General features: G+C 60.3%; 54 protein-coding genes, 1 tRNA gene and 5 pseudogenes (2 of these 60 running past the window's edge). 19 read left to right on the top strand and 41 right to left on the bottom strand.

Features of this window, described 5'->3' with window-relative positions:
* Window positions 1–275: the 3' portion of a DUF934 domain-containing protein gene (locus tag PSH84_RS15550; protein WP_053121484.1), read on the top strand. Its footprint begins 220 nt before the window's first position; only the last 275 of its 495 coding nucleotides appear in the window; its start codon lies beyond the left edge, outside the window; its stop codon occupies window positions 273–275.
* A gap of 469 nt (window positions 276–744) precedes the next feature.
* Here PSH84_RS15550 and sohB read toward each other — a convergent pair whose 3' ends face one another.
* Entirely contained in the window at window positions 745–1,776 is a 1,032-nt protein-coding gene (gene sohB, locus PSH84_RS15545) for a protease SohB (RefSeq protein WP_305481337.1), read from the bottom strand.
* 226 nt (window positions 1,777–2,002) lie between these two features.
* Between sohB and PSH84_RS15540 the strand changes: the two genes are divergently transcribed.
* The 4 genes from PSH84_RS15540 (at window position 2,003) to PSH84_RS15525 (ending at window position 6,152) form a co-directional block, all read left to right on the top strand.
* Window positions 2,003–2,713: a histidine phosphatase family protein gene (locus tag PSH84_RS15540; RefSeq protein WP_305481336.1), complete on the top strand. Its 711-nt coding sequence runs from the start codon at window positions 2,003–2,005 to the stop codon at window positions 2,711–2,713.
* Window positions 2,714–2,764: 51 nt separating this feature from the next.
* Window positions 2,765–3,082 carry an SCP2 sterol-binding domain-containing protein gene (locus PSH84_RS15535; RefSeq protein ID WP_122568187.1) on the top strand — a complete coding sequence of 106 codons (318 nt, stop codon included), beginning with the start codon at window positions 2,765–2,767 and terminating at the stop codon, window positions 3,080–3,082.
* Window positions 3,083–3,298: 216 nt separating this feature from the next.
* Window positions 3,299–5,017 carry a hydrogenase maturation protein gene (locus PSH84_RS15530; protein WP_305481334.1) on the top strand — a complete coding sequence of 573 codons (1,719 nt, stop codon included), beginning with the start codon at window positions 3,299–3,301 and terminating at the stop codon, window positions 5,015–5,017.
* Between the two features lie 271 nt (window positions 5,018–5,288).
* Window positions 5,289–6,152: a LysR family transcriptional regulator gene (locus PSH84_RS15525; RefSeq protein WP_305481333.1), complete on the top strand. Its 864-nt coding sequence runs from the start codon at window positions 5,289–5,291 to the stop codon at window positions 6,150–6,152.
* A 149-nt stretch (window positions 6,153–6,301) separates the two neighbouring features.
* On the opposite strand, the gene PSH84_RS15520 is transcribed toward PSH84_RS15525, so the two are convergent.
* On the bottom strand, window positions 6,302–6,544 hold the full coding sequence (locus PSH84_RS15520; protein WP_122568184.1) for an HP1242/YdcH family protein: 243 nt from the start codon (window positions 6,542–6,544) through the stop codon (window positions 6,302–6,304).
* A gap of 217 nt (window positions 6,545–6,761) precedes the next feature.
* Here PSH84_RS15520 and PSH84_RS15515 point away from each other — a divergent pair, with 217 nt between their 5' ends.
* Window positions 6,762–7,283 (top strand): DUF4142 domain-containing protein, encoded by a 522-nt coding sequence (locus PSH84_RS15515; RefSeq protein WP_305481332.1) that lies wholly within the window; start codon window positions 6,762–6,764, stop codon window positions 7,281–7,283.
* A gap of 98 nt (window positions 7,284–7,381) precedes the next feature.
* On the opposite strand, the gene PSH84_RS15510 is transcribed toward PSH84_RS15515, so the two are convergent.
* Window positions 7,382–8,167: a pyrroline-5-carboxylate reductase family protein gene (locus PSH84_RS15510; RefSeq protein ID WP_305470491.1), complete on the bottom strand. Its 786-nt coding sequence runs from the start codon at window positions 8,165–8,167 to the stop codon at window positions 7,382–7,384.
* A complete protein-coding gene (locus PSH84_RS15505; RefSeq protein ID WP_122568181.1) occupies window positions 8,157–8,861 on the bottom strand; it encodes a TetR/AcrR family transcriptional regulator in 705 nt (234 codons plus the stop codon). The genes PSH84_RS15510 and PSH84_RS15505 overlap by 11 nt, the downstream gene beginning before the upstream one ends.
* Before the next feature lie 653 nt (window positions 8,862–9,514).
* Here PSH84_RS15505 and PSH84_RS15500 point away from each other — a divergent pair.
* Window positions 9,515–9,714 (top strand): annotated as a pseudogene (locus PSH84_RS15500) (2Fe-2S iron-sulfur cluster-binding protein); the annotation flags it as partial.
* Window positions 9,715–9,784: 70 nt separating this feature from the next.
* Here the strand turns inward: PSH84_RS15500 and PSH84_RS15495 are convergent.
* The gene (locus tag PSH84_RS15495; RefSeq protein WP_122568180.1) at window positions 9,785–10,225 is read right to left on the bottom strand and encodes a hotdog fold domain-containing protein; all 441 of its coding nucleotides are present in this window, start codon (window positions 10,223–10,225) and stop codon (window positions 9,785–9,787) included.
* Window positions 10,226–10,387: 162 nt separating this feature from the next.
* Here PSH84_RS15495 and PSH84_RS15490 point away from each other — a divergent pair, with 162 nt between their 5' ends.
* The 3 genes from PSH84_RS15490 to PSH84_RS29145 all read left to right on the top strand — a co-directional run bounded on the left by PSH84_RS15490 (window position 10,388) and on the right by PSH84_RS29145 (window position 11,573).
* Window positions 10,388–11,008 carry a TetR/AcrR family transcriptional regulator gene (locus PSH84_RS15490; protein WP_122568179.1) on the top strand — a complete coding sequence of 207 codons (621 nt, stop codon included), beginning with the start codon at window positions 10,388–10,390 and terminating at the stop codon, window positions 11,006–11,008.
* A 133-nt stretch (window positions 11,009–11,141) separates the two neighbouring features.
* Window positions 11,142–11,405, top strand: a complete 264-nt coding sequence (locus PSH84_RS15485; RefSeq protein WP_003203536.1) for a hypothetical protein — start codon at window positions 11,142–11,144, stop codon at window positions 11,403–11,405.
* 9 nt (window positions 11,406–11,414) lie between these two features.
* A complete protein-coding gene (locus PSH84_RS29145; protein WP_487753260.1) occupies window positions 11,415–11,573 on the top strand; it encodes a small membrane protein YohP in 159 nt (52 codons plus the stop codon).
* 134 nt (window positions 11,574–11,707) lie between these two features.
* Here the strand turns inward: PSH84_RS29145 and PSH84_RS15480 are convergent, their stop codons facing one another.
* On the bottom strand, window positions 11,708–11,980 hold the full coding sequence (locus tag PSH84_RS15480; protein ID WP_122568411.1) for a ribbon-helix-helix domain-containing protein: 273 nt from the start codon (window positions 11,978–11,980) through the stop codon (window positions 11,708–11,710).
* Between the two features lie 125 nt (window positions 11,981–12,105).
* Here PSH84_RS15480 and PSH84_RS15475 point away from each other — a divergent pair, with 125 nt between their 5' ends.
* The gene (locus PSH84_RS15475) at window positions 12,106–14,115 is read left to right on the top strand and encodes a DKNYY domain-containing protein (protein ID WP_305481330.1); all 2,010 of its coding nucleotides are present in this window, start codon (window positions 12,106–12,108) and stop codon (window positions 14,113–14,115) included.
* A gap of 2 nt (window positions 14,116–14,117) precedes the next feature.
* On the opposite strand, the gene PSH84_RS15470 is transcribed toward PSH84_RS15475, so the two are convergent.
* From PSH84_RS15470 to thrS, 15 genes and pseudogenes are all read right to left on the bottom strand, one after another.
* Window positions 14,118–15,362 (bottom strand): OprD family porin, encoded by a 1,245-nt coding sequence (locus PSH84_RS15470; protein WP_305483175.1) that lies wholly within the window; start codon window positions 15,360–15,362, stop codon window positions 14,118–14,120.
* Window positions 15,363–15,506: 144 nt separating this feature from the next.
* Window positions 15,507–16,226: a dihydrodipicolinate synthase family protein gene (locus tag PSH84_RS15465; protein WP_305481329.1), complete on the bottom strand. Its 720-nt coding sequence runs from the start codon at window positions 16,224–16,226 to the stop codon at window positions 15,507–15,509.
* A gap of 79 nt (window positions 16,227–16,305) precedes the next feature.
* Window positions 16,306–16,500 (bottom strand): annotated as a pseudogene (locus PSH84_RS15460) (dihydrodipicolinate synthase family protein); the annotation flags it as partial.
* A 133-nt stretch (window positions 16,501–16,633) separates the two neighbouring features.
* Window positions 16,634–18,025, bottom strand: a complete 1,392-nt coding sequence (locus tag PSH84_RS15455) for an MFS transporter (RefSeq protein WP_305481328.1) — start codon at window positions 18,023–18,025, stop codon at window positions 16,634–16,636.
* Window positions 18,026–18,153: 128 nt separating this feature from the next.
* Window positions 18,154–19,005, bottom strand: coding sequence for an IclR family transcriptional regulator (locus PSH84_RS15450; RefSeq protein WP_122568175.1), 852 nt, complete (start codon window positions 19,003–19,005; stop codon window positions 18,154–18,156).
* Between the two features lie 246 nt (window positions 19,006–19,251).
* On the bottom strand, window positions 19,252–20,292 hold the full coding sequence (locus PSH84_RS15445) for a zinc-dependent alcohol dehydrogenase family protein (protein WP_122568174.1): 1,041 nt from the start codon (window positions 20,290–20,292) through the stop codon (window positions 19,252–19,254).
* 290 nt (window positions 20,293–20,582) lie between these two features.
* Window positions 20,583–20,659: transfer RNA gene (locus tag PSH84_RS15440), tRNA-Pro, on the bottom strand.
* Window positions 20,660–20,748: 89 nt separating this feature from the next.
* Complete coding sequence (locus PSH84_RS15435) at window positions 20,749–21,105, bottom strand: MerR family transcriptional regulator (RefSeq protein ID WP_003179985.1); 357 nt, start codon at window positions 21,103–21,105, stop codon at window positions 20,749–20,751.
* Complete coding sequence (ihfA, locus tag PSH84_RS15430; protein ID WP_002553164.1) at window positions 21,086–21,388, bottom strand: integration host factor subunit alpha; 303 nt, start codon at window positions 21,386–21,388, stop codon at window positions 21,086–21,088. Before ihfA ends, PSH84_RS15435 begins: the two co-directional genes overlap by 20 nt.
* A gap of 3 nt (window positions 21,389–21,391) precedes the next feature.
* Window positions 21,392–23,770, bottom strand: a complete 2,379-nt coding sequence (pheT, locus tag PSH84_RS15425) for a phenylalanine--tRNA ligase subunit beta (RefSeq protein WP_305481327.1) — start codon at window positions 23,768–23,770, stop codon at window positions 21,392–21,394.
* Window positions 23,771–23,806: 36 nt separating this feature from the next.
* Window positions 23,807–24,825 (bottom strand): annotated as a pseudogene (pheS, locus tag PSH84_RS15420) (phenylalanine--tRNA ligase subunit alpha).
* A 109-nt stretch (window positions 24,826–24,934) separates the two neighbouring features.
* Window positions 24,935–25,291, bottom strand: coding sequence for a 50S ribosomal protein L20 (rplT, locus tag PSH84_RS15415; RefSeq protein ID WP_002553161.1), 357 nt, complete (start codon window positions 25,289–25,291; stop codon window positions 24,935–24,937).
* A gap of 30 nt (window positions 25,292–25,321) precedes the next feature.
* Window positions 25,322–25,516: a 50S ribosomal protein L35 gene (rpmI, locus tag PSH84_RS15410; protein WP_002553160.1), complete on the bottom strand. Its 195-nt coding sequence runs from the start codon at window positions 25,514–25,516 to the stop codon at window positions 25,322–25,324.
* Between the two features lie 60 nt (window positions 25,517–25,576).
* The gene (infC, locus tag PSH84_RS15405) at window positions 25,577–26,128 is read right to left on the bottom strand and encodes a translation initiation factor IF-3 (RefSeq protein WP_305483174.1); all 552 of its coding nucleotides are present in this window, start codon (window positions 26,126–26,128) and stop codon (window positions 25,577–25,579) included.
* Window positions 26,128–28,050 (bottom strand): threonine--tRNA ligase, encoded by a 1,923-nt coding sequence (thrS, locus tag PSH84_RS15400; protein ID WP_014337550.1) that lies wholly within the window; start codon window positions 28,048–28,050, stop codon window positions 26,128–26,130. Before thrS ends, infC begins: the two co-directional genes overlap by 1 nt.
* A 371-nt stretch (window positions 28,051–28,421) precedes the next feature.
* On the opposite strand from thrS, the gene PSH84_RS15395 reads away from it, so the two are divergent.
* Together PSH84_RS15395 and PSH84_RS15390 are read left to right on the top strand one after the other, a co-directional pair.
* On the top strand, window positions 28,422–28,724 hold the full coding sequence (locus tag PSH84_RS15395) for a hypothetical protein (protein ID WP_122568172.1): 303 nt from the start codon (window positions 28,422–28,424) through the stop codon (window positions 28,722–28,724).
* 289 nt (window positions 28,725–29,013) lie between these two features.
* Window positions 29,014–29,226, top strand: a complete 213-nt coding sequence (locus PSH84_RS15390; RefSeq protein WP_007905882.1) for a cold-shock protein — start codon at window positions 29,014–29,016, stop codon at window positions 29,224–29,226.
* Between the two features lie 67 nt (window positions 29,227–29,293).
* Here the strand turns inward: PSH84_RS15390 and PSH84_RS15385 are convergent, their stop codons facing one another.
* Together PSH84_RS15385 and PSH84_RS15380 are read right to left on the bottom strand one after the other, a co-directional pair.
* On the bottom strand, window positions 29,294–29,608 hold the full coding sequence (locus PSH84_RS15385) for an I78 family peptidase inhibitor (RefSeq protein ID WP_122568171.1): 315 nt from the start codon (window positions 29,606–29,608) through the stop codon (window positions 29,294–29,296).
* A 156-nt stretch (window positions 29,609–29,764) separates the two neighbouring features.
* Window positions 29,765–30,070: a hypothetical protein gene (locus PSH84_RS15380; protein ID WP_305470485.1), complete on the bottom strand. Its 306-nt coding sequence runs from the start codon at window positions 30,068–30,070 to the stop codon at window positions 29,765–29,767.
* A gap of 130 nt (window positions 30,071–30,200) precedes the next feature.
* Between PSH84_RS15380 and PSH84_RS15375 the strand changes: the two genes are divergently transcribed.
* On the top strand, window positions 30,201–30,398 hold the full coding sequence (locus tag PSH84_RS15375; protein ID WP_122568169.1) for a hypothetical protein: 198 nt from the start codon (window positions 30,201–30,203) through the stop codon (window positions 30,396–30,398).
* A gap of 45 nt (window positions 30,399–30,443) precedes the next feature.
* Here PSH84_RS15375 and PSH84_RS15370 read toward each other — a convergent pair whose 3' ends face one another.
* From PSH84_RS15370 to PSH84_RS15335, 8 genes are all read right to left on the bottom strand, one after another.
* Window positions 30,444–31,472 (bottom strand): nucleoside hydrolase, encoded by a 1,029-nt coding sequence (locus PSH84_RS15370; protein ID WP_305481326.1) that lies wholly within the window; start codon window positions 31,470–31,472, stop codon window positions 30,444–30,446.
* 30 nt (window positions 31,473–31,502) lie between these two features.
* Window positions 31,503–31,907: a D-ribose pyranase gene (gene rbsD, locus PSH84_RS15365; RefSeq protein WP_305470484.1), complete on the bottom strand. Its 405-nt coding sequence runs from the start codon at window positions 31,905–31,907 to the stop codon at window positions 31,503–31,505.
* Window positions 31,904–32,818 carry a ribokinase gene (gene rbsK / locus PSH84_RS15360; RefSeq protein ID WP_305470483.1) on the bottom strand — a complete coding sequence of 305 codons (915 nt, stop codon included), beginning with the start codon at window positions 32,816–32,818 and terminating at the stop codon, window positions 31,904–31,906. The genes rbsD and rbsK overlap by 4 nt, the downstream gene beginning before the upstream one ends.
* Before the next feature lie 23 nt (window positions 32,819–32,841).
* Entirely contained in the window at window positions 32,842–33,861 is a 1,020-nt protein-coding gene (locus tag PSH84_RS15355) for a LacI family DNA-binding transcriptional regulator (RefSeq protein ID WP_122568166.1), read from the bottom strand.
* A gap of 3 nt (window positions 33,862–33,864) precedes the next feature.
* Window positions 33,865–34,842: an ABC transporter permease gene (locus tag PSH84_RS15350; RefSeq protein WP_018608928.1), complete on the bottom strand. Its 978-nt coding sequence runs from the start codon at window positions 34,840–34,842 to the stop codon at window positions 33,865–33,867.
* Complete coding sequence (locus PSH84_RS15345; RefSeq protein WP_122568165.1) at window positions 34,839–36,392, bottom strand: sugar ABC transporter ATP-binding protein; 1,554 nt, start codon at window positions 36,390–36,392, stop codon at window positions 34,839–34,841. The genes PSH84_RS15350 and PSH84_RS15345 overlap by 4 nt, the downstream gene beginning before the upstream one ends.
* A 55-nt stretch (window positions 36,393–36,447) precedes the next feature.
* Window positions 36,448–37,407 (bottom strand): sugar ABC transporter substrate-binding protein, encoded by a 960-nt coding sequence (locus tag PSH84_RS15340; RefSeq protein ID WP_122568164.1) that lies wholly within the window; start codon window positions 37,405–37,407, stop codon window positions 36,448–36,450.
* A 133-nt stretch (window positions 37,408–37,540) separates the two neighbouring features.
* Window positions 37,541–37,993, bottom strand: coding sequence for a hypothetical protein (locus PSH84_RS15335; protein WP_305470481.1), 453 nt, complete (start codon window positions 37,991–37,993; stop codon window positions 37,541–37,543).
* Between the two features lie 205 nt (window positions 37,994–38,198).
* On the opposite strand from PSH84_RS15335, the gene PSH84_RS15330 reads away from it, so the two are divergent.
* Window positions 38,199–38,498, top strand: coding sequence for a DUF1654 domain-containing protein (locus PSH84_RS15330; protein WP_122568162.1), 300 nt, complete (start codon window positions 38,199–38,201; stop codon window positions 38,496–38,498).
* 5 nt (window positions 38,499–38,503) lie between these two features.
* A complete protein-coding gene (locus tag PSH84_RS15325) occupies window positions 38,504–39,193 on the top strand; it encodes an endonuclease (RefSeq protein WP_122568161.1) in 690 nt (229 codons plus the stop codon).
* A 149-nt stretch (window positions 39,194–39,342) separates the two neighbouring features.
* On the opposite strand, the gene PSH84_RS15320 is transcribed toward PSH84_RS15325, so the two are convergent.
* Window positions 39,343–39,708, bottom strand: a complete 366-nt coding sequence (locus PSH84_RS15320) for an SPOR domain-containing protein (protein WP_305470480.1) — start codon at window positions 39,706–39,708, stop codon at window positions 39,343–39,345.
* 247 nt (window positions 39,709–39,955) lie between these two features.
* Between PSH84_RS15320 and csrA the strand changes: the two genes are divergently transcribed.
* Window positions 39,956–40,150, top strand: coding sequence for a carbon storage regulator CsrA (gene csrA, locus PSH84_RS15315; protein ID WP_003179932.1), 195 nt, complete (start codon window positions 39,956–39,958; stop codon window positions 40,148–40,150).
* Window positions 40,151–40,344: 194 nt separating this feature from the next.
* On the opposite strand, the gene PSH84_RS15310 is transcribed toward csrA, so the two are convergent.
* The 3 genes from PSH84_RS15310 to PSH84_RS15300 all read right to left on the bottom strand — a co-directional run bounded on the left by PSH84_RS15310 (window position 40,345) and on the right by PSH84_RS15300 (window position 44,233).
* A complete protein-coding gene (locus PSH84_RS15310; RefSeq protein ID WP_305481325.1) occupies window positions 40,345–40,800 on the bottom strand; it encodes a DUF2214 family protein in 456 nt (151 codons plus the stop codon).
* Between the two features lie 331 nt (window positions 40,801–41,131).
* Window positions 41,132–42,514, bottom strand: a complete 1,383-nt coding sequence (cysS, locus tag PSH84_RS15305) for a cysteine--tRNA ligase (protein ID WP_305470478.1) — start codon at window positions 42,512–42,514, stop codon at window positions 41,132–41,134.
* Between the two features lie 21 nt (window positions 42,515–42,535).
* The gene (locus PSH84_RS15300; protein WP_122568157.1) at window positions 42,536–44,233 is read right to left on the bottom strand and encodes a glutamine--tRNA ligase/YqeY domain fusion protein; all 1,698 of its coding nucleotides are present in this window, start codon (window positions 44,231–44,233) and stop codon (window positions 42,536–42,538) included.
* A 249-nt stretch (window positions 44,234–44,482) separates the two neighbouring features.
* On the opposite strand from PSH84_RS15300, the gene PSH84_RS15295 reads away from it, so the two are divergent.
* Both PSH84_RS15295 and lpxH read left to right on the top strand, forming a co-directional pair.
* Window positions 44,483–44,986 (top strand): peptidylprolyl isomerase, encoded by a 504-nt coding sequence (locus PSH84_RS15295; protein ID WP_122568409.1) that lies wholly within the window; start codon window positions 44,483–44,485, stop codon window positions 44,984–44,986.
* Window positions 44,983–45,732, top strand: a complete 750-nt coding sequence (gene lpxH, locus PSH84_RS15290) for a UDP-2,3-diacylglucosamine diphosphatase (RefSeq protein WP_305481324.1) — start codon at window positions 44,983–44,985, stop codon at window positions 45,730–45,732. Before PSH84_RS15295 ends, lpxH begins: the two co-directional genes overlap by 4 nt.
* Before the next feature lie 131 nt (window positions 45,733–45,863).
* Here lpxH and PSH84_RS15285 read toward each other — a convergent pair.
* From PSH84_RS15285 to PSH84_RS15260, 6 genes and pseudogenes are all read right to left on the bottom strand, one after another.
* Window positions 45,864–47,394: pseudogene (locus tag PSH84_RS15285) on the bottom strand (DHA2 family efflux MFS transporter permease subunit).
* A 174-nt stretch (window positions 47,395–47,568) separates the two neighbouring features.
* Entirely contained in the window at window positions 47,569–48,768 is a 1,200-nt protein-coding gene (locus tag PSH84_RS15280) for an HlyD family secretion protein (protein WP_122568154.1), read from the bottom strand.
* 15 nt (window positions 48,769–48,783) lie between these two features.
* Window positions 48,784–50,238, bottom strand: coding sequence for an efflux transporter outer membrane subunit (locus tag PSH84_RS15275; RefSeq protein ID WP_305481323.1), 1,455 nt, complete (start codon window positions 50,236–50,238; stop codon window positions 48,784–48,786).
* A complete protein-coding gene (locus PSH84_RS15270; protein ID WP_122568152.1) occupies window positions 50,235–50,708 on the bottom strand; it encodes a MarR family winged helix-turn-helix transcriptional regulator in 474 nt (157 codons plus the stop codon). The genes PSH84_RS15275 and PSH84_RS15270 overlap by 4 nt, the downstream gene beginning before the upstream one ends.
* Before the next feature lie 158 nt (window positions 50,709–50,866).
* On the bottom strand, window positions 50,867–54,553 hold the full coding sequence (locus tag PSH84_RS15265; protein WP_305481321.1) for a translocation/assembly module TamB domain-containing protein: 3,687 nt from the start codon (window positions 54,551–54,553) through the stop codon (window positions 50,867–50,869).
* A pseudogene (locus PSH84_RS15260) lies at window positions 54,550–56,205 on the bottom strand (autotransporter assembly complex protein TamA) (it continues 88 nt past the right edge of the window). Before PSH84_RS15260 ends, PSH84_RS15265 begins: the two are co-directional and overlap by 4 nt.

Raw genomic sequence — 56,205 nt, 5'->3', positions numbered from 1 at the left:
TGCAGGTCATCGCCCTGAACTTCCCGGCCTTCACCGACGGACGCAGCTACTCCAACGCCCGCCTGCTGCGTGACCGCTATGGCTTCAAGGGTGAACTGCGGGCGATTGGCGACGTGCTGCGTGACCAGTTGTTCTACATGCGCCGTTGCGGTTTCGACGCCTTTGCCTTGCGCGCCGACAAAGACCCTTACGAAGCCCTCGAAAGCCTCAAGGACTTCTCGGTGACCTACCAGGCTGCCACTGACGAGCCGCTGCCACTGTTCCGTCGTCGCTGAAACAGCCCCATGAAAAAGCCCTGATCCGGGTGTGCCGGTTCAGGGCTTTTTTGTTTTCGGTGTCTCGAGTCCACCACCGCCCCCTGTGGGAGCGAGCTTGCTCGCGATGGCGGTGGGTCAGCTTGCATCTCTGTTGGATGTACCGCCGCTATCGCGAGCAAGCTCGCTCCCACAAAGAGATAGCGGTGAGCCCGGCGCTTCAGCCCACCTCAGACCCACTGTGGGAGCGAGCTTGCTCGCGATGGCGGTGGGTCAGCTTGCATCTCTGTTGGATGTGCCGCCGCTATCCGACGAGCCCGCTCCCACAAAGAGATAGCGGTGAGCCCGGCGCTTCAGCCCACCTCAGACCCACTGTGGGAGCGAGCTTGCTCGCGATGGCGGTGGGTCAGCTTGCATCTCTGTTGGATGTACCGCCGCTATCGCGAGCAAGCTCGCTCCCACACGGGTTAGCGGTGAACCCGCTCCCGAATTACCAGAACCGCTGCTGGGTCAGGCGGCTCCACCAGCTGAGCAGCACGCGGTCCACCGAACCGCTGGCCGCCATGCCAATGCGTTCCTGCAGGCTTTTGCGTTCGGCGTAGTGCAGGTGGTACAGCTCGGCGCCCTTGGCCCGTTCGGCCAGGTACTCATCGCTGGTTTTCAGCTCGTCCACCAGATGTTTGCCCAGCGCCGCGACACCCAGCCAGACTTCACCTGTCGCCACTTCATCGATGGCCAGTTGCGGGCGATAGTTGGACACGAAGTTCTTGAACAGCTCATGGGTGATGTCCAGGTCTTCCTGGAATTTCTCCCGGCCCTTCTCGGTGTTTTCGCCGAACACCGTCAACGTGCGTTGGTATTCGCCGGCCGTCAACACTTCGAAATCGATGTCATGTTTCTTCAGCAGACGGTTGACGTTGGGCAATTGCGCGACGACGCCGATGGAGCCCAGGATCGCAAAGGGCGCGCTGATGATCTTCTCGCCGATGCACGCCATCATGTAGCCGCCGCTGGCCGCGACCTTGTCGATGCAGACGGTCAGCGGCACGCCGGCCTGACGGATTCGCGCCAGTTGCGACGAGGCCAGGCCGTAGCTGTGGACCATGCCGCCGCCGCTTTCCAGGCGCAGCACCACTTCATCCTTGGGCGTTGCCAAGGTCAGCAGCGCGGTGATTTCATGACGCAGGCTCTCGGTGGCCGAGGCCTTGATGTCACCGTCGAAGTCCAACACGAACACCCGTGGCTTGGCCGCCGCCTTGTCCTTGATTTTTTTCCCGGCCTTTTCAGCCTTGCCTTCGGCCTTGCGCAGGGCCTTGAGCTGATCCTTGTCCAGCAGCGTCTGCTCCAGGCGCTCGCGCAGCCCCTTGTAGAAATCGTTGAGTTTGCTCACCTGCAACTGGCCGGACGACTTGCGCCGCCCCTTGCTGCGCAGCGCAGCAAAACTGGCCAGCACCACCAGGATGGCGATCACCAGCGTCACGGTCTTGGCCAGGAAACCGGCGTACTCGATGAAAAACTCCACAGCAACTCCTTAAATGCAATGCGCCACTGAACGCAGGCGCGTAACGGTCCCAGCATACCCATGCGCCTGCGCCGCGACCAGCCAAGAAACCTATGGTTACCTTGACGCGAGCGAGGCAAGACAAGGCTGCAACGGACATTTCAAACAAGCGTATGTTTTTTCATTGACAGCTCACCGCCATCCCCATAACCTCGCCAAACCTTCAACGTACCGGGATGACGCGGACGTGGGCAGTATCTATCTGATTCGACATGGCCAGGCCTCCTTTGGTGCGGACGACTACGATGTCCTCTCGCCCAATGGCGTACGTCAGGCGCAAGTGCTCGGCGGCCATCTGGCCGAGCTCGGTGTCGTATTCGACCGCTGCCTCTCGGGTGACCTGCGGCGCCAACAGGATACCGCCGTCGGTGCGCTGGGCCAGATGTCCGCCGCCGGCATGCCGGTCCCCGAGCTGGAAATCGACCCGGCGTTCAACGAGTTCGATGCCGACCCGGTCATTCGCGCCCTGCTGCCGGACATGCTCCCTCAGGAGCCCGAGGCGCTGCATATCCTGCGCAACGCCGCGCAGAACCGCGCCGAATTCCAGCGCATCTTCGTGCTGATCGTCGAGCGTTGGCTCAGCGGCCGGTATGACCCACCCGGTCTCGAAAGCTGGCTGGGGTTCGTCGAGCGGGTCCAGGCGGGCCTGCAGCGCATCCTGGAGCAAGCCGACAACACCCACAAGATCGCCGTGTTCACCTCCGGCGGCACCATCACCGCCCTGCTCCACCTGATCACCCAGATACCGGCCCGACAGGCCTTCGAACTGAACTGGCAAATCGTCAACACCTCGCTCAACCACCTGAAATTCAGGGGCCGCGAGGTGGCCCTGGCTTCCTTCAACAGCCATGCCCACCTGCAACTGCTGAAGGCCCCGGACCTCATCACCTTTCGCTGAGTCCGGATCACTGTAGACCCTTGCTGTACCACCCAAATAAGGATCGAAACCATGACCTCCGTAGCCGACGCCGTACAAGCCATGAAAGCCAAGTTCAACCCAGCCGCCGCTGCCGGCCTGGACCTGGTATTCGGTTTCAACATCACCGACGAGGACAAGCAGTACGCCCTGATCGTCAAGGACGGCACCTGCGAACTGCAGGAAGGCGAGAATGTCGATGCCAACTGCACGCTGATCATGGACAGCGAAACCCTCAAGGGCATCGTCAGCGGCGATACCGATGGTATGCAGGCATTCATGGGCGGCAAGCTGCGCGTTGAAGGCGACATGATGCTGTCGATGAAACTGTCCGAGCTGTTCCCAGCCTGAGATTGAGTTCGCCTTCCTCGCGAGCCCTTTGATTGCAAACGAATCCCGCCCCCGTGGCGGGATTCGTGTTTTTGCCCTTCCTTGATTTCGCCCCGTACACAACCTTGATCCCTGTCAGTTCCCGCTCACCCTCCAACCGCTAACGAAGCGCTTCCATCAAGGCCAGGGACGGCTCATCGGGAGCCTGCGCCCGCTCATCTCAAGGAAGAGAGACTCATGCCCCCACTGAAGATCATTCTGCTGTCCAGCGCATTCAACGGCCTGACCCAACGCGCCTGGCTGGACCTGCGCGAGGCCGGTTATCGCCCCAGCGTGGTGCTGTTCACCGATCCGGCCTCGGTCTGCCGACAAATCGAAGAAAGCGGCGCCGACCTGGTGATCTGTCCGTTTCTCAAGGACCGCGTACCCGAGCAGTTGTGGCGCAACCCACGGCGGCCGGTGGTGATCATTCATCCGGGGATTGTCGGCGACCGCGGTGCCAGTGCCCTGGACTGGGCGATCACCCGGCAACCCGAGCGCTGGGGCGTCACCGCTTTGCAGGCGGTGGAGGAAATGGACGCCGGGCCCGTGTGGGCCACCTGCGAATTCGACTTGCCCAAAGGCCTGCGCAAATCGGAGCTGTATAACGGCCCGGTCAGCGACGCGGCCATTCGTTGCATCCGCGAAGTCGTGGAAAAACACCGTGAAGGTTTCGTCCCGGTACCGTTGGACTATGGCCGCCATGACGTGATCGGACGCCTGCAACCGAACATGACCCAGGACGATCGCAGCTTCAGCTGGCACGACAGCACCGGTTTCATCAAGCGCAGCATCGACGCCGCGGACGGTCAACCCGGTGTGCTCGCAAGCCTGGCCGGCGAACAGTTTTACCTGTACGACGCCCACCCGGACGTTCGCCACGGCCTGCCCGGCGAGCTGTTGGCCGTGCGTGACGATGCGGTGCTGGTGGCGACGGGGGATGCCAGCCTGTGGATCGGTGCCCTGCGTCGCAAGCCGCAGCTCGGCGAACAGACCTTCAAGCGCCCGGCGCGCCATGTACTGTCGAGCCGCCTCGAAGGCATCCCGGTGCTCGACAGCTCCCTGGCACGTGAGCCGTTCAGCGACGAGCCCTATCAACCCATTCGCTACCGGGAATGTGGCCATGTCGGAGAGCTGACGTTTGAGTTCTATAACGGCGCGATGAGCACTGAGCAATGCCAGCGCCTGGTGGCGGCATTGCGCTGGGCCAAGTCCCGGGACACTCAGGTGCTGTTGGTTCGAGGCGGGCGCGGCAGCTTTTCCAACGGCGTGCACTTGAACGTAATCCAGGCCGCCGCCGAACCCGGCCTGGAAGCCTGGGCCAACATACAAGCCATCGACGACGTTTGCCTGGAGTTGTTCAGCGCCCGGCAACTGGTGGTCAGCGGCCTGACGGGAAGCGCCGGGGCCGGTGGTGTGGTGCTGGCCCTGGCCGCCGATATCGTGCTGGCGCGCCGTGAAATCGTGCTCAATCCTCATTACGCGACCATGGGCCTGTACGGCTCTGAATACTGGACCTACAGCTTGCCCCGTGCGGTCGGTCCGGACATGGCCTGGAAACTCACCCAGGACTGCCTGCCCATCAGCACGCTACAGGGGTTGCGCTACGGCATGATCCAGGAGATCGGTCCGCGTTGCCCCGACGAGTTTGGCTTGTGGTTATTGCAACGAGCCAACCGCGCGCTGCTTGATCCGACCTATGAAAGCATCCGGGTGCGCAAGGCCGAACGAAGCCTGTCGGCGATCCAGGCGTGTCGCGATGACGAACTCGCGCAGATGCGCCGCGACATGGTGGACAATCGTCACGGCTTCGCCGACAAGTGCCGTCGTTTCGTCTTCAAGCACAAGGCCTGCGGTACGCCCGAGCGCCTGGTCGCGCCCTGGGCGCGGACAAAACAGCCCCAAGCCGTCGATTAACAGCCGGTATCGAGATAATACTGTTCACTCAAGAACAACGATGCCCCCTGTGGCGAGGGGATTTATCCCCGTTGGGCTGCGCAGCAGGCCTAAAGCAGTGAACTCAATCTCCCTGGCACATCGCGCTGCCTGGTTTTGGGGCCGCTGCGCAGCCCAGCGGGGATAAATCCCCTCGCCACAATGAATCGAAAAAGCCTTGTGAACGGTACTACGGTATCGGGGAAGGCTTGGCAGCTCTTACAATGCCCGCTTCCCCCGCATCGGCCTGAACATGGACATCGACCTCGCCCGCACCTTCCTGGAAATCGTCCGCCACGGCAGCCTCGCCGCAGCGGCCGAAAAGCTGCACGTGACCCAGACAGCGATCACCGCCCGGGTCCAGAAGCTCGAAAGCCAGCTCGGCTGTGCGCTGTTCGTGCGCAACCGTGCCGGCGCGCGCTTGACCGCCGACGGCGAGGCCTTTGTGGTTTACGCCAACCAGTTGGTGCAAACCTGGGAAGCCGCCCGCCGGGACTTGCCACTGCCCGAAGGCTATCGCAACGTCCTGCATCTGGGAGGCGAGGTCAGCCTGTGCAACCCCTTGATGCTCGCCTGGGCCGGAGAACTGCGCCAGAAGATCCCCGGTCACGCCCTGCGCATGGACATCCGCGACGGCGAGAAACTGCTGCAGCAGTTGGAACTGGGCCTGCTGGATGCGGCGGTGGTCTATCAGCCTGAATACTGGCCGCGCCTGCAGGTGGAACAGCTGCTGGAAGAAAAACTCATCCTGGTGCGTCTGGCCGCCCGTCCCGAGCCCTACGTGTACATCGACTGGAGCGCGGACTTCCGGCGCCAACACGACACCGCGCTGCCAGACAAGGCCAAGGCCGCCGTGACCTTCAACCTCGGCCCCCTGGCCCTGCAATACATTCTGGAAAACGGCGGCAGCGGTTACTTCCGCACGCGGGTCGTGCAGAGCTACCTGGACAGCGGCATCCTGGAGCGGGTGCCCAAGGCACCGGAATTCAATTACCCGACCTACCTGGTCTACTCCCGCGATCGGGATTCAGCGGCATTGCAGCAGGCCTTCGAAGTGCTGCGAGAGATCGCCAAGACCGGCAGCGACTGGTCGCAGCGCTGGGATCCATTGACCTGACAGGTTGGGCGACAAGGCATGGGAACCGTTGTGGCCAGAGCTTGCCCCCGTCCGAGTGCGCAGCGCTCGCAAAACCCAGGGGCAGCTACGCAACCCAGCGGGAGCAAGCTATGGCCACAACAGCCCTTCGCGAAACGAAGGATCGGGTTCTATCGCTCGCTCTGCATGTGAGACACGATCTCGTCCTTGATCAGCAATCGCTTCTTCTTGAGCGCCTCCAGAACCTCGGCGGGCAGCGCGGCGGAGGACGGCTTCTCGGCGTCGACCACCTCGGCATCCAGTTGAGAATATTTTTGAAGTAACGAGTCGAGCCTTGGATTCTCGCTGCGTTTTTGCTGAATTTGATCTTTGGTGTAGTTGAGATCCTGGCACAAATCGTGGGACACCGGCATGGAACACCTCCTTTGATGGATCGGTGGCAGGCGTGCTTTCAACGCCCGTCGATTATCAGGATGGCCTCGTTGACGGGGTTCTGTCGACCGCCAATCCGACCAGCGGTGACCGTTCGTCGTACCGCATCGCTTGGCGATCAAACCTTTGCCTGGGCACAACCCTCCATTGATCAGAGACGACAAGAATCGCTCGTTCAACCTGTATGGAGACTCACCTATGGACACATTTATCCTGCGTCAACTCGGCCTGGCAGTGGCCCTGAGCACCAGCATGGGCATGGCCTGGGCCGCGACGTCCAACGACTTCGTCGACGAGGCGGCGGTCGGTGGCATTGCGGAAATCGAAACCAGCAAACTGGCTTTGGAAAAAAGCCAATCGGCGGACATCAAGACGTTCGCCAACACGATGATCACCGACCACACTAAGGCCAACGAAGAGCTGAAGGCGCTGGCGAAAAAACATGACATCGAAGTGCCCGACGACACCACGTTGATGAAGAAAGCCAAGGCGAAGATTCTCGAGGTGCGCGATGAGTCCTTTGACGCGGCCTTCGCAAACAATCAGGTCAAGGCTCACGAAGAAACCATCGAGCTGTTCAAGAAAGAAGCCAACACCGTTACCGACGACAAGAAAGCTGGCAACACCGAACTCAAGGCGTTCGCCCAAAAAATGCTGCCGGCCCTGCAACACCACCTGGAGGAAGCCAAGAAACTTCAGGCGGCCCATCCAAGCAAGTAACGGCTAGCCCGCCCCTTGAGCGGCCATAGGGCTCGCTCAAGAAAAAACGGCGCTTCTCCCAAGAGTGGAAGGCGCCGTTTTCGTACCCCACACTTTTATCAGGCCTCAAGCCCCTTGCGCGCAACCGCAGCGCCCGCCTGCAACGCCCTGCCAACCTGCCCTTCGAAATCCCCCAGGCTCATCACCTGCAAGGCAGCGGCCGTGACACCCCGGTAGGCCACCAAGGCGTCGATCATCTGCTGGGCGTCACGGCTCGCCAGCAACTGGCTGCTGTTGACCACGACACTTTTCGCCGCCAGCTGTGCGATGTCGCCGGGTATGCCGGCCTGCATCGCCTGATTAGCCAGCGCCGTCATCAACAGGGCCGGAAAGGCCGGGCCAGTGCCCGAAAGCGCAGAGAGGTAATCAATGAAATCTTCTTTCTCGACCTCAGCCGCAGTGCCCACACATTCGAACACCTGCTGCACGAGGCTTTTCGTCGTCGGCGCTATCGCGCCAAAGCCATACCAAGGGGTAAAGGACTGCTCGATTTCCACCGCCGCGTTGGGCATCGCCCGCACGACCGCTGAAGCCGAGGTCTGCGCAGCAATCGCCTGCGCCGTGATCCCGGCCATCAGGGAGATCACCGTTTTACCCGTCGCATCGATGCCCAGGCTGGCGAAATGCTCGGGGCGAACCGCGAGGATCACCACGTCGCTGCGATCCACCAGGTCCTGATTGTCCGTGACCAGGCAAGCACCTTGTTGAGCCAACGGATGGTTGCCCGAGCGATTGGAAATGATCAGGTTTCCCGCCGGCACCAGTCCCTTCGCCAGGACCGCCTTGGCAATCGCACCGCCCAACCAGCCAGTGCCGCCAATGATCCCCACGGTCTCAGTGATCATCGCCGTTGCTTTCGAACGTGTCGGTCAAGGGCACAAAGACCCCGGATTCTTTTTCGGCATAGCCGAACTTCCCGTAGAAACGATCCAGCTCACGCTGCTTGGGGACTTTGCCGGTGAAGATGCTCACGTAATGCGGGATGCGCTGGAAGCGCACGGTGATCAACTCAGTCGTGTTCATGGTAATGTAGCCGATCTGCGTCAGGTAGATCGTTCGGGCCCGTGTATCAGCCCCCTGGTTGTCGTAGCCAAAGCGCTTGAACATGTTCGCCAGGGCGTTCATTCGCTGCTCGTCCACCACCGCCACCTCCTGGGCCACTTCAGCGGACTGAAGCGCCCAACTGCGCACGGCGAACTCAAACTGCGAGTCGAACAGCTGCGGGTTGAGCCAGCACTCGAACACATTCAGGATCGCCTCGGAAATGCTCTCGGCATAGCTTTCACTTTGCCGTATCAACCCCCCCGTGTTGGTCTCCCGCCAACGCGACAGCAACGCAGCCAGCAGTTGCTCGCGGTCCTCGAAAAACCAGTAGAAGCTGGTGCGTGACAAACCCAGGCGCTTGGCCAGTGGCATGACCCGGACCGCATCGATGCCCGACTCCTTCAGGGCCTCGTAGGCGGCTTCCAGCCAACCCTCCGGCGAGCCTCGCCAGCCCGCGTCCTGGGCCTTACTACGGGCCTTCCCTACCTGCGGCATCGTGCGCCTCCGTCTTCGAATACGTGATAGAAATGTACCCTGATGATCTCTTAATGTACACATGAGTACATTTCATTGACCCGACAGTCCTCAGCGCTTAAAGACCAGCAGTATGGAGCCCGACCACCGTTCCAGTCGAACAAGCCGGACGCAGGCATGAAACAACATCTCCGTGAGGCGCGCTTGGTTGTATCTCCAAGAGGCAAGGACTCTAAAACAACAACGAGCCGCCATTATGATTTTTTTGCTGAACACCGCCGAAAGAACTTCGCCATCCGGCCAAAGAATGCCGGAACGACTGCCTTTGTCATACCGCTCATCTGTCATCCACTGCCCAAATCCAGATAACGGCCAACGCGAGTTCATCGTGCAGGCGCTCTGTGCCGCTTGAACCCTTGGCCCACGGATATCAACCATTTGAAGCGAGGCCATCGATGCTCGAGCCAGGACAGAACCTAGCCCCGCCAGGTAATGCATCGCCAAGCGATAACAGCACTTCAAGCCTGCCGTGCGATTGGGTCAGCCATCCAATCCCGTGCCCGGGTGGTTGCGGTTGTTGTACCTGTCGGCCGGTTCCGGCGTAACGCCCATGATGTCGATGACCCGGGCCGCCCGCGACATGGTCGGCAATCTTGACATCGTGTTTGTGCACCAATCAGACCGCGCTGTCTGCCACCAAGAAAGCCCGCCCTCCTCCTGCAGCCAGGGTGTTTGTGGCACCTGCAAGACCGTCCTGCTCCAGGGTACGGTGGAGATGAACCACAACGGCGGCATCAGGCAACGGGAAATCGACAAAGGCCTGCGCTTGCTGTGCTGCAGCAAGCCCACTTCTGATTTGGTTCTCGATCTTTAGCCTTGCCTCAAGCGTCAGCCGCTTCCGTCAGTGGCTGGGGAAACGGTCGACGCTTGATGGACCGGGCGACCTAGCCGACTTTCACGTTCATGGTGATGCGCGCCGTGAAGACCTTCACACCACCCTCGTCGAAGATCTCGACCGGGACAACCTTGTCCCCCGAGGTCTGCCAATCGATGTCGCTACCGTCGGCAATGGCGTGGATAGATGTCTTGGCCTTGGCCAGGTATTCGACGGTCATGCCCTTAGGGATCCAGCGGGCACCACTGGGGATGGACACCTCGGTCATCATGCCGCCCGCCAGTTCTGCCGCGTTGCACAGCGCGATCGCGTGAACGGACGCCAGGTGATTGGTGATTTCCTTGCGAAACGGCACCCTCACTTCACCGCGCCCGGGTGCCAACACCGAAATTTCCGGGTTGATGGTGCCGAAGTACGGTGCCATCTGGCAGGCCATATTGCTGAAGGCGGACGGACCAACGCTTTGGTACATGCTGAGAGTCTGGCTCATGGGGTATCTCGGGTCAGGTGGCTGAAGTCATGAACAGAATATTACTCTTTTACAGAATACTACTCTGTTACAGAACATTATTCTGTATATGTCCACCCTGTCAATCGCTCGTGTCGAGTCTGCGTTTCAATTACCATGGCCCCTTTTTGACTGGGCCGAAAAATGGAACCTGTCGATCTCCTCGAGCGCTGCTACCCAGGGCGTCGTGCCGAGTCCAAGCGGCACATCCTCCGATGTGCCCTGGCGCTGTTCAATCAACAGGGCATAGAAGCAACCACCATCGACATCATCCGTGCCGAAAGCCAGATGAGCGTGGGGGCCATTTATCACCATTTCGAGAACAAGGAAGGCTTGGTCGCGGCGTTATACATGACAGCCCTGGATGATCAGGCGCGGCTCAGGGACAGCTACCTTGGCGCTGTCACGTCGACCCGCGAATGGGTGCATGCCCTGGTGTTTAGCTACGTGGATTGGGTGGTCAGCCAACCCGACTGGGCACGATTCCAGTACCAGGCGCGCTTTGCAGTGGCGCGCAGCAGCTTCAACGAACGGCTCGCCGAGGCGAATCTGGCCAGGAACGCCGCACTCAAGAAATGGTTCAGCGACCCGGCCCACCAGCAGGATTTGCAGGACCTGCCTTTTGAGCTGATCCCGTCACTGATCATCGGTTCTGCGGAGAGCTACTGCCGTGCCTGGCTCTCTGCCCGCGTCAAACGCAACCCTGAAGCCTACCGGCAGCAATTGGCCGAGGCCGCCTGGCGCGCCGTTGGCGCCGGCGAGTGAGCCATTCGTCCTGCGTTTTTCCCGATCCCGCCATACTCGCCACTTATCAATAAATCTCAAAAACAGCCAAACACGGCCGATACCCAGGATAAGACCCCGCCACTGGGGCGCAGGACGGAACGGTAGGTCAGTTATGACAGAGATTTATTTGCTGATAGCGCACGGCACGGATCAGGGCGAAGCTTACGTGCTGGGCTGGTTCGATGACCGGAGCAAGGCCCGGGAAGTGGCCGAGCAGAAAGAATGGGAGGCGTACCGCGCCAGCCTGAAGGAAAAACATCCATGGTCCAGCCACAAACCATTGGCACCGGACCAGACGGACTATCGCCGCTACTGGATCAAGACCATTTCAAAATTCGAGCATGTGCCAGTGCCAAGGTCCTTTGCGGTTCATTGATCACCACGAATGAATATTCAACGAAACGAGCGTTATCGGTGGCGGTCTAGACGATTAAGCCCATCCGATGAGAGCGTGATTATGTTGAAATTCCTTGGCGGCACCGTAGGTATCATTTTCCTGATTGGCCTGATAGTGGTGATTGCGCTGTTCAAGTTCATTTTTTGAACGTGGCAGCGGCGGTCTTTGGCTCGGCTCTGTAGGAGGTGGCGAAGCCTGCGATTTTTTGATCTTTCGCTTGGGACTCAAGTGGCTAGGGAAAGATCGCAGCCTCGTTGCACTCGTCAGCTCCTACACGGCTGCTACAGGCTTAACGGGGTTTGGCTCTGTAAGTTCGCGGACCTCATCCTCACCCTTACTTTGGCCCGTAGGGATTCAAAGTAGTCGCCATTCACTGGAACAGTGGGAGCCGACTCGGCCCCGTCCAATACCAAGCCACGCTGGTGCTGCCGATTCTGATCCTTGCGAATCAGTTCCCGTACATATTCACTACGGGTACTGTAGCCTCGCTGCCTAACCTGATCGTCTATGAAGGATCTGAGAACGTCCGGCAGGGTGATGTTCGGGGTAGTCATGGCTTCGACTGCTTTTGACAAACATTTGTCGAACCTAACACCCTCGAGCCTGCCTCGCCAGGTGTCGAGTTCGCGGCAAAACTTGTAGTCCTTGGCCAACCATCAAACGCTCCGGTCGCATCGACATGACAGACAGAGACACGGCTATTGCTGACTGGGAACCGCTGCAGCTTGAATGGCATCAAGGCTTCGCGTTCATGGAAGGTCGGCTGCTGGGCGACGGGCAAGTGCCTGATGTGTACATCATGCTCAACCCTGAAGGCGCACGACCCGACGAGTTAGCCCAAGCTGCCAGCGCTGGGCATTATCCGTCCTCGCCCTTGCTGGCCGGTCAGCCGGTGTGGCGGCATCGACGAAACCCTTGGGTCCTGCGCGACGCCCTGCGTGATTACTACCTGCTTCCGGCCTACCGGGAGCGCCATGGCTACCACGCGCTTCAGGCCCTGCCGTTTCGGTTCGACAAAGGCCTGGAAAACCTCGGCCACCAGTACTGGCGTGACGCAACCGGCGCCTATTGGTTCGGCGAGTACGCGATCAGCCAAATTCCCGAGGCACGCCCCGACAGCCTGACCCTGCTGACATCGTCCCCCGCCTCGGTAACTTCAGCGTCCGCCCTGTTCAGCGACGGGGTCAATATCTTTTTGCAGGGGCAATTTATCGCCAGCGCCACGGCGCGGGTGCGGTATTGCAACCATCCGTCCTATCGAGTGATCGACGATCAGGTCTACAAGGGCTTCAAGCCCCTGCACCAGAAGGACGGCACGCCGCTGCCGGTCGCAAATCCGGACGACTTCCAGATGCTCGCCCATCGCTGGGGCACCGATGGGCAGTCGATCATCGTGCAAGCACAGCAAGGTTCGAGCATTTCCTATGAATACTTCTACCGCATCGACAATGCCGACTTGGCGACCTTCACCGTGCTTAACGAACGCTACGCCAAGGACAAGCAACGCGCCTATTACCTGACTGGCAAGACCATCCGCTACGTTGGCGATTTCCACCTGCTCAAGTGCAGGCAGCCGGCGTTCGATGAGTACGGCCGCGTGGTCAGCGCCGCTGAATACGAGGATGACTATTTTGCCGTGGACGACAGTTTCGTCTACGCCGCCGGGACCCGCTTGCGTGACGCCCATGGCCCGAGTTTTCGCCACTTGGGTTTCGACTATTACCGTGATCACCAGCACGTCTACAGGCGCCAGAAACGCCTCGATGTCGACGCGGAAAGCTTCGTCGTGACCCAGCTTTGTCGCAATGACCAGGATTACTCCCCTGTGCTGGCAGGTGACAAGCACGGCCCACTGGGCTCTGGCGGCATCATCGATGCGGCCATGCAAAAGGCGTGGGCTCCTTACTTCGAAGCCCATCCGCAGTTGGAAGGTTATTGGTGGCACCGTTTGCAGACAACGACTGAGGCCGCGCAAACGCACACGGAAACGCTGCCGTTACGGGCCATCGGTCTCGGTTTTGAACTGGGCGACCAAGTGTATTTCCATGGACGCGTGATCAACGGGCTGGACGCAGCGAGTTTCAGATTGCTCGACACGCACCTGTGCGGCGATGCCCAGGGCTTGTATCTGATCCCGTTTCATAACGCGCAAACGGAAGTGCCCGAACGGTTTTCCCAAGAACCCGCGGAGCACTTCCGCTCACTCGGGTCGCCCTACCTGACAGACGGCAAAACCGTGTTCTGCCACCGGGTTTTCTATCATCCCCCCGAACCGATTCGTAAGGCCCACGCGGCCACTTTCGAGTCCTGTGGGCATGGTTGGGCCAAGGATCGGGATGCGCTGTATTACTACGGCGAGGCGAAAAAACGGCTACCCCCCTCTGAGACCCGCATTCTCGGCACCTATGCCGTCAGCCCTACCCTGATCTTCTCGGAAGGCAAACCGTTGGATGTGGTGTTCGACCCCGATGAAGTCCGCGTGCCCCATCCCGATTTCCTGCAACTGGGCACGCGCAAGTTGTTCTGCCACCGACGCCCGCTGAGCGCCAAGCGTATCGACCTGGCCAGCTTCGAATTCCTGACGGACCGCTATGCCCGAGACAGGCACCGAATCTACCACTACGACGGTTATGCGACCCTGACCGAAGTTGATGAAGCGCATTATCGGGGAATCGCTCAGAGCAAATGATCTTAAAGAATCCCCAAGGGATAACTGATGATCACACGATTCTCATCGTAATCCGCACTATTGAATCCACGGCGCACACTTGCATTTCGCCAACGCAAAGCCAGATTTTTTAGTCGACCGCTTTGCACCACATACCCAAGCTCACTCTCACGCACCCACTCCGAACCGTCCTCGACGCGTTGTAACCTGACGTCGTCGCCGTGGACATAACGGGTCATCAATGACAACCCCGGAACGCCATAACCGGCGAAATCCAGATCGTAGCGCAACTGCCAGGATCGCTCCCCCGGGTTGTCAAAGGCATGGTTGAACGTATTGTTCGCCAGGTAGATACCTCCAGTACCGGAGACTCTCATCCAGCCCGTCTCACCGCTGACCTGCTGCCAACCAAGACTGAACGTATGCTGCTCGACGCCCAGGCCGATCATCAATGACGCCGTGCGATTATCCAAACGGCCAGCCTTGGCTGCACCGTCGTCCTTGCCCCAGAAATAACCCAGGTTCGTGTTCAAGGTGACGCTTGGGGATAACGACCAGCGCTGGTTCAGACCGACATAGTGCTGCTGATAGATGTCCTTTAGCTGCCCACTCCATAGACGAAATGTGCTGTTTTTAGACGCTGAACGGTAGTCGGCCCCCAGATAGTTGAACGCGTCGCTGTGAGCGCTACCGAAAGCCAGATCCTCCATGGAGGAATCATTACGCAAGCTGGTTTTTTTGAATTGCCCGGCGAACAGCGTCCAGTACTTCACATCCTGCGAAGACAACTGCGTCCCTTCGAACGTTTGTGGCAACGCCCGGAAGTCGTCAGCGGTGATAATCGGCAGGTTGGGCATCCATTCACCCACTTTCAATTCGGTGGCGGAAATTTTCGCTTTAAGGGCGACTCCAAGCCGGCCGAAGCTACCCGCCGGATCCCCATCACCATCCTTAGGTAATAACAACGCACCGTAACGCCCGGCGCCGCCGTCCAACTTGACGGCATACTTGCCCAATACGTCGGCACCCACGCCAACGGTACCGGAGGTAAAGCCGGATCGAAGATCGAAAATAAAGCTCTGTGTCCACTCCCGTGCCTGGCCTTGTGCGGCATCAGGCGCAGTGAAATGACGTTCGAAGAAGAAGTTTCTGAGGGTCAGCGTTGCCTTGCTGTCGTCAACCAAACCCTGGGCGAACACCCGAGGCGACAGCAAGCCGACGCACAGTAAAATGCCAGCGAGACGCAGCGTTATTGTTTTCACGACCATGATTCCCCTGTTGTTGTTATTGAAGGGCACACGCGGTCTGCTCTCCCTCGGGAAACGACTTGTCGAATCGCCGGAGGGATGGAGCTGATCGAAGATTGGATCGGATATTTCAGTCGGTGCGAATGGAGCAAAAAGGGCCCCAGATCACGGAACCTTGTTCGGCCAGGCACAGCAGGAGGGGCGCCTGGTTAGCGCCCCTCCTCGGGTCAGATCAGACCAGCGGAGCGCAAGGCGTCGGCGATTTCGCGATCCGCACCTTCCGCCAGCGGCAGCAACGGCGAACGCACCGTGGCGTGGTCCAGAATGCCGCGCGCCACCAGGCCATGCTTGAGCGCCCACGGTGCCTTCCATGTGGGAGCCACGGTGGTAGACGTTGCGGGTGACTGGCAGCAATTTGTCGTGGATGGCACGAGCGGCCGGATAGTCCCTGCGCTTGCCGGCGGCAATCAACTCGATCAACGGCTCAGGCGTCAGGCTGCCGTAGCCCACCAGTGCCCCGTCCACATCGAACATGGTGTGCAACAGGTACTCGTCGTGGCAGGTGAGAATCTGCAGGTCCGGAACCTCACGACGTACCACCGGGATCTCAGTGTCCCAACGGCGCATGTTGCGCACGCCGTTCTTCATGGCGAAAACCCCTGGCTGCCTGGCGATGTCCAACTGGGTTTCCAGGTCGTAGGTGGCCTTGGTCACGTCTGGATATTGGAACAGGATCAGAGGCAGACCGCTGTGCTCGTAAATCGCCCGGTAGCGATCTTGTGCGGCCCCCTTCTGGTAACCGAAACGCAACCAGCCATGGGAGGGATAAACCAGGCCCGCACTGGCACCCGCATCGACGGCGCGCTGGGCTTCCTCGGCGGCCACTTGGGTGCCTTCCCCCGGTAATACCGGCGATGATCGGGATCCGCCCGCCCACCGATTCCTTAAAGCTCTGAATCACCAAGGCCTGCTCGGCCTGGGTCAGGAATGTACCCTCGCCCGCATGACCCAACACCACCAAGCCCTTGACGCCATCAAAGCTACCCAGCCAGGAACCCAACTTCTGAATCGCGTCATAGTCGACCTTGCCATCGCGGGTAAACGGAGTGACTGGAGCCGGTACCAGACCTTTGAGATCAATCGTGTTCTTAGTACTCATTTTCTTTCCTCTGGTTTACTAAGTGTCCGCAACTGACGCGTGCAGGAACGCAAGCCATACAATCAAGTATCACTTGGGGTTTATTGGAGATTACGTGTGCAGCTAATTAATCAATGATCAGGCGTAACGCTTATCAAGGCGAAAGTTCCTCCAGTATTCGCCCCTTGGTTTCAACAGCAAACAATGCAGTGACACAGCCGGTGATGATTAATATCACTGCGAATATTCCAAACACATAATGCACACCGACACTGGACACGGTGAGTCCTACCACCAACGGCCCCGTGGCGGACCCCAGGCGCAACCAGGCACTGCCCAACCCGGTACCCAACGCACGAAGGCGGGTGGGATAAAGCTCTGCCGAGTACAGATAAAGTGAGAACGTGACGGTTTGCACCATTGCGTATCCGAGGCCGGCCAGAAGCAGGATCTGCAAGGGTGATGTCGCGCCGGTCAGCGCCAGGACTGACAAGGGAATTGCAGCCAGGAACAAGGCCCCCATATACCAGCGGCGGCGACCGAACCTGTCGATCAACAAGGCGCAGATGACGGCTGCAACCACGCCGGCCCCCGACGTGATGAAACCGTAAGCCAAACTGGTGTCCAGCGGCAGATTGAAATGTTGGCGATAAAGCGTTGGCAACCAGGTGATCAAGCCATTGGCAACCATGTAGGCACCAAACCACATTGCCCAGATGACCATGGACCGTTTGAAATACATGCCATGGAATAGCTCACGCCAACCTTGAGTACCACCAGGTTTTGCGAGCTGCGGCACCTCTACGGCGGGCGCAAGTTGCTTGCCGGCTTTCAACACGCTGTTTTCCAGGCGCGTCACAATGCGATCAGCTTCTTGCAATCGACCTTTGGAGGCCAGCCAGCGTGGCGACTCGAAGAGAAAGAAGCGCAGCGGGATCAAAATCGTGGCAGGGACAAGGCCCACGGCGAACATGGCCTTCCAGCCGTAGATCGGTACCAGCAGGTAGCCAATGATGCCCGCACCGACCAGCCCGAGCAGGAACATGACTTCATAGAGCAGAAAAAACTTGCCGCGCTTTTTCGATCCGATCAGCTCATTGACATAAGCGCTGGCGACCGGCACCTCGCCTCCCGTGCCGATGCCTTGCAGAAAACGAAACAGAATCATCGACCCGGCGCTCCAGGCGAACAGACAGGCCACATCCATGGCAACGAAGAGAAGAATGGTGAACGTCAGTACCTTCATCCGCCCGATACGTTCAGCCAGCCAACCAAAGAACACCGCCCCTAACAACTGCCCCAGGTAACCGAACGATAAAATCATGCCGATCTGGGTCGCGGTCAGGTTCCATTCCTTGGCCAATACCGGCATCGCATAGGCAATCGCGATGACGGTATAACCATCAAAGAATGTGGCGGCACCAATAATATTCCTGGCCCAGAAGACCTGCCGGGTAATAGGCAAACGTTCAAGTCTCGCACTGATATTCGCTTGGCTTTTAAGCCCTTCAGCCACAGGCTCTGTTTCTAAGTTTTGCATCAACATGGCACTTCCTTCTTATTGTCAATATTGTCGGGGCGTGCAGGTGCGAGCAGTGTGAATTTCACAATGCTTGAAGTTCATTGAGATCATTAACGGGCTTTAGCGTGAACCCGTGTAATCATGACTAACGTTTAGAAGTTCGAGCCGATACTTCCATTGGCCTCCAATGCCTTACCAATGTCCTTGGCGGCTTCCAGGGTGGAACTAAGTGCACGGTTTTTAAGCTCGTCCGCCGTACACCGGACCGAAGGAGCGGCAATGCTGATCGCCCCCACCGGATATCCATCGATGTCCAGCACGGGGACCGCGAGAATTCTCAGTCCATCGGTGAACAAAGATTCGGTCAAGACGAAACCATCGTCGCGAATTTGCCCAAGCAACTCCGCCAGGGGACGTTCAAGCGCATGGGGTTTCATGATGAAGGGCGTGGTCGGCGTGAGCGCCTGGACTTTCTGGACCTGTTGCTCCGGCAGGAAGGCAAGGATCGACTGGCCGATGGCCGTCTGGGTTGCAGGCACCGTGGTGCCGATGCGGATATCCACGCCCAACCGGGTGATGCCCGCCCGTACCCGCTCCAGGTAAAGCACATCGGCGCCCTGCAGGACGGCAAAGCTGGCAGCCTCGCTGGTTTCACTGACCAGGCCTCGGAGTATAGGCCGCACAATGCTGCGCAAATCAGTCCGGGCGATGGCATGAAAGCCCAGATCCAGCACCTTGAGCGTCAACGCAAAACGACGGCTTTCCGGAATTCTGGAGACATACCCCAAATCCACCAACGTATTGAGCATGCGAAAAGTCGTACCAGGATCGAGATCGGCCGTCGCGGCGATCTGACTCAAGGTCAACTCATCGTTTTCGGCAGTGAACGACTCCAGTACGCGAAACCCCTTGGCCAAGGATTGCACGGTACTTCGAGCCTTCTTTTCATCCCAACCCTGGGTCGGGTCGGAACCGTCTTCTGACCGTTTCGGAGTCTTGATCATTTTTTTCGCTCTTTTTGATTTTTTCGGATTGCGAAATTATTTTCTTTCAATTAGGATATTATTTTGGCAGGCCCTTGTCCTATATCTATTAAGACAATTTCCTATTATTTATATATCTTTCTGATATAAAAGATGGTCGAGCCCCTCGCCTGCCTACCCTTAGGCCTGGGCAGGCAGGTGCTTTTGATAGGTGGGGCTGAGCGTTCGTCGACCTGAAATTACCGTGAAGAACGTGGCCGATCTCAGTCAGAACTGTGTCACGACCGTAACCCCTGCCGTGTCAAACCGATCCATGTTCATCAGCGCGTCAATGGACTGTTCGAGGCTGATGGTCTTGCCCACCAGTTTTTCAGGCGCCAACTTGCCGGACGCGATCATTTCCATCATCGCGCCGTAACGGTGAGCCTGCATGCCATGGCTGCCACAGATCTCCAGCTCGTAGGCAATGACCTTGCTCATTGGGATTGCCGGCGTGCTGTGATCGGCCAGCATCAAACCGACCTGGACATGCCTGCCACGACGCCTCAGATTATTGATGGAGTTGAAGCAGGTTGCTGGATGACCCAGGGCATCCAGGGAGACGTGAGCGCCGCCCTTCGTGATCTCAAGCACCGCCTCGGTGACATCCGCCACACGGCTTGCGTTGACCATCGCGACGGCACCGAGCGACTGGGCAAGCTTGAGCTTATCGTCGCAGATATCGATGGCAATAACATTCGCCCCGATAGCATGAGCAATCATCACCGCGGACAACCCCACACCACCACAGCCATGAACCGCCACCCACTGGCCCGCCGTGACCTTGCCTTGATCGACAACCGCACGAAACGACGTGACGAAGCGACAACCCAGGCTCGCCGCCGTGGCGAAGTCCATGTTTTCCGGCAGCGCAACCAGGTTCAAATCCGCCTTGTGAATCCCCACATACTCGGCGAAAGAACCCCAATGGGTGAAACCCGGCTGAAACTGGCTGTGGCACACCTGCTGGTTGCCGCTATTGCATTCCGGACACGCGCCACAGCCACCGACAAAAGGCACGGTAATGCGATCACCCACCTTCCATCGGGTGACATCCCGCCCCACCTGCGCCACGATTCCCGCCAGTTCGTGACCGGGCACATGGGGCAGCCGAATGTCAGGATCGTGACCTTTCCAGCCATGCCAGTCGCTTCGGCATACGCCCGTGCCAAGGACTTGAACCACCACACCGTGATGCTCGGGGGTCGGGTCCTCGACCGTCATTAAACGAGGGGGTTGAGAAAAGGCTTCGTAAACTACGGCTTTCATGAGGATCCCTCTACTTTAGAAAAGCGCTCTGTCTGGATACTGGTTCGCGGACCGACCTAGCCACGAAGCAACGCCAACAGTAACCACAAATCCCCCGGCACGTAAGAATCGCTGGCGCTTAGAGGTTGCAGCTGTACTGATATTCGAAGGGGAAGAATACGGTATCGACCACCCATGAAAAGGGTGGGTCCAGGTTGCTAACCTGGCTTTGGAGGCCTTTGCAGATTTTGCGCAGCCTGAAACGAAAAAGGGGACCAAGCCAGTGAATGGCTTGATCCCCTTTCAAAATATGGTCGGGACGGAGTGATTCGAACACTCGACCCCTAGCACCCCATGCTAGTGCGCTACCGGACTGCGCTACGCCCCGACTAGGCGTGAATCTTGTTCCGCTTCTCAACGGAACGCTCAGGAATATATCGCAAGCTTTTGAAAACTGGAAGATTTAAAAGCAGAAATTTATTTCTTGAGCACCACCAGCACATCTTCGAGCTCGGCGATCATCTGGCGGATCATCTGTTTGTACTGGGTTGTATCGTCCTTGGCCTCATCACCGGAGAGGCGCAAGCGCGCGCCGCCGATGGTGAACCCTTGGTCGTACAGCAGCGCGCGGATCTGCCGGATCATCAGTACGTCTTGTCGCTGATAATACCGGCGGTTTCCGCGGCGCTTGACCGGGTTGAGTTGAGGAAACTCCTGCTCCCAATAGCGCAGCACGTGCGGTTTTACCGCACACAGCTCGCTGACTTCACCAATGGTGAAGTAGCGTTTGCCCGGGATGACGGGTAGTTCGTCGTTATGACTTGGTTCCAGCATAAGCCTCAACTCGGGCCTTCAACTTCTGCCCTGGACGAAAGGTGACCACACGGCGAGCCGTGATCGGGATTTCTTCTCCCGTTTTCGGATTGCGGCCAGGCCGCTGGCGTTTGTCCCGAAGGTCGAAATTGCCGAAACCGGACAATTTGACCTGTTCGTTGTCTTCCAGAGCGTGCCTGATTTCTTCGAAAAACAGTTCGACCAATTCTTTGGCCTCCCGTTTATTCAGGCCCAGCTCCTCATACAGACGTTCCGCCATCTCAGCTTTCGTCAGAGCCCCCATACGTCACTTCCTTAACGTGGCGTTCAACCTGTTTTCGAGCGAGGTGAGGATGTTCTGCGTTGCGGTATTCACCTCATCGTCATTAAGAGTGCGCGATGGATGCTGCCAGGTCAAGCCGACTGCAAGGCTTTTTCTATGCGGATCAATGCCTTTACCCTGATACACGTCAAATAGCCTGAGGTCCGTGAGCCATTCGCCTGCATTTTCACGGATTACGTCCAGCACAGCGCTGGAAGCAACGTCGCGATCGGCCAGCAACGCCAGGTCACGCCGCACTTCAGGAAAGCGCGATAACTCCTGGAATTTCGGCATTTTCCCCTGGGCCACTTCGGCCAAGACCAGCTCGAAGACGAATACCGGACGATCAAGGCCGAGGGTTTTCGCCAGTTCAGGGTGAATAGCGCCCACATAGCCGACTTCGCGCCCGTCCCGCTCAATGCGTGCGGTCTGCCCCGGGTGCAACGCAGGATGCTTGCCCGGTACGAACGTGAACGCGTCGAGTGCGCCGGCGAAGCCCAGCACCGCTTCGACGTCAGCCTTGACGTCGAAGAAATCGACGACATCGCGACCTTGCGCCCAGCCTTCCGGCAGGCGACTGCCACAGACGACACCGGCCAGCATCGGCTCTTGCTTCAAGCCTTCCAACTGACCGACAAAACGCAGGCCGCTTTCGAACAGACGCACGCGATCCTGCTGGCGGTTCAGGTTGTGCTGGAGCGACTTGACCAGGCCCGGCCACAGGGACGAGCGCATGGCGGCCATGTCATTGGAAATCGGGTTGGCCAGCAACAGCGGCTCGACGCCCGGATTGAACAGCTCGAACTGGCGTGGATCGATGAAGCTGTAGGTGATCGCTTCCTGATACCCACGGGCCACCAGCAGGCGGCGCAGTTCAGGCAGGTCGCTACGGGCTTCAGCCTTGGCCTGTGGGGCCAGGCGCGCTTGCGGGTAGCGAACCGGTAGGCGGTTGTAGCCGTACAGGCGGGCCAGTTCTTCGATCAGGTCGACTTCCAGGCTGATATCGAAGCGATGGCTTGGCACTTCGACGCGCCACTGCCCTGCCCCGTCGGCGTTGATGTTCAGGCCCAAAGCACTGAGCAGGCGTTCGACTTCGGCCGGGGCCATTTCCATGCCCAGCATCTGAGTGATGCGCTGGGCACGCAGGGTGACCGGTGCAATCTTGGGCAGGTGCTGTTCGCTGACGGTCTCGATGATCGGGCCGGCTTCACCGCCAGCGATTTCCAGCAGCAGGCCAGTGGCGCGCTCCATGGCTTCACGGGCCAGCTGCCAATCCACACCACGCTCGTAGCGGTGCGAGGCGTCGGTGTGCAAGCCATAGGAACGCGCCTTGCCAGCGACGGCGATCTGGTCGAAGAACGCGCTTTCCAGGAATACATCGCGGGTCGTGGCGGATACGCCACTGTGCTCGCCGCCCATTACGCCGGCAATCGCCAAGGCGCGGGCGTGGTCGGCAATTACCAGGGTGTCGCTGCGCAGGGTCACTTCCTGGCCGTCGAGCAGCACCAGCTTCTCACCCTCTTCGGCCATGCGTACGCGGATGCCGCCGTTGATCTCGGCGAGATCGAACGCATGCAGCGGTTGACCCAGCTCCAGCATCACATAGTTGGTGATGTCCACGGCTGCGTCGATGCTGCGCACGTCGGCGCGACGCAGGCGCTCCACCATCCACAGCGGCGTCGGCTTGGACAGATCGACGTTACGGATCACACGGCCCAGGTAACGCGGGCACGCCGCCGGCGCCAGGACTTCAATCGAACGCACTTCGTCATGCACGGCCGGCACGGTCGCGACCACTGGACGCGTCACGGGGGCGGCATACAACGCGCCGACTTCACGGGCCAGGCCGGCCAGGGACAGGCAGTCGCCGCGGTTCGGCGTCAGGTCGACCTCAATGCTTGCATCGTCCAGGCCCAGGTATTCACGGATGTCTTGGCCCACCGGCGCATCAGCTGGAAGCTCCATCAAGCCATCGTTGCCTTCGCCAACCTGCAGCTCGGCCTGTGAACACAGCATGCCGTTGGACTCGACGCCACGCAGCTTGGCTTTCTTGATCTTGAAGTCGCCCGGCAGTTCAGCGCCGATCATGGCGAACGGAATCTTCAGGCCCGGGCGCACGTTGGGCGCGCCGCAGACGACTTGGAAGGTTTCCGCACCATTGCTGACCTGACAAACCCGCAGTTTGTCAGCGTCCGGGTGCTGCTCGGTGCCCAGCACCTCACCCACCACCACGCCACTGAAATCACCGGCGGCCGGCGTTACGCTATCGACCTCAAGGCCGGCCATCGACAGGCGAGCAACCAGCTCGTCCCGACTTACCTGCGGGCTTACCCAGCCGCGCAGCCATTGTTCACTGAATTTCATCCTGCTCTCCTAATAGATTCGTTACGGACTAGCGACCTAGCGAAATTGCGCAAGGAATCGCAAGTCGTTGTCGAAGAACAGGCGCAAGTCATTCACACCGTAACGCAGCATGGCCAGGCGCTCGACGCCCATGCCGAAAGCAAAGCCCCGAGAATTCTTCCGGATCGATCCCGGACATGCGCAGCACGTTCGGGTGAACCATGCCGCAGCCCATGACTTCCAGCCAGCCAGTCTGCTTGCAGACGCGGCAGCCTTTGCCGCTGCACATCACGCATTCCATGTCGACTTCAGCCGACGGCTCGGTGAATGGGAAGTACGAAGGACGGAAACGCACGGCCAGTTCTTTTTCGAAGAACACCCGCAGGAACTCTTCGATAGTGCCTTTCAGGTCGGCGAAATTGATGTCGCGATCAACCAGCAGGCCTTCGACCTGGTGGAACATCGGCGAGTGGGGTGATATCGGAGTCGCTGCGGTACACACGGCCTGGGCAGACGATGCGGATCGGCGGCTGCTGCGATTCCATGGTGCGGACCTGTACCGGCGAGGTATGGGTGCGCAACAGCATGTTCGCATTGAAATAGAAGGTGTCGTGCATCGACCGGGCCGGGTGATGGCCTGGGATGTTGAGCGCCTCGAAGTTGTGGTAGTCGTCTTCGACCTCAGGGCCTTCGGCAATGCCGTAGCCGATGTGGGTGAAGAACTGCTCGATGCGTTCCAGGGTCCGGGTTACCGGATGCAGGCCACCGGAAGTCTGGCCACGGCCAGGCAGGGTCACGTCGATGGACTCGGCGGCGAGCTTGGAAGCCAGATCCGCCTCCTCGAACAACGCCTTGCGCGCATTGAGGACTTCTGTGACACGCTCCTTGGCAACGTTGATCAGCGCACCGACCTGCGGACGCTCTTCGGCTGGCAGGTTCCCCAGGGTCTTCATCACCTGAGTCAACTCGCCCTTCTTGCCAAGGTAGTGAACCCGGATTTGCTCCAGGGCATTGATATCTTCAGCGCTTTGCACAGCCTCTAGTGCTTGAGCGACCAGCGCGTCCAGGTTTTCCATGTACAGACTCCAGATACAAAATAGGGGAAGAGCTTTAAGGCTCTTCCCCTATTTATGACGTTTGACACCTGGGCCCACAGAGGTGAGCCCTGGTGACTGCCGGGGGTACTTAAGCCAAGGTGGCTTTAGCTTTCTCGACAATCGCAGCAAACGCCGCTTTTTCGTTCACTGCCAGATCAGCCAGAACCTTACGGTCGATCTCGATGGACGCTTTTTTCAGGCCAGCGATGAAACGGCTGTAGGACAGACCGTTAACACGAGCACCAGCGTTGATACGAGCGATCCACAGAGCGCGGAACTGACGTTTTTTCTGACGACGGTCACGGTAGGCGTATTGGCCTGCCTTGATTACCGCTTGCTTGGCAACACGGAATACGCGGGAGCGCGCGCCGTAGTAGCCTTTAGCAAGTTTCAGAATTTTCTTGTGACGCTTACGGGCAATGACGCCACGCTTTACACGAGCCATGAGTTACTTCCTCTATTCTTGATCCAAAAATTAACGAAGGCGCAGCATGCGCTCGACTTTTGCCACGTCAGACGGATGCAGCAAGCTGCTACCGCGCAGTTGACGCTTACGCTTGGTCGACATTTTGGTCAGGATGTGGCTCTTGAAAGCGTGCTTGTGCTTGATACCGTTAGCAGTTTTCAGAAACCGCTTAGCAGCACCACTTTTGGTCTTCATCTTTGGCATGTTCGGATACTCCGCATTCAGTTGATAAACATAATCGCAAGGCCTGCCGTGCCCTGGTGATTACTTCTTCTTTTTCGGGGCGATGACCATGATCAGCTGGCGTCCTTCCATCTTAGGATGCTGTTCGACCGAACCGTACTCGAGCAGGTCTTGTTCAACCCGCTTGAGGAGTTCCATCCCCAGCTCCTGGTGGGCCATCTCACGGCCGCGGAATCGCAAGGATACCTTGGCCCTGTCCCCATCACTCAGGAAACGTACCAGGTTGCGCAGTTTTACCTGGTAATCCCCTTCCTCCGTCCCTGGACGAAACTTGATTTCTTTTACCTGAATCTGCTTCTGGTTTTTCTTCGCCGCGGCAATCTGCTTCTTCTTCTCGAAGATCGACTTGCCGTAGTCCATCACCCGGCAAACCGGTGGGACTGCGTCTGCGGAAATTTCTACCAGATCAAGCTTGGCTTCTTCAGCAATACGAAGCGCTTCATCAATCGAGACGATGCCAATCTGCTCGCCGTCAGCGCCAATTAACCGAACCTCGCGTGCCGAGATATTCTCGTTGATCGGGCCTTTCGGTGCAGCTCGTTTATCTTGTCTCATTTCACGCTTAATAATAATTACTCCAAATCTGGGCGACCACGCCGGGAAACCGCTTGCGCGAGAAACTCAGCGAATTCGGCGACGGGCATCGAGCCCAGGTCAGCACCTTCACGAGTACGCACAGCGACAGTCTGCATCTCGACCTCCCGATCTCCAATAACCAAGAGAAAGGGAACCTTGAGCAAAGTATGCTCGCGGATTTTAAAGCCGATCTTTTCATTTCTCAAGTCGGACTTGGCACGAAATCCGCTTTGGTTGAGAGTTTTTTCGACTTCGGCGGCAAAATCTGCCTGTTTATCAGTGATATTCATGATCACTGCCTGGGTCGGCGCCAGCCACGCGGGGAACGCACCCTCGTAGTGTTCGATCAGAATCCCGACGAAACGCTCGAACGAACCGAGGATCGCGCGGTGAAGCATGACCGGGTGCTTGCGGCTGTTGTCTTCGGACACGTATTCGGCGCCAAGACGGATCGGCAGGTTAAAATCGAGCTGCAGGGTACCACACTGCCACACGCGACCAAGGCAATCTTTCAGCGAGAACTCGATCTTCGGCCCGTAGAAAGCCCCCTCGCCAGGCTGCAGGTCATACGCAAGGCCCGCGCTATCGAGGGCGGCGGCCAGGGCCGCTTCGGCGCGATCCCACAACTCGTCGGAGCCCACGCGTTTTTCCGGACGAGTGGACAGCTTCATCTCGACCTCGGTGAAGCCGAAGTCCCGGTAGACGTCCATGGTCAGCTTGATGAAGGCGGCGGATTCGGCCTGCATCTGCTCCTCGGTGCAGAAGATGTGCGCGTCGTCCTGGGTAAACGCACGCACGCGCATGATGCCGTGCAGCGCACCCGACGGCTCGTTGCGGTGGCAGGCACCGAACTCGGCCAGGCGCATCGGCAGCTCGCGGTAGCTTTTCAGGCCTTGGTTGAACACCTGCACGTGGCACGGGCAGTTCATCGGCTTGATGGCGTAGTCGCGGTTTTCCGACTGGGTGGTGAACATGTTGTCGGCGTAGTTGGCCCAGTGCCCGGATTTCTCCCACAGGCTGCGGTCGACCACTTGCGGCGTCTTGATCTCCAGGTAGCCGTTCTCACGCTGGACCTGGCGCATGTACTGCTCGAGCACCTGGTACAGGGTCCAGCCGTTCGGATGCCAGAACACCATGCCCGGGGACTCTTCCTGGGTATGGAACAGGCCCAGGCGCTTGCCGATCTTGCGGTGATCGCGCTTCTCAGCTTCTTCGATGCGCTGGATATATGCCGCCAGTTGCTTCTTGTCCGCCCAGGCGGTGCCATAGACGCGCTGCAACTGCTCGTTCTTCGCATCGCCACGCCAGTAGGCGCCGGACAGCTTGGTCAGCTTGAAGGATTTCAGGAAACGCGTGTTCGGCACGTGCGGGCCGCGGCACATGTCGACGTATTCTTCGTGGTAGTACAGGCCCATGGCCTGCTCGTCCGGCATGTCTTCCACCAGACGCAGTTTGTAGTCCTCGCCACGGGCCTTGAAGACTTCGATGACTTCGGCGCGCGGGGTGACTTTCTTGATGACGTCGTAATCTTTCTCGATCAACTGCTGCATGCGCTGTTCGATGGCCGCCATGTCGTCCGGCGTGAAAGGACGCTCGAAGGCGATGTCGTAATAGAAGCCTTCGTCGATGACCGGCCCGATGACCATCTTCGCGCTCGGGTACAGCTGCTTGACCGCGTGACCAACCAAGTGGGCGCAGGAGTGGCGAATGATCTCCAGCCCCTCTTCATCCTTGGGCGTGATGATTTGCAGCGTGGCGTCGCTGTCGATGACGTCACTGGCGTCGACCAGCTTGCCGTTGACCTTGCCGGCCAGGGTGGCCTTGGCCAAGCCCGCGCCGATGGATGCGGCGACCTCGGCTACGGAAACCGGATGATCGAACGAACGTTGACTGCCGTCGGGAAGAGTAATAGTTGGCATGGCGCCTCCTCTCCTAGTGGTGACCCCTACCAAAGGTCACGTGGGTTGGGATGAGCCAGTACAAGATCCAGTCCAGGCCATTCAATGACGAACGCCTGCCTTACAGCGGCAGGAGCCTTGCGGCCAACCGGGGAAACCGAACCAGAGTGACTGGGATTCAAATCAGGGTTATTCGGGGTCTTTGCCACCGGGACGAATGATCATCCACAGCCTGGAAATAGCCGAGCCCGGCATGCTAGCACAGATGAACGGTCATCGCCGCGCGGGAATTGAAGCTGGCGTAAATCCAGGGTTTTTATGCCAGAGTGCTGAACTGAACCGAGCGCAACGCCTCAGATAACAAGACATTGACCCAAAAGGAGCATCTTCGCATGCGTCTGAACACATTGTTTGCAGTAGTCGCCCCCCTCGCCCTGCTGCTGCCACTGACCGCCCATGCCGACTGGCCCAAGGGCGAGCGCGAAAAATACATGGCCCAATGCACGCAAGCCGCAACGCCCCAGATCGGCGCGGCCGCGGCCAAGTCCCATTGCGCCTGTGGCGCCGATGCGATCAAGTCCTACCCTGCCTCGGACATCCAGGCCTTGATGGACAACAAGGCCACCCCGGAGCTGCAGCAAAAGGCACTGGGGCAGATCGCAAAATGCAAAGCCGATAACAAGGCGAAAAAGTAAGAAAACAGGCCTCCTGAACGGGCCCGACAGGGTTGAAAAACCCTGATTTCAGGCTTTTTCGAACGATTTATTCAGGTTTTACAGCTTTTTTTATCGTCTTTACTTTCGGCTCAAAGCCTTTAAAACCGGGCCTTTCAGCGGGTAAAGGCGATAAAGCAAACACGACTGATTGGCAAACAGCGCCTGCGGGGGGCTCCCAAATCGAACATTTCGACTATGATACCCGGGTGTGCCCAGTTGGCCTGAGCAGCACAGTACACTGAAAATATATGTTTCTTGGAGATACACCATGTCTAATCGCCAAACCGGCACCGTTAAATGGTTCAACGATGAAAAAGGCTTCGGCTTCATCACTCCTCAAGGTGGCGGTGACGACCTGTTCGTACACTTCAAAGCTATCGAAAGCGACGGTTTCAAAAGCCTGAAAGAAGGCCAGACCGTTTCCTTCGTGGCTGAGAAAGGCCAAAAGGGTATGCAAGCTGCACAAGTTCGCGCTGAGTAATTTCTCCGCGTACTAAAAAACCCCGTCCATGTGACGGGGTTTTTTATGGGCGATTGAAAATCATCGATCAGCCGCAGTTCACCCGGTCGACCACCATGTTGGCATCGGTATTGAGGTTCAGGCGATCGGAGCGGTATTCAAGCGTCACCATGTCGTTGGGCTTGAGGATCCGGGCATTCTGCGCGCCAGCACGGGTACGGGCCTGCTCCAGCAACTGCGGCGAAGCCTTTTTGCCAATGACAAACTCGGCGGCTTTTGCTTCGCAGCGGCTGTGACCGGTCTCGCCCGCCACAGGTTCGGGGGTCGATTCAGAGGTGCTGCTGCAACCGCTCAAGAGCATGGCGGCCAGCAAAGTACTCAATGACGCGAGCTTCCAAGGCATGAAGCCTCCTTTTTTCGATGAATAAACAGAGAGCGTGCGACAACCCAATCGGCGCTTGGTTTCAACACCGCCGCCATCAGTCTGGGGAAAGCTGGCAGTTTGCCTGAGCCCGTTCCCGCTGTTCAGGCATGAATCGTGACTGAATATGAACGACGCTCAATAAACGTCAATGTAATCAAAAGGTGGATTCGGCCAGTTGTCCTTCAGCGCATTGTAGATCTGCATGACCCAGACCTCGTCGCTGGCAGCGACCCGCCCGACGTAGCCTGAACCCTTCGCCCAGGTCTCGAGCCGAAAGCGCAAACCCTCGATGTCTACGCCACCGACCACACCCGAGGACAAATAGGCGGTGCCGCCCTTGGTCACGCGCAGTTGGGTATGCTCGTCGTCACTGGCCGAGGCCAGCAATTGACGAACCGCCTCGAGGGTCAGGCCGCCAGGAGCGTTCAAATCGATCTGCACGGGCGGGGCTCCTTCTGAAACCAAAAAAACAAGTGTCGCACAGCCCTCCCCCAATGCCTAAGTCGCAGTGCCAAATCCCGGGCAAAAATGTTTAACTCAGCCTACAGACCTTCAACTCGCGAGCCCGACCATGAGCACCGTCAGCATCGAAGCCACCATCAATGCCAAATGGTCGGAGGGCCACAGTTCCTATAGCCCGGGCAGCCCGGAGGAACTGGCAATCATCTGCATAGACTTGTTGGTGAAGGAGTTGGGGACGGACGTCGCCCGCAACTTCATCCAGCAGACGTTCGAGCGCTACTCGAGCATCGTCGACGCCGTGGATTGAGGCACGCGCCCGCAGGTCCAGCCTGCGGGTGCATAGCCAGGCGGGTTACTTGAGGCGCGCCAGGCGCTCGGTCAGCAGGTCGAAGACCCCCTGGGCATCACCGTTTTCCACCCAGAACGCGTTCTTCGGCGCCTTCAGGCCGTCATACCAGTCGACGATGGTCTGCCCGAACGTCGGACCCTCGCGACTGTCCACGACGACATTGACCGAACGGCCGGTGAACAGTTGTGGCTTGAGCAGGTAGGCAATCACGGTTGCGTCATGCACCGGCCCGCCCGTCATGCCGTAGTGCTCCATATCGCCCTTGACGTATTCGTTGAGGATATCGCCCACCAACTTGCTGGCGTTGTTGTTCAGCGCCGCGATCTGATTCAGGCGCGCTTCGCTGGTGAGGATCTTGTGGGTCACGTCCAGCGGCAGGTAGGTCAGCTTCACGCCGCTCTTGGCCACCACCTCGGCCGCCTGCGGGTCGGCGAACAGATTGAACTCAGCCACCGGCGTGATATTGCCGCCGTTGAAGTGCGCACCGCCCATGATCACCACTTCCTTGATGCCTTGGACAATGTCCGGTTCCTGGACCAACGCCAGCGCCAGGTTGGTCTGCGGCCCCAACATGGCAATGGTAATGCTGTGGGGCTTGGCCGCCTTCAGCGTGTCGATCAGGTAGTTGACGGCATTGCCCTCGGCCAGCCCCTTCTTCGGCTCGTGCACCGTGACACCCGACAGGCCTTCCTTGCCATGGATGTTTTCTGCGTAGATGGGCGTGCGCATCAACGGTTTCGGCGCACCGGCGTAGACCGGCACGTCTTCGCGCCCTGCCCACTCACGGGCCAGGCGAGCGTTGCGCGAGGTCTTGTCCAGGCGCACATTGCCGGCGACGGTGGTCAGCGCACGGATATGAAGTTCCTCGGGCGATGCCAGGGCGAACAACAGCGCCACCACGTCGTCGGCGCCTGGATCGGTGTCGATGATCAGGTCGATCTTTTCCGCCGCCTGGGCGCTCGTTGCGGTGATCAATGACAAAAGCAGCAGACTCCGGATCAGTTGGTGCATTTTCTCAGCATAGCGGTGCATGGCGCATTCCTTGTGCAGGGTTGAACAGGGTTAGAACGTCACTCCAGCGACCAGCACGATATTGCAGTACGGCGAGCATTCGCCGGTGCGAATGATCGCCCGTGCCTGTTGGCTGATGACCTTGAATTGTTCATGACTGACCAACGCCCGCTCACCCAGCGCACCCTCGGCATGCAGCGCCTCCAGGGTCGTCAGGGCCGAAGGTTGCTTCTCGAGGATTTCCTCGGCCAGGACATGGCTTTCCACCTGCATTTCGCTGAGCACCACCTTCAAGGTGCTGACAAAATCAGGAATGCCATGGGTCAGGGCCAGGTCGATCAATTCGACCTGGGGCGGCACAGGCAGGCCGGCATCACCGATGACCACCTTGTCGCCATGGCCGAGGGAAGCGATCAGTCGCGACAGTGCCACATTCAACAACGGCGTCTTTTTCATGATTTGAAAGCCTGCACTTCCAGCAACGTGGGGATTGAAGGTTGCGCGCCGGATCGGGTGACCGACAGCGCGGCGGCGACCTGACCGAAACGAATCGCATCGACCTCGCTCTTGCCGCTGGCCAAGGCTGCCGCGAAGCCGCCGACAAAGGTGTCTCCGGCCGCCGTGGTGTCCACCGCCTTGACCCGCGGGGCCGGGAAGTGTTCGAAGCTGGCGCCATTGGCGAACATCAGGCCCTGGGCGCCCAGGGTGACGATCACCTTGCCGGCACCGGCGGCGATCAGATGCGCCGCCGCGGCTTCGGCGGTTTCCAGGGAGTCCACCGCCAGCCCGCTCAGCACCGCTGCTTCACTTTCATTGGGAATCAGGTAATCGACGCAGGCATACCAGTCGGCCGGCAACGTATGGGAAGCCGGCGCCGGGTTGAGGATGACGATTTTGCCCAACTCACGGCCGCGCTTGAGGGCATGGCCGACGGTGGCATCCGGCACTTCGAGCTGGCAGATAATGACATCGGCGCTTTGCAGCACTGCATCGACACCGTCCAAGACCTCGGCAGTGAGCGCTCCGTTGGCACCGGCGACGATAACGATGGCATTCTGGCTGTTGTCATCGACAACAATCAGCGCCACGCCGCTGGAATCCTCCACCACGCGCACCGCCTGGCAGTCGATGCCCTCGGCCAGCAGTGCGCCGCGCAATTGCTCGCCGTAGGCATCGTTGCCCACGCAACCGACCATCGACACCTGCGCTCCCAGGCGCGCGGCGGCCACCGCCTGGTTGGCGCCCTTGCCGCCCGGGATGGTGGCGAACGACTCGCCGATCAGTGTTTCACCGCCACGGGGCAAGCGCGGCGCCCGGGTCACCAGGTCCATGTTCAGGCTGCCTATTACCACTACTTTTGCTGGCATACATCACTACTCATCAATTCGGTTCAGCGGTATTGGGCGAATGTACCGGACAGCGGTGCAGTCGACTCACGCAAGACAATACTTGGCGTCACGATCCGCTGGTCGGTGGCAAGGCTCGGTGTCGCGATACGCAGCAGCAGCACTTCGGCCGCCATCTCACCGAGCTGCAGGATCGACTGCCCCACCGTGGTCAACGCCGGGTAGACATAACGGCTCATCTGGATGTCGTCGAAACCAATGACCGACAGCTCGCTGGGTACGCGTATGTTGCGTTCAGCGGCGGCGCGCAGCACACCGATGCCGATCATGTCGTTGGCCGCAAAGATCGCACTCGGCGGCTGCAGTTCAAGCAATTGCGCGGCGGCGCGGTAACCGCCGGTACTGGTGAAATCGCTCTCGAGCATGCGCTCGACGGGCAACTCGATCCCGGCCTCTTTCAGTGCTCGGCAGTAACCGGCCAAACGCATCTGCGCCACGCTGGTGTTGGCCGGGCCGCCGATGAAGGCAATATCGCGGTGCCCCAGCTCCAGCAGGTGCCGGGTCGCCAGGTAGGCGCCGTATTCATGATCGATGCGCACCAGGTCTGCGTCGACGCCATCGAGCCCGCGGTCGACGATCACCATGGGCGTGCGCACGTTGGCCAGCCCCTCGGCCAGGCCGACATCACCGCCAGCGGACGCGAAGATCAGGCCATCGATGCGTTTTTCCAGCAGCACACGCAGGTAGCTGCGTTGCTTGTCCGGGTTGTCGTCAGAGTTGCACAGGATCACGCAATAGCCGTTGCGCTCACAGTAATCCTCGATGCCCCGGGCCAACTCGGCAAAGTAAGGGTTGAGGCTGTTGGGCACCAGCAGGCCGATGGTCGCCGTGGTCTTGGCCTTGAGCGACCGGGCCACGGCGCTGGGCACGTAGTCCAGGCGCTCGATGGCCGCCTCGACCTTGAGCCGCACTTCTTCGCTGACCGGCCGCGTCTTGTTCACCACGTGGGACACGGTGGTGTAGGAAATCCCCGCGAGCGCTGCTACATCCTTGATCGTCGCCATGGTTCAGCCCCGCCGACTGGCGCGCTGGCTGCGATAGGTATCGAGCACGACCGCCACCACGATCACCGCGCCGGTAATGATGCGTTTGGTCGGTTCGGTAGCGCCGATCTGCGCCAGGCCCGCCGCCAGCACGGAGATGATCAGCACGCCAAAGAAAGTGCTGATGACCGAGCCTCGCCCACCCATCAGGCTGGTTCCGCCGATGACCACCGCAGCGATCACCTGCAGTTCCAGGCCGGAGCCGGCGTTCGGGTCCGCGGCCTCCAGGCGAGAAATCTGGAACAGCGCCGCCACACCGGCCAGCAGGCCCATCAGGCTGAACACCAGGATCTTGTAGGGCTTTGGATTGATGCCGGCCAGGCGCACGGCTTCTTCATTGGTGCCGATGCCGATCAGGTAGCGACCGAACACCGTACGAGTCAGCACCGCCTGGGCAATGAAGATCACCAGCAAAGCGATGATGAACGAAGGCGAGATACCAAAGGCGATGGGGTTGGAGAGCCAGGCGAACGAGTCGCCGATGTAGGCGGTCCGCGAACCAGTCATCTGGTACGCCAGGCCCCGGGCCATTTCCAGCACGCCGAGGGAGACGATGAACGATGGAATCCGCCACGCCACGGTGATCGAACCGGTGACCGTACCCGCCAACGCCGCCACGGCCATGCCGAGCAAGGCCGATGGCCAGACACTCCAGCCCCAGCCGAGCACGGCCACGCTGACCGTCGAGGCCGCCAGTGCGAGCACCGAGCCCACCGACAGGTCGATGCCGCCGATGATCAGAATGAACGTCATACCGACCGCCAGCACCATGAGGTCGGGAATCTGGTTGGCCAAGGTACTGAAGGTGTCATAGGACAGGAAATGGCTGCTCAAGGCCGAGAACAGCGCGATCATGGCCAGCAGCGCGCCGGCCAGGCCCAGGTAGGTCCCGAGGCCGTAGAAGTTGCCACTCGATTTGCCGACGGCAGATGCGGTTTTCATGAAAGATCCCTAGGCGCTGCTTCGTTGAGCAGCGCATCACGTTTCTGGTAGCCGGCGAATGCGGCGGCAAGCAAGTCATCCTGGGTCCAGCTGTCGCGCTCGAAGGTGTCGATCAGGCGCCCGGCGGACAGCACGCCGATCCGGTCGCAGATCAACATCAGTTCCCGCAGGTCACTGGACACCACGACCAGCGCCTTGCCCTGGCGAGTCAACTCGCCGAGCAGCGCATAAATGTCGAATTTGGCGCCGACATCGATGCCACGGGTCGGCTCGTCGAACAGCATGACTGCGCAATCGCGTTCGAGCCAACGACCGATCACGACTTTCTGCTGGTTGCCGCCCGACAGCTCGGACACCAACTGGGTCGGGCTGGAACTGCGGATGCGCATGGCATCGACCTGCCGCTGCGCCAAGGCCAGTTCGGCGCTGCCATTGACCAGGCCGGCGCTGGAAATCTCCGGCATGTTACCCAGGGCAATGTTGGCGGCGATGGATTGAGTCAGCAGCAGGCCTTCGCCCTTGCGGTCTTCGGTGATCAAGGCGATGCCATGGGCCACCGCATCGGACGGGGAGCGAATGCTCACGACCTGGGCCGGCGAACCCAGCGCCACCGTGCCGCTGTCGGCCGGATCGGCACCGAAGATCAGCCGCAACAATTCGGTACGCCCTGCCCCGATCAGGCCGGAGATGCCGAAGATCTCGCCACTGCGGACTTCGAAGGACACGTCGCGGACCTTGTCGGAACGGGTCAGGCCTTTAACGGTCAACGCCGGCGCGCCGATCTGGCGTGGACCGAGATCAATGTGCTCGCCCAACTCCCGGCCAACCATCAGGGTCACCAGTTGCTCGCTGTCGTAGTTGGCCATCGGCTCGACGCAGACCAGGTTGCCGTCACGCAGTACCGCAATGCGTTGGGCGACCCGCGCCAACTCTTCGAGACGATGGGAAATGTAGATGATCGACACGCCACGCGCCTGCAGACGAGTGATCTGCTCAAAGAGCATTTCAACTTCGCGGGCCGTCAGCATGGCGGTCGGCTCATCGAGAATCAGCACATGGCAATCGCCGATCAGGTTGCGGGCGATCTCGACCATCTGCTGGTGACCGATCCCCAGCTCGCCGACCAGCGTGTCAGGATCGATTGCATCAAGCCCCACCTGGGCCATGGCTTCGATGGCTGACTTGCGCAATTGCTTGCGGCTGATCCAGCCGCCATGGCTGGGCAGGTTGTCGAGGAACAGGTTCTCAGCCACGGACAGGGTCGGCAGCAGGTTGAGTTCCTGCATCACCATGCGCACGCCCAGCTCTTCTGCCTGGGTCCGGCTGCCAGGGCGATAATCCTGCCCTTGGAATTGCATCTGCCCGGTCGTCGGCGTCACCAGCCCGCCGATGATCTTGGACAGGGTGCTTTTGCCGGCGCCATTTTCACCGGTCAGCGCCAACACCTCACCGCGCATCAACGTCAGGCTGATGTCGGTCAGTACCGGCTGGGCATAGGTCTTGCCGATACCGCTGACGCACAGGACAGCGTTCGGGTCGCGAACGGACATAACAAACTCTCCAATGCGCTCGCCCGGATGGGCGAGCACCGTTGTGTCGCCAGGGTTACGGCTTGGTCACCAGCTCGACCGGAGTTTCGATAACGCCGTTGGTGCCGCTGTCGACTTTTTCGCCCTTGAGGATCTTCAGCGCCGTCTCGATCCCGAAGACAGCCTGCTTGGCGGCGAACTGGTCGGCCGTCGCCAGGACACGACCGTCCTTGAGCATCGGCTTGATGGCATTGATGTTGTCGTAGCCGACCACCTGCACCTTGCCCGCCTTGCCCGCCGCGCGCACGGCCGAGACCGCGCCGACCGCCATGCTGTCGTTACCAGCCAGCAGAGCCTTGATGTTCGGGTATTCGCTGAGCATCGACGCGGCAACCTGGTTGCCCTTGTTGATTTCCCAGTCGCCGGATTGCAGGGAGACGACCTTGACCTGCGCCGCCTCCATCGCATCCTTGAAGCCCGCGGTGCGTGCCTGGGCGTTGGTGGTGGTGGACACGCCTTCGATGATGCCGACTTCGTCACCGGCCTTGAGCTGCTTGGCCAGGTACTCACCGACCAAACGTGCACCCTTGCGGTTGTCAGGGCCTACGAACGGCACCTTGATGTTCTTGCTCTTGACCACGTCCGGATCGAGCTGGTTATCGATGTTGATCACGGTGATGCCGGCGTCGACGGCTTTCTTGATCACCGGCACCATGGCCTTGGAATCCGCTGGCGCGATGATGAGGGCATTGACCTTGGCCACGATCATCTGCTCGACAATGCGGATCTGGTTGGCGGTGTCGGTTTCATCCTTGATCCCGTTGGAGATCAGCTCGAAATCGGCGGAGTGTTCCTTCTGATAAGCCTTGGCACCGTCTTCCATGGTCAGGAAGAATTCGTTAGCCAGGGATTTCATGACCAGGGCGACCTTGGGTTTTTCTGCGGTCTGGGCAAATGCCGAGGAGATAGGCAGCGCAGCGGATGCGGCCGCGAGCATGGCAACAGCGAGAAGGCGTCCAGCGAATGGCAACTTCATGGGTTCACTCCGATCTTATGATTATTGTGAGCAAATCAATGCACGGAACGCCGCGCAAACGTTTGCGTGAAGTGAACTATGGTAAGGCTTCAAAGATTTGTCAACGTTGCGGTTTGATCCGCAACGTCGAGGCTCAAGCCGTCGTGTTGACCACCGAACCCGAACTGGCGCCCTTGGCCAGCTCCGTGACCAGGTGGCCGGTGACTTCCAGCAAGGCGCCACTGGTGTCGGCGATCTGCCCTTGGACCGCCATCACCGCCGAGGCCTTGGCCTCCTCCGTTGGATAGTTGCGCGCCTCGGCGGCAGCCAGTTGTTGTTGCTGCTCCCTGAGCTGCTGCTGAAGCTCTTGCATCCGTTTGAGCAGCACCTGGACCGCCACGCTCTGGGTGCTACCGCCCTCCTGCGCCTGGCCGGTCGCTTCAGCGCCTGCGCCCATGACTGCGCGGACCTTGCCCGAGGTTTGCGCTGTACCCAGGGCCTCATCGGCGGCCTGGGCTTCTGATTCGCTCAGGGCCTTCAGAGTGGCTGCGGATTTGCCACCGATGGTCACGGCTGCCGAATTGGGAAAGCCGATGGAAAACGACATGTCAAAACTCCATAGAGAGGGATTCCTACGAAGGACATCGCCCGCCGAAGCCGTTTCTTTAGCGTCCACTGAAATCAGTCTATAGCTTCGCCATCCTGAGCGGATGACGCCTGTTTACGCCAGCCGATAAAAAACTCCTTTTTCCCACACCAAAACGAAAAAAGCGCTGTCAGACGGTTTTCTTGAATTTTAAGCAGTTGCGTAAATGCCTACAGTTAAATACTGTATGCCCGTACAGCTTAATAAGGATAATCCTTTGGCCACCCCCTCCGCTGCAACTGCCCCCCTAGATTCCTATACGCGACTCGGTCTTCGGGTCTCGAAAATCATCAACGCCCCCACCGCGCAAAAAGCCAAGGCCGCGCTGATCTTCCGTCTGCCCGACGAGCCGGTGGATGAGTGGGAGCGCCTCCTGGAAGAAATCGACGAGAACGACAACGTAACCCTCGCCTATCGCGACGATGGTGGTGTGCAGGTTTTCTGGGTAGTGCCGAAGGAAGATTGAGCCTGATGAGTGTTCGCTGTTTAGCTTTTTTGCTTGTGTTCATCGCCTTGGGCGCACAGGCCGGTGCCCCGCGCACCTTCAACGAAGCCAAGAAAATCGCCTGGAAACTCTACGCCCCGCAATCCACCGAGTTCTACTGTGGCTGCAAATACACCGGCAACCGCGTGAACCTGGCCGCCTGCGGTTATGTACCGCGCAAGAACGCCAGCCGTGCCGCTCGCATTGAGTGGGAGCATATCGTTCCGGCGTGGCAGATCGGCCATCAGCGCCAATGCTGGCAACAAGGCGGTCGCAAGAACTGCACCCGCTATGATCCAGTCTATCAACGGGCCGAGGCCGACCTGCACAACCTGGTGCCGAGCATCGGGGAAGTGAATGGCGATCGCAGCAATTTCAGTTTCGGCTGGCTGCCAGAGCAAAAGGGCCAATACGGCTCATGCCTGACCCAAGTGGATTTCAAGGCCAAGAAGGTCATGCCCCGCCCTTCCATCCGAGGGATGATCGCCCGGACCTATTTCTACATGAGCAAGCAATATGGCCTGCGCCTCTCGAAGCAGGACCGGCGCCTGTATGAAGCCTGGGACAAGACCTACCCGGTCGAAAGCTGGGAACGCCAGCGCAACCAGAGCGTGGCGTGCGTCATGGGACGCGGGAACGAGTTCGTGGGGCCGGTGGACATGAAGGCCTGCGGTTGACCTCGCATTCGTGACCAGCACAAACCCACTGTGGGAGCGAGCTTGCTCGCGATAGGGACATGTCAGTCAACATAGATGTTGGCTGATCCACCGCTATCGCGAGCAAGCTCGCTCCCACAGATTTTACTGGCTTTTTTGCTCTACCCCGATCATTGGGCCGTCGGGTAGTCCACCACCAACGTCTCGATGTTGCGTTTCTTCGCCCGGACCAGTGCGGCCGTGACCTGTTCCTGCTTGGCTTGGGCTTCGGCCTCGGAACTGAAAGGGCCGACCAGGACGCGCTCCTTGCCGTTTTCCCGCACCACGTTCGACATGAAACTATGCTCGATGAGCCAACCGGTCAGGTCACTGACAGCCTGCGGTGTCTGGCCGCGAACCTCGACGGCCCACTGCGGCGCGGCAGCGACGGCCGGTGCGGAGGTCGCGGCGGGTTTGGGCTTCGGTGCTTCGACGTCACGCCCTTCACCGCATCCTGCCAACGCTAATACCGCGATAACCCAAGCCAATTTGCGCACAACGTTTCCCCTGGAAGACATGAGGTATGGATTTTAGCACCCGTGCCCGTCAAGATCGCCGCCAACAATGCTCAAAACACGAGAATCCTGCTCGGCGTCTCTGTATAGTCGCACCCTGGGAATTAATGCTGCATCTGCACGTCAGAAAGAGGCACCCACATTGTGACACTTAGCACTAATCTATAAGCAGTACCGACATCTGCACTGTCTGAATCAGGTGCCCTATAAAGCAATCAAGGAGAACACCATGCTGATACTCACCCGCAAAGTCGGTGAAAGCATAAACATTGGTGACGACATCACGATCACCATTCTGGGCGTTAGCGGCCAACAAGTACGGATCGGCATCAACGCCCCGAAAAACGTTGCGGTGCATCGTGAAGAGATCTATCAGCGTATTCAGGCCGGCCTTACCGCCCCCGACAAGCCGCAAACTCCCTGAACATTGCAGCAGTCCGCAGCCAGCCCGTTTGCATCGTCGCAATGGCTGGCTAAAGATTCTGGCCGACCACGCCATACTTCGCCCCACCCTCGCCTTCGTTCGTCCCACCCGTGAACCGATACTAATGGCATGGCGCTGAGCATGGCTGTCAGACGTTTCGTTTTAATGATGACGAAGCAGGCGTTCGCGGCCGGTCAGCCCAGACCCACGCCGCGCGCCATGCCTGTGGCGGCGACGACCATCAAGATCAGCAACAAGGCTTCGATATGGCTGATCCGCGCAAGTCGGCCGGCTTTCGAAGGATCGATCGCCGTCCCTTTGCCCAGCGCCATCCGCCATTTGATCAGGGCGATCATCGGTACGATTTCAAGCAACAGGATCAACAGCAGCAACGTCATCTTCAGATGAAACAGCGGTTGATGCAGGTAATAGTCCGTGCCTTTTTCGTACCCGCCGAACGCTCGCATCCCACCGGTCACCAACAGCACCAGCGCCGACAGACCCCACAGATTGTCAGCCACCAAGACACTCCGCACCGCGTCCACACCGCCCGCCAGGCGTCGTAGTGCCGTGCCGCGCGTCAGCACCGCCCAGAACCCGAGGGCGAACGCCAGCAGATGAATTGCCGCAAGCGACCAATGAGCCAACATGGAAGAGCCCTGTCATAGAACGTCGAATCGACCTGACAGTACTAGCTCATAAAGGGATGATTGCCAGGCTGAGCACAAAAAATTGTGGGAGCGAGCTTGCTCGCGATGGCGGTGTATCAGTCGACAAACATGTTGTCTGACACTCCGCTATCGCGAGCAAGCTCGCTCCCACAGGAATTGGAGGCGGGCAAAAATTGGGGACCACAGCAGATCCAATGTGGGAGCGGGCTTGCTCGCGAATGCAGTGTGTCAGTCAACAAATCACTAACTGATGCACCGCATTCGCGAGCAAGCCCGCTCCCACAAGGGGAATTGTGCGCGCTAAGAAATCTTAGTCCGCCAACCGCCAGGTCGTCCCACCCTTCCCGTCTTCCAGCACCACGCCCATGGCGGTGAGCTGGTCGCGGATGCGGTCGGATTCGGCCCAGTCCTTGTTCGCCCGCGCAGTCAGGCGCGCCTGGATCAAGGCCTCGACCTGCGCGGCGTCCACGCGACCTTCGGCGCCGGCCTGCAGGAAATCATCGGCTTCGAGCTGCAACACACCCAGCACGCTGGCCAGTTCTTTCAGGCGGGCCGCCAGGCCAGCCGCGGCATTGAGATCGCTCTCGCGCAGGCGGTTGATCTCGCGCACCATCTCGAACAGCACCGCGCAGGCTTCCGGCGTGCCGAAGTCGTCGTTCATCACCTCGGTAAAGCGTGCAACGAACGCTTCGCCGCCGGCCGCCGGCACATTCGGCAAGCCTTTCAACGCATGGTAGAAACGTTCCAGGGCACCCTTGGCGTCCTTGAGGTTGTCTTCCGAGTAGTTGATGGCGCTGCGGTAATGACTCGACACCAGCAGGTAACGAATGACTTCCGGGTGGTACTTTTCCAGCACGTCACGGATGGTGAAGAAGTTGTTCAAGGACTTGGACATCTTCTCGCCGTTGATCCGGATCATGCCGCAATGCATCCACGCGTTGGCGTAGGTCTTGCCGGTGGCGGCTTCACTCTGGGCGATTTCGTTTTCGTGGTGCGGAAATTCCAGGTCGCTACCGCCCCCATGAATGTCGAACGTCTCGCCCAGGCAGCAGGTGGACATCACCGAGCATTCGATGTGCCAGCCCGGACGCCCGGCGCCCCATGGGGATTCCCAGCTCGGCTCACCCGGCTTGGCCGCCTTCCACAGGACGAAGTCCAGCGGGTCCTGCTTCGACTCGTCGACTTCGATGCGCGCGCCGATGCGCAGGTCTTCGATCTTCTTGCGCGACAGCTTGCCGTAGCCCATGAACTTGGCGACGCGGTAGTACACGTCGCCATTGCCCGGTGCGTAGGCATAGCCCTTGTCGATCAAGGTCTGGATCATCGCCAGCATGCCCGGGATGTGGTCCGTGGCACGAGGCTCCAGGTCCGGCTTGAGGATATTGAGGCGCGCCTCGTCCTCGTGCATGGCCTTGATCATGCGCTCGGTCAGCGCATCGTAAGGCTCGCCGTTTTCACGGGCACGGTTGATGATCTTGTCTTCGATGTCAGTGATGTTGCGCACGTAGGTCAGGTCATAACCGCTGAACCGCAGCCAGCGGGTCACCAGGTCGAAGGCGACCATGCTGCGACCATGACCGATGTGGCAGTAGTCGTACACGGTCATGCCGCAGACGTACATGCGGACCTTGTTGCCATCCAGCGGCTTGAAGACTTCTTTGCTCTTGGTGAGCGTGTTGTAGATCGTAAGCACAGGGTTTCCCTTAAGACTTGATCACTGACCCCAGGAATCGCGCAAGGTCACGGTACGGTTGAATACCGGAGCACCGGGTTTCGAGTCCTTGATATCCGCGCAGAAATAACCTTCGCGCTCGAACTGGAAACGGTCTTCCGGCTGTGCGTTGCCCAACGAAGGCTCGGCACGACAACCCGTGAGTACTTGCAGGGAGTCAGGGTTGATGTTGTCCAGGAAGCTGGCGCTGTCTTCAGCCTTTTCCGGATTCGGCGAACGGAACAGGCGATCGTACAGGCGCACTTCGCACTCGACGCTGGCGGCGGCCGGCACCCAGTGGATCACGCCCTTGACCTTGCGACCTTCCGGGTTCTTGCCCAGGGTGTCGGGGTCATAGGAGCAACGCAGTTCGACGATGTTGCCGTCGGCGTCCTTGATCGCTTCGTCAGCGCGGATCACGTAGCTGCCACGCAGGCGCACTTCGCCGGCCGGCTCCAGGCGCTTGTAACCTTTTGGCGGCTCTTCCATGAAGTCATCGCGATCGATGTAGATTTCCCGGGCGAACGGCAGGACGCGCACGCCCATGTCTTCTTTCGGGTGACGCGGCAGCTCGAGGTTCTCGACCTGGCCTTCCGGGTAATTGGTGATCACGACTTTCAGCGGACGCAGCACGCACATGGCACGCGGAGCGCTGTGGTCCAGGTCATCGCGGATGCTGAATTCCAGCATGCCGAAGTCCACCACACCGTCGGAACGGTTGGTGCCGACCATCTCGCAGAAGTTGCGGATCGACTTTGGCGTGTAACCACGACGACGGAAGCCCGACAGCGTCGACATGCGCGGGTCATCCCAACCGTTGACGTGCTTCTCGTCCACCAGTTGCTTGAGCTTGCGCTTGCTGGTGATGGTGTAGTTCAGGTTCAAGCGGCTGAATTCGTACTGGCGCGGGGTGGCCGGCACGGGCAGGTGCTCGAGGAACCACTCGTACAACGGGCGATGGCTTTCGAACTCCAGGGTGCAGATCGAATGGGTGATGCCTTCGATGGCGTCCGACTGACCATGGGTGAAGTCATAGTTGGGGTAGATGCACCATTTGTCGCCGGTCTGGTGGTGATGGGCGTGACGGATGCGGTACATGATCGGGTCGCGCAGGTTCATGTTCGGCGAGGCCATGTCGATCTTGGCGCGCAGCACCCGTGCACCGTCCGGGAATTCACCGGCGCGCATGCGGGCGAACAGGTCCAGGTTCTCTTCCACGCTGCGCTCACGGAACGGGCTGTTCTTGCCCGGCTCGGTCAGGCTGCCGCGGTATTCCTTGGCCTGCTCGGGGGTCAGGTCACACACGTAGGCGTTGCCAGCCTTGATCAGTTCCACCGCCCAGTCGTGCAACTGGTCGAAATATTGCGAGGCGTAGCGCACCTCACCGGACCATTCGAAACCCAGCCACTTGACGTCGCTTTCGATCGCGTCGATGTATTCCTGGTCTTCCTTGGCCGGGTTGGTGTCGTCGAAACGCAGGTGCGTGACGCCGCCGAACTCCTGGGCCAGGCCGAAATTCACGCAGATCGACTTGGCATGGCCGATGTGCAGGTAGCCGTTGGGCTCCGGCGGGAAACGAGTGACGATCTGTGTGTGCTTACCCGAGTCCAGGTCCGCCTGGATGATCGGGCGCAGGAAATTGACCGGCACGGCCGGGCCGGTCTTGGAATTCGAGGTAGGGTCGACAGTGGGCTTGCTCATAGGATCCTTGAACGTACAAGTGCGCGGCCGGGTGCGGCCTGATAAATCAAAGCCCGTATCATAGCCGATGCTGTCAAGTACCTGACAGGCCAGGCCGGCAAACGATTGAATTTAATCGACGGCCAGATGAAAAACAGCCTCGAAATTCGTGCCCGGCGCGCTAAACTGCCCAGCCTGGCCCAATACAGCCAGACCGGTTGCGGGCATCACAGCCCCGAAACCCACGAATTCCTTGAAAGAGTACCGACCATGAGCAAAGTCAAACTGTCCACCAACCACGGCGACATCGTCCTGGAACTGAACGCTGAGAAAGCGCCGCTGACCGTGGCCAACTTCATCGAATACGTCAACGCCGGCCACTACGAAAACACCGTTTTCCACCGCGTCATCGGCAACTTCATGATCCAGGGCGGCGGTTTCGAGCCAGGCATGAAAGAAAAGAAAGACAAGCGCCCAAGCATCCAGAACGAAGCCGACAACGGCCTGCCGAACGAAAAGTACACCGTTGCCATGGCCCGTACCATGGAGCCGCATTCGGCTTCCGCGCAGTTTTTCATCAACGTGGCGGACAACAGCTTCCTGAACCACAGCAGCAAGACCACCCAGGGCTGGGGCTACGCAGTATTCGGCAAAGTGGTTGAAGGCACCGATGTGGTCGACAAGATCAAAGGCGTTTCCACCACTTCCAAGGCCGGCCACCAGGACGTGCCAGCAGAAGACGTGATCATCGAGAAAGCCGAGATCATTGAGTGATACTGCTGATTTCAGATTTGCATCTGGAAGAGGAGCGCCCGGACATTACCCGGGCGTTTCTGGATTTGATCGCCACACGCGCCCGCTCGGCGCAAGCGTTGTACATTCTGGGCGACTTTTTTGAAGCCTGGATCGGCGACGATGCCATGACGCCGTTCCAGCGTTCCATCTGCCAGGCCCTGCGCGAATTGAGCGACAGCGGCACGGCCATTTTCCTGATGCACGGCAATCGCGACTTCATGCTGGGGCAGGCCTTTTGCAAAGCGGCTGGCTGCACCCTGCTCAAGGACCCGAGTGTCGTGCAGCTCAACGGCGAGCCGGTGCTGCTGATGCACGGCGACAGCCTCTGCACCCGCGACGAAGGCTACATGAAACTGCGGCGCTGGCTGCGCAACCCGGTCACGCTGTTCATCCTGCGCCACCTGCCGCTGGGCAGCCGCCAGAAACTGGCGCGCAAACTGCGCAGCGAAAGCCGCACGCAGACACGCATGAAAGCCAATGACATCGTCGACGTCACGCCCGAAGAGATCCCGCGGATCATGCAGCAATACGGCGTGAGGACCTTGGTCCACGGCCATACCCACCGCCCCGCCATCCACAAGCTGCAACTGGGCGAACACGCAGCGAGACGCATCGTGCTGGGGGATTGGGACAAACAAGGCTGGGCATTGCAGGTGGATGAACAGGGGTTCGCGTTGGCGCCGTTTGGTTTTGGTAATGCGCAGTTGGCGTTGCCAAGCCATTAAAGAACCCATGAGATCCCCTGTGGGAGCGAGCTTGCTCGCGATAGCGATGTGTCAGTCGTCATCAACGTTGACTGTCATGCCGCTATCGCGAGCAAGCTCGCTCCCACATTGGATTGCATTTCACGTCTGAATCAATGCCCTGCCGACGCAGGCCCCGCCTTCGCCGCAAACGGCGGTTTGGCCAGCCATACCAGCACGATCAACCCCATGAACGCCCACCCCAGCAGCGTGAAGTAATCCACGGTGGAGAGCATGTACGCCTGGCTGTTGAGGACCTGCTCAAGCCGGGCATAGGCCGGTGCGCTCGCACCGCCAAGCTGGTTGAGCGCCTCGCGGGGTGGCCGGCTCGAAGGTGCTGATGCTTTCGCTCAGGTAGGCATGATGCTGGTCGGCCCGGCGGATCCAGATCCAGGTGGTCAACGACGCGGCAAAGCTGCCGCCCAGGGTCCGCAGGAACGTTGCCAGCCCCGCGCCGTCGGCAATCTGGTGCGGCGGCAGGTCCGACATCAGGATGCTCAGGGTCGGCATGAAGAACAGCGCCACGCCGATGCCCATGAACAACTGCACCAGCGCAATGTGCTGGAAATCCACCTCGTTGGTGAACCCGGCGCGCATGAAGCAGCTCAGGCCGATGGCCAGGAACGCCAGCCCCGCCAGCAAGCGCAGGTCGAACTTGTGGGCGTACTTGCCGACGAAGGGCGACATCAACACCGGCAGGATGCCGATGGGCGCCACCGCCAGCCCGGCCCAGGTCGCGGTGTAGCCCATCTGTGTCTGCAACCACTGCGGCAGGATCAGGTTGATGCCGAAGAACCCGGCATAGCCGCCCACCAACACAATGGTGCCGATGCGGAAATTGCGATAGGCGAACAGGCGCAGGTTGACCACCGGATGGCGATCGGTCATTTCCCAGATCACGAACACCGCCAGGGCAATGACTGAAATCAGCGCGCCAATGATGATGAAATTCGACTCGAACCAGTCCAGGTCGTTGCCCTTGTCGAGAATCACCTGGAGCGCACCGACACCGATGATCAGCGTGATCAACCCCACGTAATCCATCGGTTGGCGACTGGTGACCACCTCTCGCGCCTTGAGCTGTTGACGCACCACCATCACCGCGAAAATCCCGATGGGCACGTTGATGAAGAAAATCCACGGCCAGCTGTAGCTATCGGTGATCCAGCCGCCGAGGATCGGCCCGGCAATCGGCGCCACCACCGTGACCATCGCCAGCAACGCCAGGGCCATACCGCGCCTGGCCGGTGGGTAGACGGCAATCAGCAAGGTCTGGGTCATCGGGTACAACGGCCCGGCCACCAGCCCCTGAACCACGCGGAAACCAATCAGCTCCGGCATTGAGGTGGAAATGCCACACAAGAACGAAGCGAGCACGAACAGCATCGTCGCCCACAAAAACAGCTTCACCTCACCAAACCGACGGCTGAGCCAACCGGTGAGCGGCAGGGCGATGGCATTGCTCACCGCGAACGAAGTGATCACCCAGGTGCCCTGCTCCGAGCTGACGCCCAGGTTGCCGGAAATGGTCGGCAAGGCGACGTTGGCAATGGTGGTGTCGAGCACTTGCATGAACGTCGCCAGCGACAGCCCGATGGTGCTGAGCAACAGGCTGGGCGGCGTGAAGGACGCGTTATTGCTCATTGCGAAATCCTATGAAGCAGAGGTGGCGAAATCCCTTAGGGCAAGACACAACCCTGTGGGAGCAAGGCTTGCCCGCGATGGCGTCCTACCAGTCAATATCGCTGTTGACCATCACACCGCCATCGCGGGCAAGCCTTGCTCCCACAGATTTCAGAGGTTGGCCTGCAATTGCGATCAGCGCTGCGCGGTCTTGCTCGCCGCGGCACTGTTGTCGTGGATCAGCCGCGTGATCATCGCGTCGGCATCGGCCAACTGCCGGTCATAGACCTGGGTGCTGAACGAGGCTTTCTGCGGCGGCTGCTGGGCCAGCACCGGGCCGCTCTGGTCGTGCAGGTTGACGCTGACCTGGGTCGACAGGCCGACCCGCAACGGATGCTTGGCCAACTCCTGGGCATTGATGTGAATGCGCACCGGCACCCGCTGGACGATCTTGATCCAGTTCCCCGTGGCGTTCTGCGCCGGCAGCAAGGCAAACGCACTGCCGGTCCCGGCGCCCAGGCTGTCGATGGTGCCGCTGTACTTCACATCGCTGCCGTACAGGTCGGCTTCGATGTCCACCGGCTGGCCAATGCGCATGTCACGCAGTTGGGTTTCCTTGAAGTTGGCGTCGATCCACAGCTGATCCAGCGGGATCACCGCCATCAAGGCCGTGCCCGGCTGCACCCGTTGGCCCAATTGCACGGTGCGCTTGGCGACATAACCGGTGACCGGCGCGATCAAGGTGCTGCGGGCGTTGGTCAGGAAGGCCTGGCGCAATTGCGCGGCGGCGGCTTGCACGTCGGGATGGGACGACACCACGGTATCGTCCACCAAGGCGCTGCTGGTCTTGAGCTGTTGCCGGGTATTGGCCAAGGCGTTCTGCGCCGAGGTCAGGTCATCCCGGGCGTGGGACAGCTCTTCCTGGGAAATCGCCCCGCCGGCCGCCAGGTTCTTGCGTCGGCTGTAGTTTTCCTGGGCTTTTTGCACCTCGGCCTCTTGGGCATTGACCTGCGCCCGCATGCCGTCGACGTTGCTGTACAAACCACGCACCTGGCGCACGGTCCGGGCCAGATTGGCCTGGGCACTTTGCAGCCCGACTTCGGCGTCGTTCGGGTCGAACTGCACCAGCACCTGGCCTTCACGCACCAAATCACCATCGTCGGCACCGATGCTCACTACGGTCCCGGTGACCTGCGGGGTGATCTCCACCACGTTGCCGTTCACATAGGCATCGTCGGTGCTTTCGCTCCAGCGGCCATACAGTTCATGCCAGCCCCATACACCCAGGCCCGCGAGAATGACGATCAGCGCCAGTGCCAACAGCATGACCTTGCGCTTGCGTGGGTTGCCGCTGTCTTGCGTTTGTTCGGATTGAGTCGTTTCGGCAGTCGCCATGACAAGTCCCTCGAATCAGTGGGTCGGCGTGGCCGCCGCCAGGCTCTGGGCTTCGAAACCACCGCCCAGGGCCTGCATCAGTTGGATCGACAAATCGATCTGTTCGGCATTCAGGTTCGCCAGTTGGCGCTGGGCCTGGAGCAGTTGCTGCTCGATGCTCAACACGTCCAGGTAATTACCGATGCCCGAGCCGTAGCGCTGGACCACGGTGTCGTAGGAGTTCTGTGCGATGTCGGTGGCATGTTGCTGGGCACCGATCTGACGAGCGATGTCGCGCAACTGGTTGATGGTGTCGCTGACATCGCCAAGGGCCGTGACCAGGCTCTTGTTGTACTGCGCCACCGCCAGGTCGTAATCGGCGTCCCGGGCATCCAGGTCCGCCCGCAAACGGCCGCCATCGAAGATCGGCAGCGACACGGTCGGCGCCACGTTGAAGAAGCGGCTGGCCGAACCGAACATCGCATCGCCGAGCAATGACTGCACCCCCGCCGCCGCACTCAGGTTGAGGTTGGGGTAGAAATTGGTCTTGCCGGCTTCGATGTTCTTGCTGGCCGCCTCGACCCGCCAGCGCGCCGCGACCAAGTCCGGACGGCGACCCAGCAACTCGGCCGGCAGGTTCGACGGCAAGGCGACCGCGCTGGCTTGCAGCACATTGGGCCGGGCGATTTCATTGCCGCGATCCGGGCCCTTGCCCAGTAATACCGCCAGGGCGATCTTGGCGCTTTGCAGGCGTTTCTCGGCGTCGATCAGAGTCGCATCGGCGCTGGCTTCCAGGCTTTCGGTCTGCTGGAACTGGTACTCGCTGTCGATCCCGGCGCTGAGGCGGCGCTTGCCCAGGTCGAGCATCTGCCGGGTGCGCTTGAGGTCTTCGGCGGCCAGATCATGAATGATGTGGGCCTGGCCCAGGTCGCTGTAGGCCCGGGCCACGTCGGCGGCCAGGGTCAGTTGCGCGGCCTGGCGATCGATCTCGGCGGCGCGGGCCTGGCCCAGGGCGGCTTCCCAGGCGGCACGCTGGCCACCCCAGAGGTCGAAGTTGTAGTTGAAGTCCACACTCAGCGAACGCAGGGTGCTGTACGCCCCGCCCTGCCCTTGCGGATCCTGGTCACGGGCCAGGCGCGAACGGCTGACGCTGCCACTGGCATCCAGGGTCGGCAGGCGCGCCGCGTTGGCGGCATAGGCCGCGGCACTGGCCTGGTGGACCCGGGCGCTGGCGACCTGCATGTCCGGGCTGTCGCGCAGGGCTTCACGGATCAGGCCGTCGAGTTGCGGGTCACCGAGGCTTTTCCACCAGTCGTTTTTCGGCCACGCGGCCGGCGACAGCGTGACCCCGGTCAGGGACTGTCCAGCCTGGAGGCTCTTGGCCTCGAGGCTGACGCCTTCGGTCTTCAGGCCGCTGTAGCTGGCACAACCGGCGAGGCTCATGGCCAACAGCACCAGGCTCAAGCGGGCACGCAAGGTTTGACGTTTCATTTCTCCCCCAATCGCAACACAGTGATGGGATCACCGGCGGCGAGCAGTATTTTCTTGAGGATGTCTTCGAGGGTTTGCAGCTCCTCGCGGCTGATGGCGCCGGCCAGCTGGTTCATAGCGTCGGCACCAATGAACGGCAGGCGATCGGCGAGGGCCTGGCCGGCTTCGGTCAGTACCAATTGCACCTGGCGCCGGTCCTCTGCCGAGCGTTGGCGGACCAGGAAACCTTTCTGCTCCAGGCGATCGAGCATCCGCGTCATCGAGCCGCTGTCCAGGGACAGGTAGCGACACAGCTCGACCGGCGTGTCGATGCCGTGCTGGGCCATGATGATCAACACCTTGAACTGCGCGGCGGTGATGCCGACGGGCTCCATGTGGGTGTCGATGATCCGGTCCTTGAGCAGCGCGGCGCGGCCGAGCAGCATGCCGAGGTGGCAATTGTGAAAGTCGTCTGGGGTGAAATGCTTCATCTGAGCACCGTTTGCTGCCTAGGCAGTGAATGTATGTCGAAATATTACTGCTTAGGCAGCAAATGTCAAACAAATAGTTAGCTTGCTACTAACCAGCAGACGAAATGCCGACAAACCTGTGGGAAAAGCTCGCTCCCACAGGGGGATTGGGGAAGGGTTTAGAAATCGCGCTTGTAGAAGATATCCAGCGAACTGGCGACGCCACTCGCGGCTTCGAGGTAGACCTTCTTGCTGAGCTTGTAGCGCAGGGCGATGGTGTTGGCCGGTTCGAACACGCCGACGCCGTAGCGCAGGCTGAGTTTTTCCGAGAGGTTGCCGCTGGCGACCACGCTGGTGGTGTTGCCGCTGCCTTGGGTGTCGAGTTGGAAATCATCGATACCCAGGTTACTGGCCAGGCTGCTGGTCACGCCCGAACTGCCCATCAGCCCCAGGCCCAGCGCCGCCTGGGCAAGCATGTTGTTGTCCTCGCCCGTGGTGCTCAGCGGCCGGCCCAGTACCAGGTAGGACAACGCCTGCTCCTGGCTCATGGCCGGCTCGGAGAAGATCTGCGTGGTCGGTTGCTCGGCGCTGCCGCTCAAGCGGATGCCGGCGATCACGTCGTCGGTCTGGCGAATCGCTTCGATGTCCAGGTAGGGCTGGTCGATGGGGCCGGCGAACAGCAGCCGTGCCCGGCGCACCGTCAGCCGTTGCCCGTAGGCCCGATAGCGGCCGTCGTTGAGCCACAGTTCACCGCGGGTGTCCATGTTGTCGCCGATGTGCACCTGGCCTTGCACGTTGGCCGTCAGGCCGAAACCCGAGAACGCGAGCTTGTCCTGGCCGACGATCACGTCGATGTCCATCGCCATGGCTATCGGCGCCTTGCCCTCCTCGGTCTGGTGGCCGACGATCACCGTATCATCCGACACCTTGACGGTGGACGGCGGCAGTTCGCGGACGGTGATCTCGCCTTTGGGCACCAGGACCTTGCCGGCAATGGAAAGCTGCTCGCCCTGCATCGTGATGTTCAGGTCCGGGGCGACATCGAGCACCGCGTACGGTTCGACGGTGACCGGCAACTGCGAGCCCTTGAGGGCCAGGTTCAGGGTCAGGGCCTCGCCCCAGCCGATGTTTCCCGTCAGGCTGCCCCGCCCACTCTTGCCGCTTTTCCAGTTGCCGTCGAGCCGTACCGTTTCACCGGCGATCATCGCCCGCACCTGCAAGGCCTCGAGGCTGACTGGCAGTTCCGGGCCGGAGACTTCGCCGTCGCTGAGCACCAGGTTGCCGTTGACCTGGGGCGCGAGCAAGCCACCGGACAACGTCCCGCTACCGTTCAGGTGACCGGTGAGGGTTTCCACCATTGGCACGAACGGCCGGGCCACGGACAGGTCCAGGCCGGTCAGGCGGAACGAACCGCTCAAGGGCTTGCTCGCCGGCAGCGGGTTGATCTGCGCCCGGAGCATCAGTTCGCCGAGCTTGGCGCCGACGAAATTCAGGTCGGTATCGATGCGCTTGGGGGTCAGACGACTGTTGAGCGTCAGGGTCTGATAAGGGAAGTCCAGCCATTGCGGCTTATCGCTCTCCTTATCCCGAATCCGCAAAGTACCGCCGCTGGCGTCCACCTGGATCCGGCCATTCGGGCCGCTGGCCGGCAAGTCCAGTTGCAGGTCCGCGTTGAGCCGGCCCTGCCAGGCAAAATCCTTGGGCATCCACTGGGCCAGGCTTTCGATGGGGAATTGTTTGAGGTGGTAGCGCAGCTTCGGCTCCGGCATCAGCCGTTGGTCTTCACCGCACAGGCTGGCCTCAAAGGACCGCCAGCAATGGGCGCCGACGTTGAGCGTGCCATCGGCCAGGCGCTCCAGCTTCGCCGGGGCTTGCAGGCGCCAGGCTTGACCGCCGGCCTGCACCGCGCCGCTGGCCAGGCGCCCGCGCCAATTGCCCTGGTCGAGGGCACCGTCGAACGCCAGGGTCGTGTCGAGCTGCGGCCCCTGCAAGTCCAGGTTGAGTGTTTGCCGTTTGATGTCGCCCTGCCCGCTGACGGTCAGCACGCCCAACGAAGTTTCACCGGCGCGGATACCGCTGGCCTTGAGGTCGAGCTTGCCGCGCTGGGCACTGTCGAGGGTCGCATCCAGGTTCAGGCTTTGCAGGCGATTGTCCTGAAATGCCAGTTGCGTGCCTTGCAGGCCGAGCTTGCCTTGGGGCGCCTTGAGTGTGCCGGCGACATCGACCCGGCCGACCACTTGGCCGCGCAGTTGCGGCCAGAGCTGGGCCAGGCGGGCGAGCTTGATGTCGATCTGGCCGGTGAGCTTCTGTTGCAGGCTGCCGCTGCCGGTGATGCGGTTGTCCCCCAGGCGGATGTCCAGCGCGCTGAGGTTCCACTGCTCGCCGGCGCCGCTGGCCTTGGCCTGGAACAGCGCCGGTTGGCCACGCAGCTGGCCCTTGAGATCCAGCTCTGCGTCGAGGTCGAGGCGCTCGTTCTTCATTGCCCCTTTGCTGCGCAACGGCCCGGCCAGGGTCCCGGGCAGTTCACCGAGCCAGTACGCCGGGTTGATGGCCGACAGTTGCAGCGCCGTGTCCCAGGCGATGCCGTCGGCAAATTGCAGGCTCAGATGCCCTTCGGCCTTACCCTGCCCCGCGGCGAGCTTGAGCTGCGGCAGGTGGATTTGCGTCAGGTCGCCGCTGAACGGGCTGTCCAGGCTAAAGGCCCCGGCGGGTCCGTCCAGCGCAGCCTGGAAATTGCCCAGGTAGTTGCCATCGGTGTACGAGACTTCGCCATTGAAGCTGCGCAACCTCACCTGCGGCTCGTCGATCAGCGGATACAGGCGATGCCAGGGGAAATCCAGCCAGGCGACTTTCGCCTCGGCACTCAGGCCTTCGCGCCAGTCCACTTGCCCGCTGAGTTTCAGGCTTTGCTGATTGCCGGCATCCAGATCCAGGCCGGCGATCCGGGCGCCATCGGCGTCCACGGTGCCTTGCAGCAGCAACGCGACTGGCCCTTTTTCGGCGGGCAATGTCGCCTTGCCGAGCAATTGATAACCCTTCTTCAGATCGCCTTCGCCGGTCAGTTCCAGCTGATTGAGCAACAAGGTGTCCGGCAGATCGGCGCTGGCCTTGAAGCCGTCGGCGGTGATGCGCACCTTGGCGGGTAGGTTGTCCGCCAGCGGTTGCAGCTCGCCGGTCAACTGGCCTTGCAGGTAACCGCTGCTGTCGGCCTTGAGGTTGAGGGTCTTGAGCAGGTTGCCGTCAACTTTCAGGTCCAGGGCCCAGGGCGTGGCCCCCGGCACCGGCAAGGTCAACCGGCCTTCGGCATTCAATGGCCAGTCACCGCCGGGCTTGAGCAAGCCGGACAGCGTCAGGCCCAGTTCGTCGCGCTGCAATTGCACCGAGTCGATCTGCAGACCCTCGGCAGTCCAGTGGGCAACCAATTGCAGGCCCTTGAGCTGCTCGCTGCCGTTGAACGACAGACTGCCGACCTGCACATCGCCCAGTTCGATGGCGAGCGGCAAATCCAGGTCCGGCAAGCTGATCGGACCGCTGCTCGGCTCATCGGCCGAGGCTGGCAACTGCAAGGCGACCTGATCGGCCTTGAGCTGTTCGATGCACAGGGTCATGCGCGCCAGGCACAGCGGTGACCAGGCGAATATCAGCCGATCCACCTCCACCCGACTGTCGCCTTGCAGCCACAGCAGGTGATCGGCGCTCCACTGCCCGCCCAGCCGACCCTGGAAATTCTCCACGTTCAGCCCCGGCACCAGGCCAAGGGCCCAGCGGCTGCCAAAGGCCGTGCCCAGCACCACGCTCAAGGCCAGCACGACTGCCACCAGCACCCCGGCGAGCGCTAACAGCGTCCTCTTCACACCACGCGTCACAACTCAGGCCCCATGGAAAAGTGCAATCGAATGCCGCCTTCATCGTCCATCGCATGGGCCAGGTCGAGGCGGATCGGCCCCACCGGCGACACCCAGCGCACGCCGACACCTACGCCGGTCTTCAAGCTCGGCAGCTCAAGGCTGTTAAAGGAGTTGCCCTGGTCGACGAACGTCGCCACCCGCCATTTTTCCGCGACGGAATATTGGTACTCAAGGCTGCCGGCGACCATGTAACGTCCGCCGATACGGTCGCCCTCGGCGTTTTCCGGCGACAGGCTCTGGTAGTCGTAACCCCGCACACTCTGGTCGCCACCGGCGAAAAAACGCAGGGACGGCGGGATGGATTTGTAGCCATTGGTGGCGCTGCCGCCGATCTGCGCCCCGAGCCAGCAGGCGATGTTTGTCGAACACCGTGGTCAGGCCCTTGACCATGGCGGTGCCGTATACCAGGTTGTTGTCCGAGCCCAGCCCTTCCTTGGCGACCTTGGTGTCGAACTGCAAACGGTAGCCGTTGTGCGGGTCGATGCGGTTGTCGCTGCGCAGGTAGGAATAGCTCACGCCCGGCATCAACAGCGTGCTCAGCCCCGCATCGTCGCCGAGGCGATACTCCTCGCGCTGCCACTTGAGCGACACCACCCGCTGCCAGCCACTGGGCAACTTGCTGTGCCATTCCGGGCCCACGGTGAGCAGTTTGCTGAGGCTGTCGGTGCCGGCCAGTTCTTCATATTGATAGCCGCCGGCGTAGCGCATCTTGTCGGTCAGCGGCGGGTCCAGCGGCACGTCGTACCACAGGCCGACGTTCTGCCGGGGCGCCGACACTTCCGCTTCCCAGCCATAGCTGTGGCCCTGGGGGGTTGACCCAGTGGCGCGTCCAGTTGGCTTTGGCCCGGGGGCCGACGTCGGTGGAAAAACCCAGGCCCAGGCCCATGGTGCGCGGCTTGCGCGTATCGAGCTTGACCGCCACCGGAATGACATTGTTGGTGGCTGCGGTGGGGGCCGCATCCACCCGAACACCTTCAAAATAGCCGCTCGATTGCAAGGCCTGGTTGAGTTCGGCAATCAGCTCGGAGTCGTAGGGCGCACCCGCCTTGAACGGCACCATGCGTCGCAGCAGGTCTTCGTCGAACGGCGTGTCGCCCTCGAAGCTCACCGGGCCCAAGGCATAGCGCGGGCCACTGTCGTAGACCAGTTCGATGTCGGCGATGCCCGCCTGGGGGTCCACCAGGAGTTTCTGCTGGGTGAAGCGCCCGCTGAAAAAACCATAGCGCGAGGCCTGGTTCTGGATCACCCGCTTGGCGTCTTCATAGCGACCATGGTTGAGCACTGCGCCGGGTTTCAGGGCGGCGTTGCTGGGTACGCGAAAGGCCTTGAGCGCCGCCGCCGGGCCATCGATGCGCACGGTGACGTTGCGCAGGTGCACCGGCTCGCCGGGGTCGATGGTGAGCACCAGGCGTGGGTCCTTGCCGCCCTTGACCTCACTGTCGATCTGCGGCTGGTAGTAGCCCAGCGCCTGGGCGGCCTTGCGCGCCTGCTCCTCGGCGCCGCGACTGAAGCGCAGCAAGGCCTCCTCATCACGATCGCCCAAGCCACCGATGTAACCTTCTACGTTGGCCTTGAGTTCGTCGTTGGACGGCTGGACGCGTACTTCCAAT

The sequence above is a fragment of the Pseudomonas beijingensis genome, assembly GCF_030687295.1.
Lineage (GTDB): Bacteria > Pseudomonadota > Gammaproteobacteria > Pseudomonadales > Pseudomonadaceae > Aquipseudomonas > Aquipseudomonas beijingensis.
This window is presented reverse-complemented; position numbering and strand designations above follow the sequence as displayed.

Coding starts and splice junctions, on each gene's coding strand:
- PSH84_RS15335 (WP_305470481.1), bottom strand. CDS start 37,993: ATGTCGTTTTCCATCGGCTTTCCCAATTCGGCAGCCGTGACCATCGGT.
- PSH84_RS15525 (WP_305481333.1), top strand. CDS start 5,289: ATGGACATCGACCTCGCCCGCACCTTCCTGGAAATCGTCCGCCACGGC.
- PSH84_RS15300 (WP_122568157.1), bottom strand. CDS start 44,233: ATGAGCAAGCCCACTGTCGACCCTACCTCGAATTCCAAGACCGGCCCG.
- PSH84_RS15340 (WP_122568164.1), bottom strand. CDS start 37,407: ATGAAGTTGCCATTCGCTGGACGCCTTCTCGCTGTTGCCATGCTCGCG.
- rpmI (WP_002553160.1), bottom strand. CDS start 25,516: ATGCCAAAGATGAAGACCAAAAGTGGTGCTGCTAAGCGGTTTCTGAAA.
- PSH84_RS15475 (WP_305481330.1), top strand. CDS start 12,106: ATGACAGACAGAGACACGGCTATTGCTGACTGGGAACCGCTGCAGCTT.
- PSH84_RS15510 (WP_305470491.1), bottom strand. CDS start 8,167: ATGATCACTGAGACCGTGGGGATCATTGGCGGCACTGGCTGGTTGGGC.
- PSH84_RS15395 (WP_122568172.1), top strand. CDS start 28,422: ATGCGTCTGAACACATTGTTTGCAGTAGTCGCCCCCCTCGCCCTGCTG.
- pheT (WP_305481327.1), bottom strand. CDS start 23,770: ATGAAATTCAGTGAACAATGGCTGCGCGGCTGGGTAAGCCCGCAGGTA.
- PSH84_RS15530 (WP_305481334.1), top strand. CDS start 3,299: ATGCCCCCACTGAAGATCATTCTGCTGTCCAGCGCATTCAACGGCCTG.
- rplT (WP_002553161.1), bottom strand. CDS start 25,291: ATGGCTCGTGTAAAGCGTGGCGTCATTGCCCGTAAGCGTCACAAGAAA.
- PSH84_RS15390 (WP_007905882.1), top strand. CDS start 29,014: ATGTCTAATCGCCAAACCGGCACCGTTAAATGGTTCAACGATGAAAAA.
- thrS (WP_014337550.1), bottom strand. CDS start 28,050: ATGCCAACTATTACTCTTCCCGACGGCAGTCAACGTTCGTTCGATCAT.
- rbsK (WP_305470483.1), bottom strand. CDS start 32,818: ATGCCAGCAAAAGTAGTGGTAATAGGCAGCCTGAACATGGACCTGGTG.
- PSH84_RS15355 (WP_122568166.1), bottom strand. CDS start 33,861: ATGGCGACGATCAAGGATGTAGCAGCGCTCGCGGGGATTTCCTACACC.
- rbsD (WP_305470484.1), bottom strand. CDS start 31,907: ATGAAAAAGACGCCGTTGTTGAATGTGGCACTGTCGCGACTGATCGCT.
- PSH84_RS15345 (WP_122568165.1), bottom strand. CDS start 36,392: ATGTCCGTTCGCGACCCGAACGCTGTCCTGTGCGTCAGCGGTATCGGC.
- PSH84_RS15505 (WP_122568181.1), bottom strand. CDS start 8,861: ATGCCGCAGGTAGGGAAGGCCCGTAGTAAGGCCCAGGACGCGGGCTGG.
- PSH84_RS15470 (WP_305483175.1), bottom strand. CDS start 15,362: ATGGTCGTGAAAACAATAACGCTGCGTCTCGCTGGCATTTTACTGTGC.
- PSH84_RS29145 (WP_487753260.1), top strand. CDS start 11,415: ATGAATATTCAACGAAACGAGCGTTATCGGTGGCGGTCTAGACGATTA.
- PSH84_RS15490 (WP_122568179.1), top strand. CDS start 10,388: ATGGAACCTGTCGATCTCCTCGAGCGCTGCTACCCAGGGCGTCGTGCC.
- PSH84_RS15535 (WP_122568187.1), top strand. CDS start 2,765: ATGACCTCCGTAGCCGACGCCGTACAAGCCATGAAAGCCAAGTTCAAC.
- ihfA (WP_002553164.1), bottom strand. CDS start 21,388: ATGGGGGCTCTGACGAAAGCTGAGATGGCGGAACGTCTGTATGAGGAG.
- PSH84_RS15325 (WP_122568161.1), top strand. CDS start 38,504: ATGAGTGTTCGCTGTTTAGCTTTTTTGCTTGTGTTCATCGCCTTGGGC.
- PSH84_RS15445 (WP_122568174.1), bottom strand. CDS start 20,292: ATGAAAGCCGTAGTTTACGAAGCCTTTTCTCAACCCCCTCGTTTAATG.
- PSH84_RS15270 (WP_122568152.1), bottom strand. CDS start 50,708: ATGAAGCATTTCACCCCAGACGACTTTCACAATTGCCACCTCGGCATG.
- PSH84_RS15435 (WP_003179985.1), bottom strand. CDS start 21,105: ATGCTGGAACCAAGTCATAACGACGAACTACCCGTCATCCCGGGCAAA.
- PSH84_RS15495 (WP_122568180.1), bottom strand. CDS start 10,225: ATGAGCCAGACTCTCAGCATGTACCAAAGCGTTGGTCCGTCCGCCTTC.
- PSH84_RS15310 (WP_305481325.1), bottom strand. CDS start 40,800: ATGTTGGCTCATTGGTCGCTTGCGGCAATTCATCTGCTGGCGTTCGCC.
- PSH84_RS15280 (WP_122568154.1), bottom strand. CDS start 48,768: ATGGCGACTGCCGAAACGACTCAATCCGAACAAACGCAAGACAGCGGC.
- PSH84_RS15375 (WP_122568169.1), top strand. CDS start 30,201: ATGAGCACCGTCAGCATCGAAGCCACCATCAATGCCAAATGGTCGGAG.
- PSH84_RS15330 (WP_122568162.1), top strand. CDS start 38,199: ATGCCTACAGTTAAATACTGTATGCCCGTACAGCTTAATAAGGATAAT.
- PSH84_RS15455 (WP_305481328.1), bottom strand. CDS start 18,025: ATGTTGATGCAAAACTTAGAAACAGAGCCTGTGGCTGAAGGGCTTAAA.
- csrA (WP_003179932.1), top strand. CDS start 39,956: ATGCTGATACTCACCCGCAAAGTCGGTGAAAGCATAAACATTGGTGAC.
- PSH84_RS15480 (WP_122568411.1), bottom strand. CDS start 11,980: ATGACTACCCCGAACATCACCCTGCCGGACGTTCTCAGATCCTTCATA.
- PSH84_RS15275 (WP_305481323.1), bottom strand. CDS start 50,238: ATGAAACGTCAAACCTTGCGTGCCCGCTTGAGCCTGGTGCTGTTGGCC.
- PSH84_RS15520 (WP_122568184.1), bottom strand. CDS start 6,544: ATGCCGGTGTCCCACGATTTGTGCCAGGATCTCAACTACACCAAAGAT.
- PSH84_RS15370 (WP_305481326.1), bottom strand. CDS start 31,472: ATGCACCGCTATGCTGAGAAAATGCACCAACTGATCCGGAGTCTGCTG.
- PSH84_RS15450 (WP_122568175.1), bottom strand. CDS start 19,005: ATGATCAAGACTCCGAAACGGTCAGAAGACGGTTCCGACCCGACCCAG.
- PSH84_RS15515 (WP_305481332.1), top strand. CDS start 6,762: ATGGACACATTTATCCTGCGTCAACTCGGCCTGGCAGTGGCCCTGAGC.
- PSH84_RS15385 (WP_122568171.1), bottom strand. CDS start 29,608: ATGCCTTGGAAGCTCGCGTCATTGAGTACTTTGCTGGCCGCCATGCTC.
- PSH84_RS15295 (WP_122568409.1), top strand. CDS start 44,483: ATGAGCAAAGTCAAACTGTCCACCAACCACGGCGACATCGTCCTGGAA.
- PSH84_RS15485 (WP_003203536.1), top strand. CDS start 11,142: ATGACAGAGATTTATTTGCTGATAGCGCACGGCACGGATCAGGGCGAA.
- PSH84_RS15350 (WP_018608928.1), bottom strand. CDS start 34,842: ATGAAAACCGCATCTGCCGTCGGCAAATCGAGTGGCAACTTCTACGGC.